Source organism: Rhodophyticola sp. SM2404 (assembly GCF_053570515.1).
The window spans coordinates 1-53,889 of the sequence record NZ_JBSEDL010000008.1 but is presented as its reverse complement, the minus strand read 5'-3'; the positions used below and the strand labels follow the sequence as shown (position 1 = coordinate 53,889).

General features: G+C 57.5%; 61 protein-coding genes and 1 pseudogene (1 of these 62 only partly in view). 34 read left to right on the top strand and 28 right to left on the bottom strand.

The features are described from left to right. The 3 genes from pheT to mscL form a co-directional block, all read left to right on the top strand. Nucleotides 1–2,388, top strand: partial view of a phenylalanine--tRNA ligase subunit beta gene (pheT, locus tag ACTYEO_RS12595; protein ID WP_449324099.1) — the 3' portion only. 21 nt of this gene lie to the left of the window's left edge; the window shows 2,388 of its 2,409 coding nt (coding positions 22–2,409); its start codon lies beyond the left edge, outside the window; the stop codon is at nt 2,386–2,388. Between the two features lie 23 nt (nt 2,389–2,411). Then, nucleotides 2,412–2,861: a YtoQ family protein gene (locus ACTYEO_RS12590; RefSeq protein ID WP_449324098.1), complete on the top strand. Its 450-nt coding sequence runs from the start codon at nt 2,412–2,414 to the stop codon at nt 2,859–2,861. 132 nt (nt 2,862–2,993) lie between these two features. Beyond that, a complete protein-coding gene (gene mscL, locus ACTYEO_RS12585; protein ID WP_449324097.1) occupies nt 2,994–3,422 on the top strand; it encodes a large conductance mechanosensitive channel protein MscL in 429 nt (142 codons plus the stop codon). Between the two features lie 53 nt (nt 3,423–3,475). Here mscL and ACTYEO_RS12580 read toward each other — a convergent pair whose 3' ends face one another. Next, complete coding sequence (locus tag ACTYEO_RS12580) at nt 3,476–4,075, bottom strand: sulfite oxidase heme-binding subunit YedZ (protein WP_449324096.1); 600 nt, start codon at nt 4,073–4,075, stop codon at nt 3,476–3,478. A gap of 136 nt (nt 4,076–4,211) precedes the next feature. Here ACTYEO_RS12580 and ACTYEO_RS12575 point away from each other — a divergent pair, with 136 nt between their 5' ends. Further along, nucleotides 4,212–4,694, top strand: coding sequence for an Lrp/AsnC family transcriptional regulator (locus ACTYEO_RS12575; RefSeq protein WP_449324095.1), 483 nt, complete (start codon nt 4,212–4,214; stop codon nt 4,692–4,694). Here ACTYEO_RS12575 and ACTYEO_RS12570 read toward each other — a convergent pair. Then, nucleotides 4,691–5,020 (bottom strand): AzlD domain-containing protein, encoded by a 330-nt coding sequence (locus ACTYEO_RS12570; RefSeq protein ID WP_449324094.1) that lies wholly within the window; start codon nt 5,018–5,020, stop codon nt 4,691–4,693. The two genes, ACTYEO_RS12575 and ACTYEO_RS12570, sit on opposite strands and share 4 nt — an antisense overlap. Next, nucleotides 5,017–5,736 (bottom strand): AzlC family ABC transporter permease, encoded by a 720-nt coding sequence (locus ACTYEO_RS12565; RefSeq protein ID WP_449324093.1) that lies wholly within the window; start codon nt 5,734–5,736, stop codon nt 5,017–5,019. Before ACTYEO_RS12565 ends, ACTYEO_RS12570 begins: the two co-directional genes overlap by 4 nt. A 108-nt stretch (nt 5,737–5,844) precedes the next feature. Between ACTYEO_RS12565 and mobA the strand changes: the two genes are divergently transcribed. Further along, nucleotides 5,845–6,459 (top strand): molybdenum cofactor guanylyltransferase MobA, encoded by a 615-nt coding sequence (gene mobA, locus ACTYEO_RS12560; RefSeq protein WP_449324092.1) that lies wholly within the window; start codon nt 5,845–5,847, stop codon nt 6,457–6,459. 21 nt (nt 6,460–6,480) lie between these two features. Here the strand turns inward: mobA and ACTYEO_RS12555 are convergent, their stop codons facing one another. The 4 genes from ACTYEO_RS12555 to argH all read right to left on the bottom strand — a co-directional run bounded on the left by ACTYEO_RS12555 (nt 6,481) and on the right by argH (nt 9,646). Next, the gene (locus ACTYEO_RS12555) at nt 6,481–7,476 is read right to left on the bottom strand and encodes a hypothetical protein (protein ID WP_449324091.1); all 996 of its coding nucleotides are present in this window, start codon (nt 7,474–7,476) and stop codon (nt 6,481–6,483) included. Between the two features lie 59 nt (nt 7,477–7,535). Beyond that, nucleotides 7,536–8,006, bottom strand: coding sequence for a transcription elongation factor GreA (gene greA / locus ACTYEO_RS12550; RefSeq protein ID WP_449324090.1), 471 nt, complete (start codon nt 8,004–8,006; stop codon nt 7,536–7,538). A 105-nt stretch (nt 8,007–8,111) separates the two neighbouring features. Further along, nucleotides 8,112–8,258, bottom strand: a complete 147-nt coding sequence (locus ACTYEO_RS12545; RefSeq protein WP_449324089.1) for a hypothetical protein — start codon at nt 8,256–8,258, stop codon at nt 8,112–8,114. Further along, nucleotides 8,255–9,646, bottom strand: a complete 1,392-nt coding sequence (gene argH, locus ACTYEO_RS12540; RefSeq protein ID WP_449324088.1) for an argininosuccinate lyase — start codon at nt 9,644–9,646, stop codon at nt 8,255–8,257. Before argH ends, ACTYEO_RS12545 begins: the two co-directional genes overlap by 4 nt. Nucleotides 9,647–9,674: 28 nt before the next feature. Here argH and ACTYEO_RS12535 point away from each other — a divergent pair, with 28 nt between their 5' ends. Then, nucleotides 9,675–10,232 carry a TlpA family protein disulfide reductase gene (locus tag ACTYEO_RS12535; protein ID WP_449324087.1) on the top strand — a complete coding sequence of 186 codons (558 nt, stop codon included), beginning with the start codon at nt 9,675–9,677 and terminating at the stop codon, nt 10,230–10,232. Here the strand turns inward: ACTYEO_RS12535 and ACTYEO_RS12530 are convergent. Beyond that, nucleotides 10,229–10,819, bottom strand: coding sequence for a DNA-3-methyladenine glycosylase I (locus ACTYEO_RS12530; protein WP_449324086.1), 591 nt, complete (start codon nt 10,817–10,819; stop codon nt 10,229–10,231). The genes ACTYEO_RS12535 and ACTYEO_RS12530 overlap by 4 nt on opposite strands. A 91-nt stretch (nt 10,820–10,910) precedes the next feature. On the opposite strand from ACTYEO_RS12530, the gene ACTYEO_RS12525 reads away from it, so the two are divergent. From ACTYEO_RS12525 to phbB, 3 genes are all read left to right on the top strand, one after another. After that, complete coding sequence (locus ACTYEO_RS12525) at nt 10,911–11,750, top strand: EAL domain-containing protein (RefSeq protein ID WP_449324085.1); 840 nt, start codon at nt 10,911–10,913, stop codon at nt 11,748–11,750. A 148-nt stretch (nt 11,751–11,898) separates the two neighbouring features. Next, the gene (locus ACTYEO_RS12520; protein WP_449324084.1) at nt 11,899–13,074 is read left to right on the top strand and encodes an acetyl-CoA C-acetyltransferase; all 1,176 of its coding nucleotides are present in this window, start codon (nt 11,899–11,901) and stop codon (nt 13,072–13,074) included. A gap of 141 nt (nt 13,075–13,215) precedes the next feature. After that, nucleotides 13,216–13,938 carry an acetoacetyl-CoA reductase gene (phbB, locus tag ACTYEO_RS12515; protein ID WP_449324083.1) on the top strand — a complete coding sequence of 241 codons (723 nt, stop codon included), beginning with the start codon at nt 13,216–13,218 and terminating at the stop codon, nt 13,936–13,938. 70 nt (nt 13,939–14,008) lie between these two features. Here the strand turns inward: phbB and ACTYEO_RS12510 are convergent, their stop codons facing one another. The 3 genes from ACTYEO_RS12510 to ACTYEO_RS12500 all read right to left on the bottom strand — a co-directional run bounded on the left by ACTYEO_RS12510 (nt 14,009) and on the right by ACTYEO_RS12500 (nt 15,274). Further along, entirely contained in the window at nt 14,009–14,173 is a 165-nt protein-coding gene (locus ACTYEO_RS12510) for a YdcH family protein (protein ID WP_449324082.1), read from the bottom strand. Between the two features lie 130 nt (nt 14,174–14,303). Further along, nucleotides 14,304–15,062: a tRNA1(Val) (adenine(37)-N6)-methyltransferase gene (locus ACTYEO_RS12505; protein ID WP_449324081.1), complete on the bottom strand. Its 759-nt coding sequence runs from the start codon at nt 15,060–15,062 to the stop codon at nt 14,304–14,306. After that, the gene (locus ACTYEO_RS12500; protein ID WP_449324080.1) at nt 15,059–15,274 is read right to left on the bottom strand and encodes a putative signal transducing protein; all 216 of its coding nucleotides are present in this window, start codon (nt 15,272–15,274) and stop codon (nt 15,059–15,061) included. Before ACTYEO_RS12500 ends, ACTYEO_RS12505 begins: the two co-directional genes overlap by 4 nt. A 57-nt stretch (nt 15,275–15,331) precedes the next feature. Between ACTYEO_RS12500 and ACTYEO_RS12495 the strand changes: the two genes are divergently transcribed. Beyond that, nucleotides 15,332–16,333: a polyprenyl synthetase family protein gene (locus tag ACTYEO_RS12495; RefSeq protein WP_449324079.1), complete on the top strand. Its 1,002-nt coding sequence runs from the start codon at nt 15,332–15,334 to the stop codon at nt 16,331–16,333. A 7-nt stretch (nt 16,334–16,340) separates the two neighbouring features. Here the strand turns inward: ACTYEO_RS12495 and ACTYEO_RS12490 are convergent, their stop codons facing one another. From ACTYEO_RS12490 to ACTYEO_RS12480, 3 genes are all read right to left on the bottom strand, one after another. Beyond that, nucleotides 16,341–17,177, bottom strand: coding sequence for a 4-(cytidine 5'-diphospho)-2-C-methyl-D-erythritol kinase (locus ACTYEO_RS12490; protein WP_449324078.1), 837 nt, complete (start codon nt 17,175–17,177; stop codon nt 16,341–16,343). Then, the gene (locus ACTYEO_RS12485) at nt 17,174–18,853 is read right to left on the bottom strand and encodes a tetratricopeptide repeat protein (protein ID WP_449324077.1); all 1,680 of its coding nucleotides are present in this window, start codon (nt 18,851–18,853) and stop codon (nt 17,174–17,176) included. Before ACTYEO_RS12485 ends, ACTYEO_RS12490 begins: the two co-directional genes overlap by 4 nt. 108 nt (nt 18,854–18,961) lie before the next feature. After that, a complete protein-coding gene (locus ACTYEO_RS12480) occupies nt 18,962–20,614 on the bottom strand; it encodes an electron transfer flavoprotein-ubiquinone oxidoreductase (RefSeq protein WP_449324076.1) in 1,653 nt (550 codons plus the stop codon). A 209-nt stretch (nt 20,615–20,823) separates the two neighbouring features. On the opposite strand from ACTYEO_RS12480, the gene ACTYEO_RS12475 reads away from it, so the two are divergent. The 3 genes from ACTYEO_RS12475 to ACTYEO_RS12465 all read left to right on the top strand — a co-directional run bounded on the left by ACTYEO_RS12475 (nt 20,824) and on the right by ACTYEO_RS12465 (nt 25,174). Next, the gene (locus tag ACTYEO_RS12475; protein ID WP_449324075.1) at nt 20,824–21,141 is read left to right on the top strand and encodes a DUF2834 domain-containing protein; all 318 of its coding nucleotides are present in this window, start codon (nt 20,824–20,826) and stop codon (nt 21,139–21,141) included. A gap of 93 nt (nt 21,142–21,234) precedes the next feature. After that, nucleotides 21,235–22,500, top strand: coding sequence for a diaminopimelate decarboxylase (gene lysA / locus ACTYEO_RS12470; protein WP_449324074.1), 1,266 nt, complete (start codon nt 21,235–21,237; stop codon nt 22,498–22,500). Nucleotides 22,501–22,540: 40 nt separating this feature from the next. Then, nucleotides 22,541–25,174, top strand: a complete 2,634-nt coding sequence (locus ACTYEO_RS12465; protein WP_449324073.1) for a TIGR02302 family protein — start codon at nt 22,541–22,543, stop codon at nt 25,172–25,174. A 12-nt stretch (nt 25,175–25,186) separates the two neighbouring features. Here the strand turns inward: ACTYEO_RS12465 and ACTYEO_RS12460 are convergent, their stop codons facing one another. After that, a complete protein-coding gene (locus tag ACTYEO_RS12460; RefSeq protein WP_449324072.1) occupies nt 25,187–25,948 on the bottom strand; it encodes a zinc-ribbon domain-containing protein in 762 nt (253 codons plus the stop codon). 171 nt (nt 25,949–26,119) lie between these two features. Between ACTYEO_RS12460 and ACTYEO_RS12455 the strand changes: the two genes are divergently transcribed. The 4 genes from ACTYEO_RS12455 to ACTYEO_RS12440 are packed head-to-tail and all read left to right on the top strand — an operon-like array spanning nt 26,120 to nt 29,020. Next, on the top strand, nt 26,120–26,797 hold the full coding sequence (locus ACTYEO_RS12455; RefSeq protein WP_449324150.1) for a cell division ATP-binding protein FtsE: 678 nt from the start codon (nt 26,120–26,122) through the stop codon (nt 26,795–26,797). Next, nucleotides 26,794–27,696: a cell division protein FtsX gene (locus ACTYEO_RS12450; RefSeq protein ID WP_449324071.1), complete on the top strand. Its 903-nt coding sequence runs from the start codon at nt 26,794–26,796 to the stop codon at nt 27,694–27,696. Before ACTYEO_RS12455 ends, ACTYEO_RS12450 begins: the two co-directional genes overlap by 4 nt. Beyond that, nucleotides 27,693–28,418, top strand: coding sequence for a lysophospholipid acyltransferase family protein (locus tag ACTYEO_RS12445; protein ID WP_449324070.1), 726 nt, complete (start codon nt 27,693–27,695; stop codon nt 28,416–28,418). Before ACTYEO_RS12450 ends, ACTYEO_RS12445 begins: the two co-directional genes overlap by 4 nt. Continuing rightward, nucleotides 28,418–29,020, top strand: coding sequence for a pyridoxamine 5'-phosphate oxidase family protein (locus tag ACTYEO_RS12440; protein ID WP_449324069.1), 603 nt, complete (start codon nt 28,418–28,420; stop codon nt 29,018–29,020). Before ACTYEO_RS12445 ends, ACTYEO_RS12440 begins: the two co-directional genes overlap by 1 nt. A gap of 4 nt (nt 29,021–29,024) precedes the next feature. On the opposite strand, the gene ACTYEO_RS12435 is transcribed toward ACTYEO_RS12440, so the two are convergent. From ACTYEO_RS12435 to ACTYEO_RS12425, 3 genes are all read right to left on the bottom strand, one after another. Further along, nucleotides 29,025–29,984 (bottom strand): acetyl-CoA carboxylase carboxyltransferase subunit alpha, encoded by a 960-nt coding sequence (locus ACTYEO_RS12435; RefSeq protein ID WP_449324068.1) that lies wholly within the window; start codon nt 29,982–29,984, stop codon nt 29,025–29,027. Nucleotides 29,985–30,058: 74 nt separating this feature from the next. Further along, nucleotides 30,059–31,018 (bottom strand): L-malyl-CoA/beta-methylmalyl-CoA lyase, encoded by a 960-nt coding sequence (locus ACTYEO_RS12430; protein WP_449324067.1) that lies wholly within the window; start codon nt 31,016–31,018, stop codon nt 30,059–30,061. A gap of 105 nt (nt 31,019–31,123) precedes the next feature. Continuing rightward, nucleotides 31,124–32,293, bottom strand: a complete 1,170-nt coding sequence (locus ACTYEO_RS12425) for a MalY/PatB family protein (RefSeq protein ID WP_449324066.1) — start codon at nt 32,291–32,293, stop codon at nt 31,124–31,126. A 182-nt stretch (nt 32,294–32,475) separates the two neighbouring features. On the opposite strand from ACTYEO_RS12425, the gene def (ACTYEO_RS12420) reads away from it, so the two are divergent. Genes def (ACTYEO_RS12420) through ACTYEO_RS12405 form a run of 4 tightly spaced genes read left to right on the top strand, consistent with a single transcriptional unit; the run spans nt 32,476 to nt 34,696 of the window. Then, nucleotides 32,476–33,000 carry a peptide deformylase gene (def, locus tag ACTYEO_RS12420; protein ID WP_449324065.1) on the top strand — a complete coding sequence of 175 codons (525 nt, stop codon included), beginning with the start codon at nt 32,476–32,478 and terminating at the stop codon, nt 32,998–33,000. Nucleotides 33,001–33,019: 19 nt separating this feature from the next. Next, complete coding sequence (gene def, locus ACTYEO_RS12415) at nt 33,020–33,517, top strand: peptide deformylase (RefSeq protein ID WP_449324064.1); 498 nt, start codon at nt 33,020–33,022, stop codon at nt 33,515–33,517. Between the two features lie 4 nt (nt 33,518–33,521). Further along, nucleotides 33,522–34,433 (top strand): methionyl-tRNA formyltransferase, encoded by a 912-nt coding sequence (gene fmt / locus ACTYEO_RS12410; RefSeq protein WP_449324063.1) that lies wholly within the window; start codon nt 33,522–33,524, stop codon nt 34,431–34,433. Next, nucleotides 34,433–34,696, top strand: a complete 264-nt coding sequence (locus tag ACTYEO_RS12405) for a hypothetical protein (RefSeq protein ID WP_449324062.1) — start codon at nt 34,433–34,435, stop codon at nt 34,694–34,696. Before fmt ends, ACTYEO_RS12405 begins: the two co-directional genes overlap by 1 nt. Before the next feature lie 2 nt (nt 34,697–34,698). On the opposite strand, the gene ACTYEO_RS12400 is transcribed toward ACTYEO_RS12405, so the two are convergent. Genes ACTYEO_RS12400 through ispH form a run of 4 tightly spaced genes read right to left on the bottom strand, consistent with a single transcriptional unit; the run spans nt 34,699 to nt 37,237 of the window. After that, nucleotides 34,699–35,325: a trimeric intracellular cation channel family protein gene (locus ACTYEO_RS12400; RefSeq protein ID WP_449324061.1), complete on the bottom strand. Its 627-nt coding sequence runs from the start codon at nt 35,323–35,325 to the stop codon at nt 34,699–34,701. Next, nucleotides 35,322–35,774 (bottom strand): ribonuclease HI, encoded by a 453-nt coding sequence (gene rnhA, locus ACTYEO_RS12395; protein ID WP_449324060.1) that lies wholly within the window; start codon nt 35,772–35,774, stop codon nt 35,322–35,324. Before rnhA ends, ACTYEO_RS12400 begins: the two co-directional genes overlap by 4 nt. After that, nucleotides 35,767–36,273, bottom strand: coding sequence for a DUF3429 domain-containing protein (locus tag ACTYEO_RS12390; RefSeq protein WP_449324059.1), 507 nt, complete (start codon nt 36,271–36,273; stop codon nt 35,767–35,769). Before ACTYEO_RS12390 ends, rnhA begins: the two co-directional genes overlap by 8 nt. Before the next feature lie 13 nt (nt 36,274–36,286). Then, entirely contained in the window at nt 36,287–37,237 is a 951-nt protein-coding gene (gene ispH / locus ACTYEO_RS12385; RefSeq protein WP_449324058.1) for a 4-hydroxy-3-methylbut-2-enyl diphosphate reductase, read from the bottom strand. 363 nt (nt 37,238–37,600) lie between these two features. Here ispH and ACTYEO_RS12380 point away from each other — a divergent pair, with 363 nt between their 5' ends. Beyond that, on the top strand, nt 37,601–39,808 hold the full coding sequence (locus ACTYEO_RS12380) for an ATP-binding protein (protein ID WP_449324057.1): 2,208 nt from the start codon (nt 37,601–37,603) through the stop codon (nt 39,806–39,808). A 33-nt stretch (nt 39,809–39,841) separates the two neighbouring features. On the opposite strand, the gene ACTYEO_RS12375 is transcribed toward ACTYEO_RS12380, so the two are convergent. Beyond that, the gene (locus ACTYEO_RS12375) at nt 39,842–40,420 is read right to left on the bottom strand and encodes a LabA-like NYN domain-containing protein (RefSeq protein WP_449324056.1); all 579 of its coding nucleotides are present in this window, start codon (nt 40,418–40,420) and stop codon (nt 39,842–39,844) included. Nucleotides 40,421–40,560: 140 nt separating this feature from the next. Between ACTYEO_RS12375 and folK the strand changes: the two genes are divergently transcribed. From folK to rnc, 8 genes are all read left to right on the top strand, one after another. Continuing rightward, nucleotides 40,561–41,118 carry a 2-amino-4-hydroxy-6-hydroxymethyldihydropteridine diphosphokinase gene (gene folK / locus ACTYEO_RS12370; protein ID WP_449324055.1) on the top strand — a complete coding sequence of 186 codons (558 nt, stop codon included), beginning with the start codon at nt 40,561–40,563 and terminating at the stop codon, nt 41,116–41,118. 90 nt (nt 41,119–41,208) lie between these two features. After that, a complete protein-coding gene (rpoZ, locus tag ACTYEO_RS12365) occupies nt 41,209–41,562 on the top strand; it encodes a DNA-directed RNA polymerase subunit omega (protein ID WP_449324054.1) in 354 nt (117 codons plus the stop codon). A 12-nt stretch (nt 41,563–41,574) separates the two neighbouring features. Next, nucleotides 41,575–43,728, top strand: coding sequence for a RelA/SpoT family protein (locus tag ACTYEO_RS12360; RefSeq protein WP_449324053.1), 2,154 nt, complete (start codon nt 41,575–41,577; stop codon nt 43,726–43,728). 35 nt (nt 43,729–43,763) lie between these two features. Continuing rightward, entirely contained in the window at nt 43,764–44,405 is a 642-nt protein-coding gene (locus ACTYEO_RS12355) for a DUF2062 domain-containing protein (protein WP_449324052.1), read from the top strand. A 27-nt stretch (nt 44,406–44,432) separates the two neighbouring features. After that, on the top strand, nt 44,433–45,182 hold the full coding sequence (locus ACTYEO_RS12350; protein WP_449324051.1) for a pyridoxine 5'-phosphate synthase: 750 nt from the start codon (nt 44,433–44,435) through the stop codon (nt 45,180–45,182). Between the two features lie 41 nt (nt 45,183–45,223). Next, nucleotides 45,224–45,676: a holo-ACP synthase gene (gene acpS / locus ACTYEO_RS12345; protein ID WP_449324050.1), complete on the top strand. Its 453-nt coding sequence runs from the start codon at nt 45,224–45,226 to the stop codon at nt 45,674–45,676. A 66-nt stretch (nt 45,677–45,742) separates the two neighbouring features. Beyond that, nucleotides 45,743–46,531 carry a signal peptidase I gene (gene lepB / locus ACTYEO_RS12340; protein WP_449324049.1) on the top strand — a complete coding sequence of 263 codons (789 nt, stop codon included), beginning with the start codon at nt 45,743–45,745 and terminating at the stop codon, nt 46,529–46,531. Further along, nucleotides 46,528–47,211 carry a ribonuclease III gene (rnc, locus tag ACTYEO_RS12335; protein WP_449324048.1) on the top strand — a complete coding sequence of 228 codons (684 nt, stop codon included), beginning with the start codon at nt 46,528–46,530 and terminating at the stop codon, nt 47,209–47,211. The genes lepB and rnc overlap by 4 nt, the downstream gene beginning before the upstream one ends. Nucleotides 47,212–47,249: 38 nt before the next feature. Here the strand turns inward: rnc and argC are convergent, their stop codons facing one another. Continuing rightward, entirely contained in the window at nt 47,250–48,164 is a 915-nt protein-coding gene (gene argC, locus ACTYEO_RS12330; RefSeq protein ID WP_449324047.1) for an N-acetyl-gamma-glutamyl-phosphate reductase, read from the bottom strand. Nucleotides 48,165–48,309: 145 nt separating this feature from the next. Here argC and era point away from each other — a divergent pair, with 145 nt between their 5' ends. Beyond that, complete coding sequence (era, locus tag ACTYEO_RS12325) at nt 48,310–49,215, top strand: GTPase Era (protein ID WP_449324046.1); 906 nt, start codon at nt 48,310–48,312, stop codon at nt 49,213–49,215. Beyond that, nucleotides 49,212–49,547 carry a DUF1491 family protein gene (locus ACTYEO_RS12320; protein ID WP_449324045.1) on the top strand — a complete coding sequence of 112 codons (336 nt, stop codon included), beginning with the start codon at nt 49,212–49,214 and terminating at the stop codon, nt 49,545–49,547. Before era ends, ACTYEO_RS12320 begins: the two co-directional genes overlap by 4 nt. 31 nt (nt 49,548–49,578) lie before the next feature. Here the strand turns inward: ACTYEO_RS12320 and ACTYEO_RS12315 are convergent, their stop codons facing one another. Next, nucleotides 49,579–49,863 carry a Pr6Pr family membrane protein gene (locus ACTYEO_RS12315; protein ID WP_449324044.1) on the bottom strand — a complete coding sequence of 95 codons (285 nt, stop codon included), beginning with the start codon at nt 49,861–49,863 and terminating at the stop codon, nt 49,579–49,581. Beyond that, nucleotides 49,860–50,255 (bottom strand): hypothetical protein, encoded by a 396-nt coding sequence (locus tag ACTYEO_RS12310; RefSeq protein ID WP_449324043.1) that lies wholly within the window; start codon nt 50,253–50,255, stop codon nt 49,860–49,862. The genes ACTYEO_RS12315 and ACTYEO_RS12310 overlap by 4 nt, the downstream gene beginning before the upstream one ends. Before the next feature lie 369 nt (nt 50,256–50,624). Here ACTYEO_RS12310 and recO point away from each other — a divergent pair, with 369 nt between their 5' ends. After that, nucleotides 50,625–51,353, top strand: coding sequence for a DNA repair protein RecO (gene recO, locus ACTYEO_RS12305; protein ID WP_449324042.1), 729 nt, complete (start codon nt 50,625–50,627; stop codon nt 51,351–51,353). Here the strand turns inward: recO and ACTYEO_RS12300 are convergent. Beyond that, complete coding sequence (locus ACTYEO_RS12300) at nt 51,343–51,723, bottom strand: META domain-containing protein (RefSeq protein ID WP_449324041.1); 381 nt, start codon at nt 51,721–51,723, stop codon at nt 51,343–51,345. The two genes, recO and ACTYEO_RS12300, sit on opposite strands and share 11 nt — an antisense overlap. Before the next feature lie 40 nt (nt 51,724–51,763). Then, nucleotides 51,764–53,449, bottom strand: a complete 1,686-nt coding sequence (locus tag ACTYEO_RS12295; protein ID WP_449324040.1) for an acyl-CoA dehydrogenase family protein — start codon at nt 53,447–53,449, stop codon at nt 51,764–51,766. A 170-nt stretch (nt 53,450–53,619) separates the two neighbouring features. On the opposite strand from ACTYEO_RS12295, the pseudogene ACTYEO_RS12290 reads away from it, so the two are divergent. After that, nucleotides 53,620–53,763: pseudogene (locus ACTYEO_RS12290) on the top strand (flagellar motor protein MotB); the annotation flags it as partial. Nucleotides 53,764–53,889: the final 126 nt, after the last annotated feature.

The window sequence follows — 53,889 nt, the reverse complement described above, 5'->3', positions numbered from 1 at the left end:
CTCAAAGAGCATCTCGACACCCAAGCCAGTGTCGATGAAATCACCGAGGCCCTCACCGATCTGGGGCTGGAAGTGGAAGGCGTGGAAAACCCTGCGGCCAAGCTGGAAAGCTTTACCCTTGCCAAGGTCAAGGAGGCCAGCCAGCACCCTGATGCGGATCGCCTGCGCGTCTGCACGGTTGAGACCGATCAGGGCGATGCCCAGATCGTCTGCGGCGCGCCCAATGCGCGCGCTGGCATCACGGTCGTGCTTGCACGGCCCGGCGATTATGTGCCCGGCATTGACGTGACCTTGTCAGTTGGCACCATCCGCGGCGTCGAGAGCCATGGCATGATGTGCTCCGAGCGCGAGCTGGAATTGTCCGAGGAACATGACGGCATTATCGAATTGCCCTCGGGCGAGGTGGGCCAGAAATTCATCGACTGGCTGGCCGCGAATGACCCCGCCAAGGTCGACCCCGTGATCGAGATTGCCATTACGCCAAACCGTCAGGATGCGCTTGGGGTGCGCGGTGTGGCCCGCGATCTGGCCGCGCGCGGTCTTGGCAGTTTGAAACCTTATGAGGTGAGCGAGATTGCCGGCAGCTTCCCCTGCCCAATCGGTATCAGCATTGCCGAAGACACGCTCGAAGTTGCGCCGCATTTCACAGGCCGCGTGATCCGTGGCGTCAAGAACGGCCCCTCGCCCGCATGGTTGCAGGACCGTTTGCGCGCCATCGGCTTGCGCCCGATCTCGGCCTTGGTGGATGTGACCAATTTCTTCACCTATGACCAGAACCGCCCGCTGCACGTCTTTGATGCCGATAAGGTGCAGGGCGATTTGCGCGTACACCGCGCAGAAGGCGGCGAAGAGATGCTGGCGCTGGATGAAAAGACTTATAGCTTCAAGGCGGGCCATATGATCATCTCGGATGATCGCGGCCCTGAAAGCATCGCGGGCGTCATGGGCGGCGAGGAAAGCGGCTGTACCGAAGAGACGGTCGATGTTTTCCTTGAAAGCGCTTATTGGGACATGGTCCAGATCGCCTATACAGGCCGTGATCTGAAGATCAATTCCGACGCGCGTTACCGTTTCGAGCGCGGCGTTGATCCTGAATACACCCGTCCGGGTCTTGAGGCCGCAACCAAGATGATCCTTGATCTGTGCGGTGGCGAAGCCTCCGAGGTTGTCGAGGCGGGTGCTGCGCCCAAAACCGCGCGCAGCTATCCCCTGAACACCAAACGCGTGATCAGCCTTGTGGGCATGGATATCCCGAAGGAAGAACAGGTCCGTATCCTGACCTCGCTTGGCTTCTCGGCCACGGGGACAGGCGATGTGATCGAAGTTTGGGTGCCCTCGTGGCGGCGCGATGTTCAGGGCGAAGCCGATCTGGTCGAAGAGATCGCGCGCGTGGCCTCGCTGACCAAATTGCAGCCTGTGCCCCTGCCGCGCCCAAGTGCTGGCGTGCCTTCGGCGGTTCTGACCCCGATGCAAAAGCGCGAACGCAACGCGCGGCGCACGATTGCGGCGCTCGGCTATAATGAATGTGTGACCTATAGCTTCATCGACAAGGCCAGCGCAGAGTTGTTCGGCGGCGGCTCGGATGCGACGATGCTGGAAAACCCTATCTCTTCCGAGATGAGCCATATGCGCCCCGCCTTGTTGCCTGGCCTGTTGCAAGCCGCTGCCCGCAATCAGGCGCGCGGCATGATGGATCTGGCCCTGTTCGAGGTGGGTGCTGCCTTCCAAGGCGGTGAGCCTGGGGAACAGCATTTGCAAGCGGCGGGTATTCTGGTTGGGCATTCGGGGCCACGTGATCCGCTTGGCGCGCGGCGCGCCGTGGATGTGTTTGACATCAAGGCCGATGCCGAAGCAGCCCTTGCGGCGATTGGCGCGCCTGCCAAAGCGCAAATCCTGCGCAATGCGCCTGCTTGGTGGCATCCCGGACGCTCGGGCATGATCTGCCTTGGGCCCAAGAAGGTGCTTGGTATCTTTGGTGAATTACATCCCAAAATCCTCAAAGCCATGGATGTGAAGGGCCCCGCAATGGCCTTCACCATCTTCCCTGAGGCAGTGCCCATGCCGCGCAGTGCAAATGCCAGCCGCGGGGCTTTGGCGATCAGCGATCTGCAATCGGTCGAGCGTGATTTTGCCTTTGTTGTTGATGCACAGGTCGAGGCACTTGATTTGGTCAATGCAGCCGCAGGTGCCGATAAGGCGCTGGTTCAAGAGGTGCGTGTCTTTGACGAATTCATCGGTGGCAGCCTTGGCGAGGGCAAGAAATCCATCGCCCTAGCCGTGCGCCTACAACCCAAGGATAAAACCCTGACCGAAGAAGAGATTGAGGCCGTTGGCGTCAAGATCATCGAAAAGGTCAGCAAGGCCACTGGTGGCACCCTCAGGGGCTAGGCTTCAGCGAAAAGGCGGTACAAATGGGATTGAAAGTTTACCTCTCGGGCGAAATCCACACCGATTGGCGGGAACAGATCATCGCAGGCGCTGAAGGGCTCGATGTGTCCTTCTCCTCGCCCGTGACCGACCATGCCGCCAGTGATGATTGCGGCGTGGCCATCCTCGGGGCCGAAGAGAACAAGTTCTGGCATGATCATAAAGGCGCGAAAGTTAATGCGATCCGCACCCGCAAGGGGATTGAGGAGGCAGATATCGTCGTGGTGCGCTTTGGTGAGAAATATCGCCAATGGAATGCGGCTTTTGATGCCGGTGTCGCCGCAGCGCTTGGCAAATCGATCATCGTGTTGAACCTGCCTGAGCACCAGCATGCCTTGAAAGAGGTTCATGCCGCAGCCCTTGCCGTGGCCGAAGAGCCTGCTCAGGTCGTCCAGATCCTGCGCTATGCCCTGACAGGTGAATTGCCCGCCTGAACGGGTGGCCCACAAACCTTAATAACGATTCACAAATGTTCGATTTTCGGGCATTGTCACGCTGTGCCAAAGTTGGGGGCATGCGTATCGCAGAACATGCGAGCGTATCAAATACTGGAAAAGGGACGACCAATGCTTAACGAATTTAAGGACTTTATCGCCAAGGGCAATGTCATGGACATGGCCGTAGGTATCATCATCGGCGCGGCTTTCACCGCGATTGTGACATCGCTGGTGGGCGATCTGATCAATCCGATCATCTCGTTGTTCATGGGTGGCGTAGACTTCACCAATTGGTTCTACACACTTGATGGCAGCGAATACGGAACTTTGGCCGAAGCAACCGAAGCAGGCGCCGCAGCCTTTGCAATCGGTAACTTCATCATGGCAATCATCAACTTCCTGATCATCGCCTTTGTCGTCTTCATGCTGGTCAGAAGCGTAAATCGCGTCAAAGAACAGGCCGCGAAAGAGGAAGAAGCAGCGGCAGAAGAAGCTCCTGCAGGACCCACCGAGCTGGACATTCTTATGGAAATCCGTGACGGCCTTAAAAAGGGCTGAGCTTTCAAACTATTACAGAAGCGGCCCGCTAGAAAATGGCGGGCCGTTTTCGTTCATGCCGCCTGCATCTTTCGGGGGCGGATATACCAATACCAGATCCTGTACATCTCTAGAGCGATCAACGGGCCAAAATGCACGATGGCAGGCATTGGGCCGCCCCAGTCATGCAGGCTCGCCCAATGCGCCAGGGTCAACACCGCCGCCACATAGGTGAAACGCTGAAGCTGCTTCCATGATGTGCCCATGCGGCGAACAAAGTAGTCCATTGATGTCAGCGCAAGCGGCACGAAAATCACAAAGGCAATCCAGCCCGTCCAGATGTAGAAACGCGGGATCTCGGAAATCACACGGGCCGCACTGCCTTTGTCGATCAGGTAAAAGACCGTGTGCAGCGCGGCATACCCAAAAGCAGCCACACCAAGGTAGCGGCGGTTTTTCTTAAGCCAGAGCGGTCCACGCCAGCCTTTCAACAGCAAGACCAACGGGGTCGCCATCATGGTTACAATCAAAAGGCGGGCAGACAGCTCGCCCGTAGGATGCACCAGAATATGCATAATACGCGGATTTGTTGAGGTAAGCGCCTGAAATATCCAAAGCACCGCAGGAACCGACAAGAGGACCCATAGCCAATAGGGAGAGAAACGGGAGAACATGGATGAACCTTTGATTAGAATGCGTGAAGGTTGCACGCAGGCCCAAGGCATTTCCGTCGTTTTTTATTGGCCTTTAAAACTAAGGCGTGCCGTCTCCCCTTGCCAATGATGCAAAAATCTTCGCAATATTTGGCAAATGGCGGGAGAAGCTTTCAATATGAATGATCTGGACGATATTGACCTGCGCATCCTCAGGGTTTTGCAAAAGAATGGTCGCATCACCCATTCCGAGCTGTCCGAGCAAGTGAACCTGTCACCGTCAGCCTGCCACAGGCGGGTGCAGCGGCTTGAGCAGACAGGGATCATCGGGGATTACGTGGCCCTTCTGGATGCGCGAGCGGTTGCGCGGGCCACCACCGTTTTCGTCGAGATCAGCCTCAGCGGGCAAGCCGATGAATTGCTTGATGCCTTCGAGAAAGCCGTTGCCAAGGTTCCAGATGTGCTTGAATGCCATCTGATGGCGGGGTCGGCGGATTACCTTCTGAAGGTCGTGGCCCGTGACGCAGAGGAATTCGCGCGTATCCACCGCCAATCCCTCGCGCGGCTTCCGGGCGTGTTGAAGATGCAATCAAGCTTTGCGCTCAAGACCGTATCCAAGACCACGGCCTTACCGATCTAGCCGAGCAAGAAGGCAAGCCCATAAAGAGTTGCCATGCCTGTCCCAATCGCGGCCAAAGCGTTTTTGGTCAGGTAGCCCACGGCCAAGGCAACCGCTGCCGCGCTCAGGCGTGCGGGGTCCAGTTCGCCCCCTGTCGCCTCTGGCCAAAGAACCAAGGGCGTGATGATCGCGGGCAGAACGGCAACGGGCGTATAGCGCAAATGCCGTAAGGCCCATTCAGGCAACTCACGATCGCCCAACAGGCCAAGAAAGGAAAAACGGATAAGGAAGGTTCCCAGCCCCAAGATCGCGATGATCAGCCAGATTTGCGCGTCGGAATAGGTCATACCCGCTCTCCTTTTGAGAGGGTTATCCGCCGCTCGATCTCGGCCCCGACCATCATCGCGGCCCCTGCGGCAATCAGCAGCCACAGGTTATAGGGCATCCATGCCAGCAGGATCGACAAAACAACTGCCGTCAGCGCGGCGGCCAAATGCGCAACCGTGCGCAAGGCAGGGGCCACAAGAGCAAGAAAGGTAATTGGCACCGCGAAATCCAGTGCAAATTCAGGGGGAATAGTGCTTCCCAAGACAGCGCCTGCCCATGTCGCCAGATACCAAAACGGGCAAATCGGCGTCGCGGCGCCGAAGAAATACAGCACCTTCCAGCGCACAGGCGCTTTGGGTTGGTCTTCGAATTTCTGGATCGAAAGGGCATAGGTCTGATCAACATTGAAATAGGCAATCAGGGCGCGCTGCCACACAGGGGCGGGGCCAAGATGCGGCGCAAAAGATGCCGAATACATCGCCATGCGCAAATTCACTGCCAAGGCCGAGACAAGGATGACCACAATCGGCGCATTCTCGGTCATCAATTGCAGCGCCGTGAATTGGGAGGCCCCCGCAATCACCAAGACCGTAAAGCCCATGACCTGCGACAAGGGAAGGCCCGCCTCGGTCGCAACGACCCCGAAAAGCATGCCAAACGGCCCCACAACCAACAGGAAGGGCAGGCCCGCAATAACACCCTGAAAATAGGGATTTTTGGAATTAATGGATTGCATCACAAGCCTCAAAGCTTTTGTGGACAAGGATCAGTTATCTGTCCGAGACTGGGGATGCAATCGGAGCCTGACATATCCCATGATCAACACTGGAAATGACCAAGCGAAATGACGGGTCTTGCCTGCATGATACTGGCTGGAGGGGCCGCGCGTCGAATGGGGGGAACCCCCAAAGGTCTTGAGCTTTTGGGCGATAAACCCGTGCTGGCTCATGTGGTTGAAAGGGTCGCGCCGCAAGCGGGGGTTTTGGCTTTGAACTCCAATGCCGACCCTGCGCTGTTTGACGCTTTTGACCTTCCGATCATCCCTGATGCACCCCCCCTTGGGCGCGGGCCTTTGGCGGGTGTCTTGGCCGCCATGAAATGGGCCCATGCGCTTGGGTATAAACAGGTTGCAACCGTCGCATGGGATACACCCTTTTTACCCACCGACCTCATGGCGCGTCTAACACAGGCGCAGCAGGGCCAAGGCATGAAGAGCGTCATGGCCGCGACCTGTGATGCCGAAGGGCGGCTCTGGCGGCATCCAACGGCCAGTCTTTGGCCCACGCATCTGCATGATGATCTTGAGACGGCCCTAGCGGAGGGCACGCGGAAGGTCTCGGCTTGGGCCGAACTGCATGGCGTAAATCTGGTTGAATTTCCGACAGGCAGGCCTGACCCGTTTTTCAACATCAACACGCCCGAGGACCTCGCCCAAGCGCAAACCTATCTTGAAAGGTGAAACTGGCCCAAACGCGTGGCGTTAATCGAATGCGCCTGTCACACGACCAAGCAACATGAAGGCGCGGGCCGTGCGCGTATCGGTCAGCCGCACGATTTCTTCATCCGAAGCGTTTTTTTCGAACTCCACGAAGGTCTTGTCGAATTGGCGCAAGAAGTGATGCACCGCATCCTTGAACACCAGGTCCTGCTTCATGCGCCCTGCTGAAAGCGCAAGCGATGAACGGTCTCGCACACCGCCAAGGGCTGCCACACTGCGCCCGCGTTCACCCGCGGCGAACTGGCGCCAAATCTCGGGGCGGGCACGATCAGGATTGAGGTCATCAACATAGATGCCATCTTGGCTAAGCAGGGTGAGCACATCTTGGCTTGCGCGCACAAGGAGCCGTGTCGCGGGGTCTTCCAACGCACGGCGGAGGGTGCGGAAGCCTTCCTTGTCATGTTCGTTTTCAGGGAAATCCAGCGCCTTGATGAAATCAGCAACCGAGATCGGTTCCTTCAAGTCCTCGGCCCGCGTTCCCAAGCCCAAGCTGGTTTGCGGATTGTCGCTGTCCGGCTCGGGAACAACGACGGCGGCGCGCTCTTCGGGGGATTTGACGTTTCGCAGCGAGGTGAAGACCGCAAGCTGTGATTGCGTCCTTCGTTGCGCCTCGGCAATCTCTTCGAGCTTTTTTACCACGGCAGGGCGGAGGTCTGCCTCGTCATGCTGATGCCTCTCGAAATGGCTGGCCCGCAAGCCATCAATCGAGCTTTGGATATGCATCACCTCTTCGCGCATGACCCGAGCCGAACGCGCGGCAGAGGCCACAACCCAGATCAAAGCAATGGGCATGATGACGGCGACCAAAGTGATCACCGCGTTCAAGGTGTTTTGATCACCACCTGCCATTTCCGAGGGGCCAAAGAACAAAAACCCGATCGCAACCAACCACGCGAGCGTCAAAACAAGCGCGATAATCTCGCCGCTTGAAATGCCACTGCGGCTCTTTGGGGTGGGGTGGATGCCAAGCTCTGCCACGCCCGGCGTTTTGGGCTCACTCGCGGATATGAATCGCGGGGGCAGGCTTGGATCAGGCATTAGATATACGACACTTTAACGACTTCGTAGTCGCGGCTTCCACCGGGTGTTTTTACCTCGATACTGTCGCCTTCTTCCTTGCCGATCAAAGCGCGGGCAAGGGGCGATTTCATATTCAACAGGCCGTTCTCTAGATCAGCTTCGGGCTCGCCTACGATCTGATAGGTTTTTTCCTCATCGGTGTCCTCATCGACAAGCACAACCGTTGCCCCGAACTTGATCGCACCCGAGAGCGTTTTCGGGTCGATGACCTGCGCAAGGCTCAGCGTCCCCTCAAGCTCTTTGACGCGGCCCTCAATGAAAGACTGCTTTTCACGGGCCGAGTGGTATTCCGCGTTTTCCGACAAATCGCCATGCTCGCGCGCTTCGGCAATCGCTCTGATGATCGCGGGCCGTTCGACCGATTTCAGATTTTTCAGCTCCGCATCAAGGATTTGGTAGCCCTTGGGCGTCATCGGTATTTTTTCCATGGAGAACTCGGCTAAATGGGCAATTGTGGTTCTATGTGTAGCCCATGACGTTAGGGCCATCATCACGTAGATTCAACGGGGGTTATCGGCCTAAGCGAAGGTAAATCAGCCTAGGCGGATAAGGCCCGTTTCCACCATCATTGGGGTGGATGGGCTATGATCCGCGCTAGAGACTGGCGTGATCGGGTCGCCATCGGCCCCGCAAGCGGCCAGCAACAGGCCAAAGGAAAGCGCCACGATAACTCGGATCATTTCAATTCTTCCTTCCAACGGGCGATTTGAACATGCACTTGGGCGGGCGCGGTGCCGCCATATGACATCCGCGAGGCGACCGAATTATGGACCCCCAAAACATCATACACAGCCTTGGTGATCCCGTCATGAACCGATGTCATCTGCTCCAGCGTTAGGTCAGGCAGGTCACAGCCCTGATCCTCGGCCAGTTTGACCAAGGCCCCTGTCACGTGATGTGCATCACGGAAGGGCAGGCCAAGTTCGCGCACCAGCCAATCGGCCAGATCGGTGGCGGTTGAAAAGCCCGACGCGGCGGCGGCTTCAAGCGCGGGGCCATTGGCCGTCATATCGCGCACCATGCCTTCCATCGCGGCCAAGGCCAGCATCAGGTTATCAGCGGCATCAAAGACCTGTTCCTTGTCTTCCTGCATATCCTTGGAATAGGCCAAGGGCAGGCCCTTCATCACGGTCAAAAGACCCACATTTGCACCCATGATCCGCCCGATCTTGGCGCGGATCAATTCCGCCGCATCGGGGTTTTTCTTTTGCGGCATGATCGAGGAGCCCGTCGAGAAACGGTCAGACAGGTTCACAAAGCGGAATTGCGCGGAAGACCAGATCACCAATTCCTCGGCAAAGCGCGACAGATGCATCGCGCAGATGGTGGCGGCTGCAAGGTATTCCAAGGCGAAATCACGGTCCGATACGGCATCAAGGGAATTGGCGCAGGGGCGGTCAAACCCCAAAGCGGCCGCTGTCATATGCCGATCAATCGGGAAAGATGTGCCAGCCAAGGCCGCCGCACCAAGGGGAGATTCGTTCATGCGTTTGCGCGCATCTGCAAAGCGGGAGCGATCGCGCGCGAACATCTCGACATAGGCCATCATATGATGGCCCCATGTCACGGGCTGCGCTGTCTGCAAATGCGTGAACCCCGGCATGACCCAACCAGCACCAGCCTCGGCCTGACCAAGCAGGGCCTTCATCAAAGCCTCAAGCGCTGAGATCGCGGCATCGGTCTGGTCCCTGACCCAAAGGCGGAAATCGGTCGCGACCTGATCATTGCGGCTGCGTGCAGTGTGCAAGCGCCCCGCAGGCTCGCCCACGATTTCTTTCAACCGCGCCTCTACATTCATGTGAATGTCTTCCAGAGCGGTAGAGAATTCGAAATTTCCCGCCTCGATCTCTGACAAGACCGTGAGAAGGCCTTCCCTAATCGCCTCGGCATCCTTATCGGTAATGATGCCTTGGGCAGCTAACATCGCCGCATGGGCACGGGAGCCTTCGATATCCTGGCCAGCCAGCCGCTTGTCGAAACCGATGGACGCATTAATTGCCTCCATGATTGCATCCGGCCCGTCAGCGAAGCGTCCGCCCCACATTGCGTTCGAAGTTTTGTCCGTCATGTCCTGCACCTGTTGGAGGAAATACCAAATGAGCCATAGCCTGCGTGTTGCGATGCTCTACATTGCCCTGACCTTGGGTGCAAATACTGCGCTGGCCCAAGAACTGGGAAATATTCCCCTTGAGGGCGATATGCGCGGGCTTGTGGTCCATCCTGAACCTGTAGCGGCCTCTGCGACGCCGTTCGTTGACATGGATGATGTCGAGCACAGCCTTGCCGATTACGCGGGCCAATATGTGGTGCTGAATTTCTGGGCCACTTGGTGCGCGCCCTGCCGCGAGGAAATGCCCTCGCTCAATGAATTGCAACAGGCTTTGGGCAGCGAGACATTCTCGGTCGTGACCTTAGCCACGGGGCGCAACCCGCCACAGGCCATCCGCCGCTTCTTTGAGGAAGAGGATATCACCGAATTGCCGATGTATCGTGACCTCAACCAACAGATCGCGCGCGAAATGGGTGTGTTCGGCCTGCCCATCACCGTGATCCTGAACCCCGAGGGCCAAGAGATCGCGCGGCTGCGCGGCGATGCGCATTGGTCAGGCCCAGAAGCGATCGCCTTGTTCAACGCGCTGCTGGCGGAGGGTTAACGCCGTGCCATTGCCGCGACCCGTGCATGCGCGGGGCATGTGGTCAGGTGGTCATTGACCAGCCCTGTCGCCTCCATGAAAGCATAGACAATCGTCGGCCCGCAAAACCCAAACCCGGCCTTTTTAAGGTCCTTCGACACCCGCTCAGAAAGCGGGGTTGAAGGCGGCACTTCGGCTGTGGTTTTGAATTTATTCTGAAGCGGCACGCCATCCACATGGCGCCATAGGAACTGGTCAAAGCCTTCCTTCGCCTCGATCTCGCACCATGCCTGCGCATTCTTGATCGTGGCTTCGATCTTGCCACGATGACGGATGATCCCCTCATCCTGCACAAGGCGGGCAACCTCGGCCTCGCCCCAATTGGCAATCACCTCAGGGTTGAACCCTTCGAAAGCCGCGCGGAAATTATCGCGCTTTTTGAGGATGGTGATCCAGCTTAGCCCTGCCTGAAACCCATCAAGGATCAGCTTCTCCCAAAGGGCGCGGCTGTCATATTCGGGAACGCCCCATTCCGTGTCGTGATAGGCGACATAAATCGGATCAGTTCCAGGCCAGGTGCAGCGACCGTCATATTCCAGCATCGTCATGGCCTTCCTAAAATTAGAACAAAATGTGAATCTTCATTCAGTCTTAACTCCGCTGCGGACAAATGGACAAGTTCATTTTCTGGGGTGACCTATGCAGACCATCAAGAATGCCGCCGCCGATCCTGATCTTGCTAGGCCGTTTGAAGCTGCCATGGAAACACAGCGGCAAACTGCGCCTGACATGGTCCGCATGGCATTGGCGCGGAAGGATGTGGGCCTTGCTTTTCAGCCGATTGTGCAATCTGCCACGGGCGGGCAGACAACCGCCTATTATGAGGGGTTGATCCGCGTCTTTGATGAAAGCGGGCGTGTTATTCCTGCGCGGGATTTCATGGGCGCTGTTGAGGAAAGTGATCTCGGGCGGCAGCTTGATTGCGCGGCCCTGACGCTTGGGCTTCGCACGCTTAGGGCCAACCCCGATCTACGCTTGGCGATCAATATGTCGGCCCGTTCCATCGGTTATCCGAAATGGAAGAACATCCTCGGGAAGTTCCTGCGCGCCCATCCCGATGTGGTCGAACGCCTGATCCTTGAGATCACCGAGTCGAGCGCGATGTTGATGCCCGAGATCGTCGTGGCCTTCATGGCCGATCTCCAAAGCAAGGGCATCACCTTCGCTTTGGATGATTTCGGCGCAGGCTATACCGCGTTTCGCTATCTCAAGGATTTCAGCTTCGATATTCTGAAAATCGACGGGCAGTTCACCCGCAATGTTCATGTTGATGCGGATAATCAGGTTCTGACCGAAGCCTTGCTTTCGATCGCGCGGCATTTTGACATGCTCGCCGTGTCCGAAGCCGTTGAAACACAGGCCGAAGCGCAATGGCTGGTCAATGCAGGTGTCGATTGCCTGCAAGGCTATTTCTTTGGGGTGCCATCGCTTGCGCCCCCTTGGAAAGCGACGCAGCAAAAACAGAAAAGATCGGCTTAGATGCCTGCCTGACTATAACGATAGAAGGGGCTTTTCCTCCAGATACGCTGTTGTTTTGATTCAGAGTCGTCTCTATCAATTATCAACAAAGGCGATGCCGTCAGCTCGCCGACCATAGGCAATGCCTTTTCTGGAAAGGACCTTCACAATGACCAATATTGTTATCGTTTCAGCCGCAAGAACCGCCGTTGGCAGTTTTCTGGGCTCCTACGCCAATACACCCGCCCATGAATTGGGCCGCGTCGTGCTCGAGGCGATTGTCGAGCGCGCAGGCATCGACAAGGCGGATGTATCAGAGACGATCTTGGGGCAGGTTCTTACCGCAGCTCAAGGCCAGAACCCCGCACGCCAAGCCCATATCAATGCAGGCCTTCCGCAAGAAGCCGCCGCTTGGAGCATCAATCAGGTCTGCGGCTCAGGCCTGCGCGCAGTCGCACTTGGTGCGCAGCATATCATGCTGGGGGATGCATCTATCGTGGCCGCAGGCGGTCAGGAAAACATGTCGATGAGCCCCCATGCCGCCCCGCTTCGTCAGGGCCAGAAAATGGGTGATATGAAATATATCGACACCATGATCCGCGATGGCCTTTGGGATGCCTTCAATGGCTACCATATGGGCCAGACCGCCGAGAATGTTGCCGAGCAATGGCAGATCAGCCGCGATATGCAGGATGAATTCGCCGTCGCCTCGCAGAACAAGGCCGAGGCCGCGCAAAAGGCTGGCAAATTCGCGGATGAGATCACACCCGTCACCATCGCCAACCGCAAGGGCGATATCACCGTCGATGCGGATGAATATATCCGCCATGGCGCGACCATGGATGCCATGGCCAAACTGCGCCCTGCCTTCACCAAGGACGGCACCGTGACAGCCGCCAATGCCTCGGGCCTCAATGACGGTGCCGCCGCTGTCCTGTTGATGAGCGCGGATGAGGCCGAAAAGCGCGGGCTTGAGCCACTTGCGCGGATCGCGTCCTACGCCACGGCAGGTCTCGACCCGTCGATCATGGGCGTCGGTCCGATCTATGCATCGCGCAAGGCGCTGGATAAGGCGGGTTGGGCCGCGGGTGATCTTGACCTCGTGGAAGCCAATGAAGCCTTCGCCGCGCAGGCCTGTGCGGTCAATAAGGACATGGGCTGGGATCCTTCGATCGTGAATGTAAATGGCGGCGCAATCGCCATTGGCCACCCGATTGGCGCCTCTGGCTGCCGCGTCTTGAACACCTTGTTGTTCGAGATGAAACGACGCGACGCCAAGAAAGGCCTCGCGACCCTTTGCATCGGGGGCGGCATGGGTGTTGCCATGTGTCTGGAACGGCCCTGACATGTACGCTTTAGGTCAATCAAGGGCGCTTTTAAGCGCCCTTTTTTATTCAAAATCGTCAAAAACTTAGTCGAAACAATATTGCTCAATAACCGCCACAACGGTAATAAGATTATAGATAAAGCCAGTTAGGAGGAGAAAATGGCAAAAGTTGCACTGGTCACGGGAGGAAGCCGTGGCATTGGGGAGGCCATTTCCAAAGCCCTGAAGGCAGAAGGCTATGACGTTGCCGCCACTTATGCGGGAAATGACGAAAAAGCCGCCGAGTTCACCAAGAACACCGGCATTAAAACCTATAAATGGAATGTCGCCGATTATGAGGCGAGTGCCGCTGGCATCGCGCAAGTCGAGGCTGATCTGGGCCCGATTGACGTGGTCGTTGCCAATGCAGGCATCACGCGCGATGCGCCTTTCCACAAGATGACGCCTGATCAATGGAACGAGGTCGTGGATACCAACCTCACAGGCGTGTTCAACACGGTCCATCCGATCTGGCCCGGCATGCGGGAACGGAAATTCGGGCGCGTCATCGTGATTTCGTCAATCAATGGACAAAAGGGCCAGTTTGCGCAGGTAAACTACGCGGCAACCAAGGCTGGCGATTTGGGCATTGTGAAATCGCTGGCCCAAGAAGGCGCACGGTTCAACATCACGGCCAATGCGATCTGCCCAGGCTATATCGCGACCGAGATGGTGATGGCCGTGCCCGAAAAAGTACGCGACTCCATTATCGGCATGATCCCTGCCGGTCGTCTCGGGGAACCAGAAGAAATCGCGCGCTGCGTGGCGTTTCTGGCCTCCGAGGATTCGGGCTTTATCAACGGCTCCACGATCTCGGCCAATGGCGGTCAATTCTTCGTCTGAGCGGCTGAGCGACCCGTATGAAACTAAAAAACCCCCGGTCTTGGGCCGGGGGTTTCGTCTTTAAGGTGGATCAATTCGCGAAGCGGCTGATCTCTTCCTTTAGGCGAAGCTTTTGTTTTTTAAGCTCTCTGATTTTCAAATCATCAATGCCGGGACTTCGTTGCGCGTCTTCAACTCGTTTGGAAAGGGTATCATGCTTCTTCTTGAGTTCCTGAAGATGGGCACCAATAGACATGTAAATCCTCCTCTCAAATATGACGGTCGTGTAACAAGGGGACCACAGCTTTCCTTTTTTGTCATCTGTTCATTCGATAAATTCGTCACTTTCTTCTTAAGAAAGGTAAATGGACGTCCCCATTTGCGAATTAATTGAGCGCTGCCCCATCCCGAAGGATGCCTTTGGCAGCATCGGAATAATCATCACCATCCGCGATATGCTGAGCGCCTTTATGGACAACCAAAGGGGCCAGAAGCGCAAAAGGGGCCTTGGCTGATTTGCGCGCACGAAGAATAATCCGTGTCGCCTCCCGCCCGTCACGCGGCGTCAGTGGCAAGGCGCTTATCGCACCAAAACCATCCTGTAGCAGCGTCAAAAGTTCGGGCAAACGGTCGGCTTGATGGATCAGCGTGAGCCATCCGCCCGATTTGAGCCGTGCCTTTCCCGTCGCAATCCAATCGGCCAGCGGTGTGTCCTCGCGAAGCGCTTGCTCACGCCCCACATCCCCCGCTTTCGTGCCGCCACCCGCGCGGTAATAGGGCGGGTTAGCGATGACGTGATCAAAGCTTTGCTGGCGCAGGTCAGAAGGCAGGGCGGTCAAATCCGCCTCAACCACCTTAAAACCGGCATTGGCCGCTTGGGCGTTGCGCCGTGCAAGATCGGCATAGGCGGCTTGCCGTTCGACCCCGACAAAATCCAGACCCGCAACACGTGAATGCAGGCACAGACTTGCGACACCCGCACCGCAGCCCAATTCAAGAACCCGCTCGCCCTGTTTTGCGGGGCAGGCGGCCGCCAGAAAGACGGGGTCAGTTGCCGCGCGGTAGCCGCGCTTGGGTTGCCAGATTTGCAGCCGTCCCCCAAGGAACTCATCCCGCGTCAGCGCATCTTCGTCAAAACCGCTCACTCCGAAACCGGAAGCTCGTTATCGCGCAACACGGCGCGGGCCTGAAACGCATCCTCACGGCGCACCATGATCCGGCGCGGCAATATGCCAACCGAACCTTCCAGCGCGCTCATATGGACGTCCAATTCGAAAATCTCTATACCCTCACCCGTTAGGAGCGCCGAAGCGAAGGCGATGATCGTCGGGTCATTGCTGCGTAGGATTTCTTGCATAATACAGGATGTAGGTGCAGTGCTCGCGCTTGTCGAGATAGCCAAGAAGGAATGGGCATGAGCCTGGATCACATTGTTGCCAAGCCGCATGAACGCCTCCGCGATTATCTGGCCGAAGATCTCGATGCCGTGAACCGCCTGATCCGCGAGCGGATGGCCTCGAAACATGCCCCCCGTATCCCCGAGGTGACCGCGCATCTGGTCGAGGCGGGTGGCAAGCGCATCCGCCCGATGATGACCTTGGCCGCCGCGCGGCTCTGTGGCTATGAGGGGGACGCGCATCTCAAGCTTGCCGCAACAGTCGAGTTCATTCACACCGCCACGCTTCTCCATGATGATGTGGTCGATGAAAGCGCGCAGCGCCGTGGGCGGCCCACGGCCAATCTGCTTTGGGATAATAAATCCAGCGTTCTGGTCGGGGATTATCTGTTCGCGCGGTCCTTCCAGTTGATGGTCGAGACGGGCTCGCTCACCGTTTTGGATATTCTGTCAAATGCATCTGCGGTGATCGCCGAGGGCGAGGTGCTGCAAATGAGCGCCGCGATGGATATCGAGACCACCGAAGACACATATCTTCAGGTCGTGCGCGGCAAGACAGCGGCGCTGTTTGAAGCCGCCACCGAAGTGGGCGGTGTGATCGCAGGTCGCCCCGAGGGCGAGGTAAGAGCGCTTGCCCGTTATGGCGATGCGCTTGGCGTGTCCTTCCAGATGGTGGATGACCTGCTGGATTGGGGCGGCACTGGCGATGATATCGGCAAGAATACCGGCGATGATTTCCGTGAACGGAAGCTGACCCTCCCCGTGATCCGCGCCATTGCCAAAGCCGATGCGCAGGAGCGTGATTTCTGGGCGCGCACCATCGGCAAAGGCGATCAGCGCGATGGCGATCTGGAGCATGCCCGCACCCTTTTGCAGCGCCATGGCACGCTTGAGGAAACACGGGCCGAGGCCTTGCGCTATGCTGATATCGCCAAATCCGCGATGGCGGAAATGCCCGATCATCCTTTGCGCGACATGCTCAGTGATCTGGCTGATTACGTGGTCGAGCGGATCAATTAATCCGCAATCAGGCCTCTAGCAAACCCGCTGCCTGCACCCACCAATTCGGATGATCTGCTGAAAGCCGCGCCGCTGCCTGCGCGGCAGAGGAAGCCTGCTCGAACACTCCGAAACAGGTCGCGCCCGAGCCGCTCATCCGCGCCAAGGCGCAATCGGGCTCTGCTTCCAGCGCATCAATCACATCCGAGATTTCAGGGGCGATACCACGCGCGGGCGCTTCCAGATCATTGCGTTGCTGCGCGAGCCAATGAATGAAACTGCCGAAATCCTGCCAAACGGGGGGGCTCATTGGCGGATTTTGCAGCTCGGATAACGCGCCGAAGACTTGGCCTGTCGGAACGCTCACCCCAGGGTTGACCATAACGACCGACATCTGTGGCAGGCGCGGCACCTCAGCCAAGTCCTCGCCAATGCCGCGCATGCGGGCAGGTCTGGCCGCCATACAGACGGGCAGATCGGCACCAAGCGCCAGAATGGCTTCATCATGCGGAAGCTCGCTACCCCATAGCTCGGCCAAACCCGTCAGAGCGGCCGCGGCATCCGAGGACCCGCCCCCGATACCCGCTGCATGTGGCAGGTGTTTCGTCAGCGAAATAGCCGCCCCTTTCGCAGCGCCAAACAGGGCCGCCGCGCGGAGCACAAGGTTGCGGTCATCCATCGGCACGCCATCAGCCAAGGGGCCATCAACCTGCAATGTCAGTCCATCCGCGCCTTCAAAGGCAAGCTGGTCACCAAAATCGGCAAACACCACCAAGGAATCGAGATCATGATATCCGTTCGCGCGCCGATCCGTGACATGCAGCGCGAGGTTCAGCTTGGCAGGGGCAAGGCGCGTGATCGTCACTGCGTGTCGGATTCCTGTTCGAGAACTCGGTCGAGGCCAATCTCGAGCTTCAACCTGACGCGTTCGGCCTCTTCTTCGGTCGGCTCAAAAGAAAGGGCGCGTTCCCATTGGAAGCGCGCTTCGCGAAAGCGCCCGACTTTCCAATAGACATCCCCCAGATGGTCATTAACGATCGAGTCATTGGGCAGAAGCTCAACCGCACGTTCCATCGGGGCAACGGCTTCTTCATAGCGGCCAAGCCGATAGAGCACCCAACCCAGTGAATCCACGATGTAGCCCGAGCGCGGCTCCGCCGCGACGGCGCGTTCGATCATGCCGAGGGCCTCATCAAGATTGCGGCGCTGCTCAACCAGAGAATAGCCCAGATAATTCAGCACTTGCGGCTGGTCGGCATTCAACTCCAATGCATAGCGGAAATCAGCCTCGGCTTGATCCCAGAGGTCCAGCCTCTCGCGGCAAATTCCGCGGGCATAGAACAAGACCCAATAGCGCGGGTCCTCCACATTGATCTGCTCAATCGCGGCCGTATAGGCAGCCTCGGCCCCTTCAAACCGCTCCATGCGGCGCAGCGTATCGGCAAGGCTGGATTGCACGGTCGAGAGCGTCGGATAGGCGCGCGCCAAGGCTGTCAGGACCTCGGCGGCGGTATCCTCACGCCCCAATTCAAAAAGGGCTGAGCCGCGACCAAGTTCCGCCTCGACATGGCGGGGGTGATCCAAAGGGATGGCGCTGAATGTTTCAATCGCCAGTTCATATTGGCCATCTTGGGTCAATAACTCCGCCGAAAGCAGGACCGAGTCGATATGCTCAGGGTCAATCGCGAAACCCGCACGGGTATAGACCAGCGGCAAGGCCGTGCCCGTTTCCGAACCAAGCCCGATTGCAAGGCTGTAAAACACCTCGGCGATGCCCTGTTGGGGCGTCACGATAAAATCATAGCTGCGGGTCGGGTCTTCAAGGATTTCATCGCGCAACGCGCTCAGAACGGGGTCTGAGACAACGCTCAGGCTGGCATCGAGCAATTCCAAAGCATCAACCGCGCGGTCCAATTGAACCAAGGTCTGCGCATGGGCCTGAATACCGCGTGAGGTGGCTTGGATCGGGCCAAATTCCTCACCCGAGAGGATCGCATTCGCCCCTTCGAAATCACCCACCGAGGCCCGCGCCAAGGCAAGGTGATACCAAGCCAAGCCTGCAAACCCCTCCTCGGTTGCCAGCTCAAGGAAAGCATCCGTCGCGCGGGACATATTGCCCTCGGCCAGATGCAGCCAGCCTGTGCTCAACTCATCAACCAAAGGCCCCGCACCGCGCTGTTCCTCGGCGGCCAAAAGGGCCTCCGACATATCACCTCGACGGATGCGATCGACCTGCACCACAAGATTGACCAGATCGGGAATGGAACTGGCATCGGTGACGTCGCGCGCGATCTCGAGGGCGCGCTCCCATTGGCCCATGGCGGCATTGGCCAGAATCGCATTGCCCACAAGCTGCGGATCAAGGGCGTCGGAGCCGATAACATCGTCAAAGAAGCTGGCCGCGGCTTGGTGATCCCCCTCAAGCACGGCTTGGCGCGCAGCCAGATAGGCACCTGCGGAACTATTCTGTGCGAAGGCCGCTGGGGCCAAAGGCAGGGTTAAAACCGCAACAAGCGCAAATACCGAAATCGAGCGACGCATAGGGCTCTCCATAGACTATATCCAAACAGTAAGGACCAAGCCTTGATAAGACAATGCGCGGGCACGCCACAGGGCGGCCCGCGTAGGTCAACTTACCGACATAATAGGTCACATATTCGGATAATTCGGCCCGTCACCGCCCTGTGGCACACACCAGTTGATGTTTTGCGAGGGATCTTTGATGTCACAGGTTTTGCAATGCACGCAGTTCTGGAAATTGATCACAAAGCGCGGATCCTTGCCATCTTCAGTCACCACCTCATAGACGCCTGCAGGGCAATAGCGCTGCGCAGGTTCTGCATATTCTGGCAAATTCACCGAAATCGGCACGGCTGTATCTTTCAGTTTCAGATGCGCAGGCTGGCTTTCCTCGTGGTTAGTCATTGAAAAGCTGACATTGGTCAGACGATCAAATGACAAAACACCATCGGGTTTCGGGTAATCAATCGGCTTGAATTTACTGGCTTTGCCCGTTGCCGCCGCATCGGTTTTCCCGTGACGCATGGTGCCGAAAGGATTGAACTTGAGAAGGGTCGCCGCCCACATATCAAGGCCCCCGAAGCTCAAACCGCCAAGCAGCCCGTATTTCGACCAGAGCGGTTTGACATTGCGCACCGCTTTCAAATCCTTGCCGATCGGTCCGTCTTGCAGCTCGGTATCATAGATCGCCAACTCATCCCCCGAACGGCCCGCTTTGATCGCGTCAAACGCCGCTTCCGCCGCCGCCTTGCCCGAAAGCATCGCGTTATGGTTGCCCTTGATGCGCGGCACGTTGACCAGCCCGACGCTACAGCCCAAAAGCGCCACACCCGGTGCAACCGCCTTGGGCATGGATTGGAACCCGCCCTCCGAGATCGCGCGCGCACCATAAGCCACGCGTTTGCCGCCTTTGAGCAGCTCGGCCACCATCGGATGATGCTTGAAGCGCTGGAATTCCATATAAGGGTAGAGATGCGGGTTCTCATAGTTCAGGTGAACCACGAAACCGACATAGACCTGATTGTTATCAAGGTGATAAATGAAGCTGCCGCCACCCGCATTGGAATTCAGCGGCCAACCCATCGTATGCATCACAAGACCTTCGCGATGCTTTTCTGGGTCGATCTCCCAAATCTCTTTCATGCCAAGGCCGAATTTCTGCGGCTCCTTGCCTTCAGAAAGGTCGAATTTCGCCATCACTTCCTTGCTGAGCGAGCCACGCACGCCTTCACCAAGGAAGACGTATTTACCATGCAACTCCATCCCGGGTTCATAGGCGTCAGACGGGGTGCCATCGGGGTTGAGGCCAAACTCACCCGCAACAACGCCTTTGACCGAGCCGTCTTCGCCATAGACCAGTTCGGAACAGGCCATGCCTGGAAAAATTTCGACCCCAAGCTCCTCGGCCTGTTCGGCCATCCAGCGGCAGACATTGCCCATTGAGACGATGTAATTTCCGTGATTGCTCATCAAAGGGGGCATCGCGGCATTGGGGATGCGGATGCCACCTCCCTCACCCAACATATAGAAGCGGTCATCACGGACAGGCACATTGATCGGTGCGCCTTTTTCCTTCCAGTCAGGCATCAACGCATCCAGCCCCGATGGGTCCAGCACCGCGCCCGAGAGGATATGCGCGCCCACTTCCGAACCCTTTTCCAGAACAACGACATTCAGCTCGGCATCAAGCTGCTTGAGACGGATCGCCGCTGACAGGCCAGCAGGGCCCGCACCAACGATAACAACGTCATATTCCATGGATTCGCGTTCAATCTCGGCCATTCGGCATGTCCTCTTCGGCAGGTATTTAGCATTCTCCGCTGAACAGCAGAGAACCGTTACGAGAGGGGTAGCGCGGCGAGCCGTGGTGGGTCAATTGTTACGCGAACATATCTTGTCGCATAACGTCGCGGCGCTTTACAGATATTGCGCGATCTGGCCTTGGCTTCGGGCCGCGCTACGTGGGCTATCAACAAACTCCGGAGGTTTTTATGACACCCATTCGCATGCTCTATCTGGCGCTAGCCATCGCAGGCTCGATCTGGCCGATGTATTATTTCGTCAGCTGGTTCAATGAAAACAGCTGGTCGATCATGGCGATGGTTGATGCATGGCATGCCAATGACGCAACATCGGGTCTGGTTTGGGATTTGACGATTGCCGCCTTTACTCTGACCATCTGGGTGATTGTCGAGGCGATCTCGCGGCGCGATTGGCTCTCTCTTCTGGCGATCCCCGCAACCTATTGCATCGGTGTCAGCTGCGGCTTGCCGCTCTATCTCTTCTTGCGGAGCCGCGAAGCCGCCTAACACATCACAGGCACGCGCGACTTCGCCGAGCGCCCTTTGAAAAGCCCGCGAAGGGTGCTACCTGCCCCTTGCGCAATTTTCAGGACGGTCGAGATGGATCATTTCCTTTACAAAAACGGTATCCTCCATGCCGAGGACGTGGCTTTGCCCGATATCGCGGCTGAGGTTGGTACGCCGTTCTATGTCTATTCCACCGCCACCCTGACGCGGCACTACACCTTGTTCAAAGACGCCCTTGAGGGGATCGAGAACCTTGTATGTTTCGCGATGAAATCCAATTCCAACCAAGCGGTTATTGCGCATCTGGCCAAGCTTGGCGCTGGAATGGATGTGGTATCGGGCGGCGAATATGCGCGCGCCCGCTCCGCTGGTGTTCCGGGTGAGCGGATTGTGTTTTCGGGCGTGGGCAAAACCCGCGAGGAAATGCGCATGGCCCTTGAGGGGGGTATTCGCCAGTTCAATGTCGAATCCGAGCCCGAGATGGTGGTGCTTTCCGAGGTTGCGGCCTCCATGGGTATGCGCGCGCCGATCACAGTACGGGTCAATCCTGATGTCGATGCCAAGACCCATGAGAAAATCTCGACAGGGAAATACGACGATAAATTCGGTATCCCAATTTCGCGCGCCCGCGATGTCTATGCCTTTGCCGCCAGCCTGCCCGGTCTCGAGGTGATCGGGATTGATGTGCATATCGGCAGTCAATTGACCGAGCTGGAGCCTTTTGAGCTGGCCTATAACAAGGTCGCCGAGCTGACCCGCCAATTGCGGGAGGATGGCCATACGATCCGCCGCCTCGATCTGGGTGGCGGGCTTGGCATTCCTTATGAGCGCTCCAATTCGGCCCCGCCCCTGCCCACAGAATACGGCGCGCTGATCAAGCGCTGTGTGGGGGATTTGGATGTCGAGGTGGAGATCGAGCCCGGGCGTTTGATTTCGGGGAATGCGGGGCTTCTTGTCTCTCAGGTGATCTATGTGAAAAACGGCGAGAACCGCGATTTCCTGATCCTTGATGCCGCAATGAATGATCTGATCCGCCCTGCAATGTATAATGCATGGCATGATATCGTTCCGGTGGTTGAGGCGGCTGCGGGCAGCGAACAACTGCCCTATGATATTGTCGGCCCTGTCTGTGAAAGCGGCGATACCTTTGCCAAGCAACGCAATATGGCGCCGCTTGCTTCGGGTGATCTTGTGGCCTTCCGTTCGGCTGGGGCTTACGGCGCGGTGATGTCGAGCGAGTATAACACGCGCCCTCTTATCCCCGAGGTTATGGTGCAGGGCGATCAATTTGCAGTCATCCGCCCAAGACCAACCTTTGACGAAATCATCAATCGAGATATCATTCCTAAGTGGCTATAACGCCCTTGGACCGCGCATGGCGCATTGACCGAAAGGCTCGATGATCGATCGAGACCCCACCCACAGGGCGCTTTCGCGTCTGATCTGGCCCCTCCGCCTGACCCGTTTCGGCCTTTTTGCCGAGCGCGTGACGCGGGGCTTTTGGCCTGTCTGGTCGATTCTTTTTGTGGCCTTCGCCGCTTTTGCCTTTGGCGCGCCCGAGGCGTTGCCGCTTGAACTGCTATGGGCAGGTTTGGCGCTTTTGGCAGGCGGGCTGGTCTGGTCAATCTGGCGGGGCCTCTCCCAATTCCAAATGCCAACCCATGCCGAGGCACTGGACAGGCTTGATCGCACAATGGCGGGGCGGCCCATTACGGCCCTGATCGATGCGCCCGCAATCGGCGGCGACGATCCTGCCACGCGCTCGGTCTGGGAGGCGCATCTGGCGCGCATGGCCGAAAAGGTCCGCGAGGCACGTGCGCCTGCGCCCGATCTGAAAATTTCGGATCGTGACCCTTATGGGTTGCGCTTTGTCGCGGCCACAGCCTTTGCCATGGCCCTTTTATTCGGTGTGGCAGGCCGCGTGCAGGATATGGATGATATGCTCGTCACCCCTGGCCAAGCGGTGGCAAGCGGGCCGTCTTGGGAGGGTTGGATCGAGCCGCCGCTCTATACGGGCCTGCCCTCGCTCTATCTCAATGACATCACCCGCGAGAGTTTCGAGGCGCCCTTGGGCTCGCGCGTATCGATCAGGCTTTATGGCGAAGTCGGCAGCCTGAGCCTGCGCCAAAGCGTGTCAGACGCCACAAGCGATGCCGCGCCCGATGCGCCATCGCAAGACTTCACCCTTGATCAATCAGGCGAGATCGCCATCGACGGGCCGAATGGGCGCGCGTGGCAAATCTCCATCCTCGCGGATCAACCGCCCGCGATTGTTATGGTGGGTGAGTTGGAAGGCATCCCGCCGGGACAAATGGGGCTGACCTTTACCGCCACGGATGATTTCGGCATCGCAACCGCGCGCGTCGAGATCGCGCTGGACCCTGCGAACGCCGATCGCCGTCATGGTCTGGCGATTGATCCCGAACCGCGCGAGGCGCTGGTTCTTGATCTGCCTCTGCCTTTCAACGGATCACGTGCCGAATTCACCGAAATCCTTGTTGAAGACCTGTCCGAGCATCCTTTTGCCAATCTGCCGGTCACCATAACGCTCAGCGCAACCGATGATGCGGGCCAAATGGGGCAAAGCAGCGAAGCAATCGCCCGCCTGCCGGGGCGGCGCTTTTTTGACCCTGTTGCCAATGCCCTGATCGAGCAGCGCCGTGACCTGCTTTGGTCGCGCGAAAATGCAGGGCGGACAGCGCAAATCCTGCGTGCAGTTACGCATCGGCCCGAGGGTGCTTTTGATGATGAAGGGGCCTATTTGATGGTCCGCTCCGCGATCAGACGCCTTGAAAGCGGGGTCGATAGCATTTCGGGAACGCTGCGCGATGAGGTGGCTGAACTGCTGTGGAATGCGGCGATCGAGCTGGAGGAAGGCGACCTTTCCGATGCTCTGGAGCGTTTGCGCCGCGCCCAAGACCGCCTGTCCGAGGCCATGCGCCAAGGGGCAAGCGACGAAGAAATCGCTCAATTGATGGATGAGCTGCGCGAGGCGATGGATGATTACATGCGCCAATTGGCGCAGAATGCCGAGCCCCAAGACACCGATGAGCGCGACCAGAGCGGCGAGACCATGGAGATGTCGATGAATGACATCGACGAAATGCTCCGCCGGATTGAGGAATTGATGCAGCAGGGCCGCATGGCCGAGGCGCAGGAAATGCTCGATGCCCTGCGCCAGATGATGGAGAATATGCAGATCACCCAAGGCGAAGGCGGCGAAGGCCCGCAATCTCCGGGGCAAGAAGCGATGGAAGGCTTGCAAGACACCCTGCGCGGGCAGCAGGGCCTGTCGGATGAAAGCTTTCAGGACCTACAGGACCAATTCAATCCGGGCCGCCCCGGACAGCAGGGCCAGCAAAGCCAACAGGGCCAGCAGCAAGGGCAACAACCCGGTCAGCAAGGGGGCCAACCACAGGGCCAAGGCCAACAGGGAGAGCCGCAGCAAGGCCAAAATGGGCAGGGCCAAGGCAGCCAGCCAAGCCCGCTGGATGGTGACAATCAGGGCGAGGGTGCAGGCGGCGAGAATGATGGCCGCAGCCTTGCCGAGCGTCAGCGCGATCTTCGGCGTCAATTGCAAGAACAGGCCCAAAACCTTCCCGGCACCAACAGCGAGGAAGGTCGCGAGGCGCAAGACATGCTGGACCAAGCAGGCCGCGCCATGGATGAGGCAGCCGAGGCCCTTGAACGCGGTGATCTGGCCGATGCGCTCGACAATCAATCCGAGGCGATGGAAGCCCTTCGCGAAGGGATGGGGCAATTGGGCGAGGCCTTGGCGCAGGATCAATCAGGCGAAGAGCCCGGCCAAGGTCAGGCCCAAGGCGATATGGCCCCCAGCCAGCCGATGCAGGACCCGCTCGGGCGCGCGGCAGGCAATGCGGGCTCACTCGGGACCGAGGAAGATTTCGAGCGCCGCGAAGAAGCCTTCCGCCGTGCACGCGACTTGATGGATGAATTGCGGCGGAGATCTGCCGAACAAGAGCGGCCAGATGTCGAACTTGAATATCTCAGACGCCTGCTGGACCGTTTCTAGAGGCAGCGCCCCTTAGGATGTGGCGGATGCAACCAATGTCTGCACGGTGTCATCCAGCCAGATGCGCAAATTATCCACCTGCTCGACAAAGACGCTCAGGCTTGGAGCAAGGGCGGGCACCAACTCAGACAGATCAGCTGCAAAAATATAGGTCAGCACCGCAGCGGCTGCGATCAGAACCACAAGACCAAAGCCAAGCCGCCCCCCGCGCCTGCGCGATGGGAACATCTCTTCTGCCTGAAAATCAGCGGCCGAGATATCCTCGCCTGCGCGCGCATTGGTCGAGCTTAGGGTCGAATTGATTTCTTCGATATCTGGGAACAGCTCACGTCGCGGGCGCGCACTGCCCTCAAAGCCCGAATTGGCCAAACCGTCATCATCCTCTTCGCCATAGATATCCTCGGCGTTTTCAGACAATTCGCGGCGCAGGCTCTGGGTTGTGCTTTGCACAGGATCGAGCGGCATTTCTTCTTGCGTTTCCACAACCGCGGCGGCTTCCTCGCGGCGCAGACGTTCCTCACGATCAGCTTCTTGGCGCAGGAGATCACGCACGGCGGGGTCAACTTCGCGGCGCGGAACGCGTTGTGGAACAACCTCTTCAGCGGCCTCGGCTTCCTGAGGCGCGTCGGAAGTTTCAGGCGCATCTGCTACAACCCGCGCGGGTTGAAACCACGTGGTTGAACATGTCGAGCACTGAACATCCCGTCCTTCAGACGGGATCAACGCGTCATCGACTTCGTATCTTGCTCCGCAATTGGGACAAGTAAGCCGCATAGGCCCCCGTTTCTGCAACCCGCCACCTGACGTGACAGCACTGCCTCTAAACCTCTAGTCGCGTAATTCTTAACAACCTGCGCTAATGTTTCCAAGCATTTGCGTAGCGCGATTGCAACCCGAGCGCGCCTGTTGCATCACTGACGCCAAATTGACATGCGAGGCCACAAGTTGATCGAGCTGGAAGAAGCAGCCTACGGATATGGTGCCGACCCCCTTTTATCAGGGCTCAGTCTGCGCCTTGCGAAAGGGTCTTTTCATTTTCTGACCGGACCGTCAGGCGCGGGCAAAACCACCTTGCTGAAACTCTGCTATGCCGAGTTATTGCCGATCGCGGGCTCCGTCACCTTGTTTGGCCAAGATGCAAAACAGATGAGCCGCGATGATATCGCGGGTGCACGTCAACGCATTGGGGTTGTGCATCAGGATTGCCAATTTCTGGATCATTTGCCCCTGTCCGAGAACATCTTGCTGCCCCTTGCCGTATCAGGCCGTGCCCATTTGCAGGATGGAAACAGCCTGAATGAGCTTATTAATTGGGTTGGTTTGGGCAGCCGCGCGCATGCCTTGCCGCCCGAATTATCGGGTGGTGAGCGCCAACGCGCCGCCCTAGCCCGCGCAGTCATCACCGACCCCGACTTCATCATCGCGGATGAGCCGACAGGCAATGTGGATTGGGAAATGTCGATGCGGCTCCTGCATCTGCTGGTCGAGTTGAACAAGCTTGGCAAAACCATTCTTGTGGCCACCCATGATCTGCAATTGATCAGGGCGGCTAAGAAACAGGTCGGTGCAAGGGTTCTGCGCATTTCCAATGGGCGGCTGCAATTGGCGGGGGCGGATTTATGAGCATCCTGTCCCAAGCCACTGGCCTGCTCAGCAGTGACAAAAGCTCGGACCGTGTCGTGCCGCCCACTGGCTATTCCGCACGGCTGACCATTTTCACAGCCGCCGCAATGGCTTTTCTCGCGGTGTTTGCACTGGCGATGTCTTTGGCCGCGGGTCGCTTGGCCGATCGCTGGTCGGATGCTCTAGCGCGGGCCTCGACCATTCGTATCTCGGCCCCAGCGGCTGAGATTGATGCGCAAACATGGGCCGTGCTGACCGTTTTGGAACAAACTCCCGGTGTGGATTCGGCCCGCGCCCTCACCGATGAAGAACAACGCGATCTATTGGAACCTTGGTTCGGCCCTGACCTACCTGTTGAAAGCCTGCCCATCCCACGCTTGGTCGAGGTGATCGAGACGGCTGAGGGCTATGACGGCGAAGGCCTGCGCCAAAGGCTGGCCGCCGAAGCGCCAGGCGCGGTGCTGGATGATCACACGCGCTGGCGCCGCCCCTTGGTTGAGGCCGCCGCACGGCTTCGCCTGCTTGGATGGGTCTCGCTAGCACTGATCACGGCATCAACAGCGGCCATGATCACCTTGGCCGCGGGCTCCAGTCTGGCAGCAAATGAACAAGTGATCCGCGTTCTGCGCCTTGTGGGCGCAAGGGATCGCTATATTGCAGGCGCTTTTGTGCGCCGCTTCACCTTGCGCGCTTTGATTGGTGCGGCCGTCGGCACTGTTTTTGGCATGATTGCCGTGGCGCTGATGCCAAGCGCTGCCGAAGAAGGGGCCTTTCTAACGGGGCTCGGGTTCGCGGGCGGGCAATGGCTGCTGCCACTGACCGTTCCCGTCCTTGCGGCCATCGTCGCCTTTTTCGCCACCCGTGCCGCGGCGGATAGAACCTTGCGAGGGATGCAATGATCCAGCTACTCCGTTCTCTGGCCTTTATCGCCGTGATGTATGCCACGATGCTGGTTTTCGCGATTGCTTATGCGCCTTGGGCGATCTTCAATGCCAATGGGGCCTTTGCGGCCTGTATCTCCTATTCCAAATGGGTGCGCTGGCTGGCGTCATGGATGGTTGGCCTCAAATCCGAGATCCGCGGTACAATCCCCGAAGGCGAAGTACTGATCGCCTCAAAACATCAGAGCTTTTTCGATATCATCATGATCGTCTCGGTCGTGAAACGCCCGCGCTTCATCATGAAAGCCTCGTTGCGATTTGCACCCCTGCTTGGGTGGTATTCCAGCCGCATGCGGTGCGTGCGGGTTGATCGCGGCAAGCGCGCCAAGGCTGTTGTCCAGATGGTGGAAGGGGTGAACCGCGTGGCAGATGATCCGGGCCAATTGATCATCTATCCGCAAGGCACTCGCGTGGCCCCCGGCGCTGACAAACCCTATAAAATCGGCACGGCAATCCTGTATTCGAAAACGGGCCAAAGCTGCGTGCCCGCCGCCACCAATGTGGGTGTTTTCTGGCCACGCCACGGATTGTTGCGCAAACCTGGTCTGGCGGTGGTCGAGTTTCTTGATCCGATCGAACCTGGCTTGGAGACAGACGCCTTCATGGCAAAGCTTGAAGAAACGGTAGAAACAGCATCGGATGCCTTGATGGCCGAGGCCGGATTCAAAAAGGACAGGTGATGGAATTCATTGAAGATATCGCAAGCCTTGAGGCCATTTATGACAAGCCCGTGCCCAATTCCCTCAAGAAGGTCGCCACTGTTATCACCCCGCTTTATCACCGCTGGATCAATACCTCGCGGTTTTGCGTTGTCACCACGGTAGGCCCTGAGGGGTCTGATGGAAGTCCGCGCGGGGATGACGGGCCAGTGGTACGCATCCACGACAACAAAACACTGCTGATGCCCGATTGGCGCGGCAATAACCGGATCGATTCCTTGCGCAATATCGTGCGCGATGGCCGTATCAGTTTGATGTTCATGGTCGCGGGTTCAAATAATGTGGTCAGGGTCAATGGCATGGCCAAGCTTTCGGCTGATCCAAGCGTGACGGAAAGCTTTGAGCAGAATGGCAAGCACCCGAAATCGGTGATCGTGATCACCGTGAACGAGCTTTATTTCCAATGCGCCAAGGCAGTAATGCGATCACGCCTTTGGGACGGGGACGCCGCCAGCGATGATCTGCCAACTGCGGGTGATTTCATTAAGGAAATGGTCGAGGATTTCGATGGCGAGAGCTATGATCTCACCTATGCCGACTATGCTGCGGGACGGATGTGGTGACCGCTTATGCGGCCAACCCTTTTGATCCCATATCGAGGTATTTCTTGCGGCGCGATGCGACTAGGGCCGCGCTGTCATCGGCGTTGATATCCGCCAGAAGCGCCGCAATCGCCGAGCCAACGGATTTGATCGCTTCACTCCGATCACGCTGTGCACCGCCAAGCGGTTCCTTGATGATATGGTCGCAAATTCCAAGCTTTTGCAGATCCTGCGCGGTCAGGCGAAGGGCTTCCGCCGCTTCGCGCATTTTCTCGGCATCTTTCCACAAGATCGAGGCACAGCCCTCAGGGCTGATCACGGAATAGATCGAATGCTCGAGCATGGCGAGCTTATCCGAGGTCGCGAATGCAACCGCACCGCCAGACCCGCCTTCACCAATGATGATGCTGATCACAGGCACGCCAATCTGGAGGCATTTCTCGGTCGAGCGCGCAATCGCCTCGGACTGGCCGCGTTCCTCCGCGCCCTTGCCGGGATAGGCACCGGGTGTATCGACCAGAGAGATCACGGGCAGGCCAAAACGATCGGCCAGATCCATCAGACGTACCGCCTTGCGGTAGCCTTCGGGGCGTGCCATGCCGAAATTCCGCTCGATCCGCGTTTTGGTGTCATGGCCTTTTTCATGGCCGATCACGACGACAGGCTGGTCGTTGAACCGCGCAAGTCCCCCCATGACAGCATGGTCATCTGCAAAGTTACGATCCCCCGCCAGAGGGGTATATTCAGTGAAAAGCGCCTCGATATAGTCGCGGCAATGAGGGCGATCAGGATGGCGCGCAACTTGGCATTTCCGCCATGGTGTCAGTGACTTATAAAGTTCGCGGAGCATATCCGCGGCTTTCTTGTCGAGCGCTTTTGCTTCGCTTTCGACATCCATCTCTTCATTGTGGCGCGCGAGCGTCCGCAATTCCTCGGCCTTACCTTCAATTTCAGCAAGGGGTTTTTCGAAGTCGAGATAGTTCATGTCACATCCTTACGCCGGCCTTGGGCTTATATGGCCTTGGAGCGCGCAGGATGCAACACAACCTGTAAGCGGCGTTAGCCGCCCGCGATCATCTCGGATTGTTTGACGATGACTTCGGCCTGTTTGATCGACGCGATATCGACCAGCCGTCCCTTATAGACAGTGGCCCCCGAACCACTGGCCTTGGCCTCTTCCATCGCGGCAAGGATTTCGCGCGCCTCGGCCACGGCCTCCTCTGAGGGGGTGAAGACTTCGTTGGCCAATGCGATCTGCTTGGGGTGGATCGCCCATTTCCCGACCATGCCAAGCGTTGCCGAACGGCGCGCTTGCGCGCGGTAGCCTTCATCATCCGAGAAATCCCCGAATGGGCCATCCACGGGCAAAACGCCATGGGTGCGGCAAGCCGCAACAATCGCTGTCTGCGCCCAATGCCACGGATCGCTGTAATGGCGCTGCTCGCCCTGCAGCATATAGTAATTATCCTGCGTGCCACCGATCCCCGTTGTCTGCATCCCCATGCTGGCCGCAAAATCAGCCGCACCAAGGCTCATGGCCTGCAAGCGCGGGCTGGAGGCGGCGATTTCCTCGACATGGGCGATGCCAGCGGCACTTTCGATGATCACCTCGAAGGAAACAGGCTTGCTGCGGCCCTTGGCAGTTTCAATCGCCGTGACCAAAGCATCCACCGCATAAACATCCGCCGCGCATCCCACTTTGGGAATCATAATCTGGTCCAGCCTGTCGCAGGCTTGCTCCAGCAGATCGACCACATCGCGGTACCAATAGGGCGTATCCAGCCCGTTGATCCGCACGCTGAGCGTCTTGCTACCCCAATCCACCTCGCCAATCGCCTTGATGATATTGGCGCGCGCCTGCGCTTTATCATCGGGGGCAACCGAATCCTCCAGATCAAGATTGATCACATCGGCCGCCGAAGCCGCCATTTTCTCGAACAATTTTGTGTTCGATCCGGGGCCAAAAAGCTGGCAACGGTTCGGGCGGGCAACAGGCTGGGGCTGGAGGCGGAAGCTCATGAGGGAATCCTCTACGCAAGGAAGTTTCGTTAATCACTCCGTTGCGGATATGATATTGCGCCGCGGCATGCAAGTGCTGCGATGCGGCGCAATTCATTTGATCGGTTATTGAAGGTCCGCAAAGGCCTTTTGCATCCGCGCAACCGCATCTTCGATCACAGCGCGCGGCGCGGCGATATTGAAGCGCAGGAAGTTATCCCCGCCTTTGCCGAAGGTTGGTCCGTGATTGGCCGCGATCTTGGCACCTTGCTCGACACGGTTGGTAAACTCATCACGCGACATGCCTGTGCCCGAGAAATCCACCCATGCCAGATAGGTCGACTGCAAAGGCATCGACTGCAAGCCTGGAATGGCATTGATGCCTTCATCAAAGATGCGGGCATTCTCGGCCAGATAGGCGCGCAGTTCATCCACCCAAGCCGCCCCCTCGGGGCTATAGGCGGCGGTCGCCATGAACAGGCCAAAGGAATTGGGCGACAGGCCCAAAGCCATCATGCGTGCGCCGAATTTCTTGCGCAGCCCTTCATCGGGGATGATCACATTGCCTGAATGGCTGCCCGCGATATTGAAGGTCTTGGTGGTGGCCGTCATCATAACCAGACGGTCCGCAATCCCCTCGATCAGGGCCATAGGGATATGCGTTTGGCCCGGCATCAGCAGATCATGATGGATCTCATCCGAGACAATCACGAGGTCATGACGTTTGGCAAAATCAGCCACCGCCTCCAATTCAGCGCGGCTCCAGACACGGCCGCTCGGATTGTGCGGCGAGCAGAAGACCAGCATAGTCTCATGCCCCTTCATCTGCGCATCCCATGCCTCGATATCGAGCGCATAGGCCCCGTCGACCAGCGCCATTTCACATTCGACCAGATCGCGGTTTGAGGCACGGATCACCTTGGCAAAGGCGTGATAGACAGGCGTGAACAAAACCACGCCATCGCCTTCCTTGGTAAAGGCATCAAGGCACATGGATGTTCCGTTCACCAAACCATGGGTCGTGAAAATCCACTCAGGCTCGATCTCCCAGCCATGGCGTTCCTTCATCCACCACCCGATGGCGGCGCGATATTTGGAATCATCACCGAAATAGCCGTAAATGCCATGATCCAGCATGTTTTGCAGTGCATCCTGCACCACTTGTGGGGGACGAAAATCCATATCGGCGACCCACATTGCGATGCCTTCCTCAGGGCTGACGCCATAAAGGCCCTCCATCCCGTCCCATTTCACGCAATGCGTACCGCGCCGATCAATGATGTCATCAAAGCTCATTCTTCTATCCTTATGCCCCAAATCTGTGGCGTGGGATCACGGCTAAAGGCGCGCTTTGCGCCACCGCAATCTCCGATCACCTGTTCTGCGCCACTTTTTCGTGATCATGGCGGCTGCGCAAGATGGTGATCGTTTGTCCCATGCCGTTGCGCGTTCGATCCTAATCGCCTATCTCAGCGCCCATGAAACATCCGATCCTGATCCATCCTGATCCCCGCCTGAAGAAACTGGCCGATCCCGTCGCTGACATGTCAGACGAATTGCGGGTGCTTGCGGATGATATGCTCGAGACGATGTATCTTGCCCCCGGCATTGGTTTGGCCGCGCCCCAGATCGGTATTTCAACACGTTTGATCGTACTGGATTGCGAAAAGGAGGAAGGCGCGCCCCCACGCCCAATGGCCATGTTCAACCCCGAAATCATCGCCTCCTCGGATGAGAAGAACGTCTATGAGGAAGGCTGCTTGTCCATTCCCGATGTCTATGCAGATGTCGAGCGCCCCAAAGAGATCACCGTCTCGTGGCTCGATAGGGATGGGAACCTCAAGAAAGACAGCTTTGACGGGCTATGGGCCACCTGCGTACAGCACGAAATTGATCACCTGAACGGCGTTTTGTTCATTGATTACCTCAAACCGCTCAAGCGTCAGATGATCACGCGCAAAATGCAAAAATTTAAACGCGAGCGGGCGCGCGAGTCCGAGTGAACGTCTCGGGAGGCGGCCAATGACGCAACGACCCTTCGTAATATTCCCGGACAAGCGGCTCTCCAGTAAGGCAGAGCCTGTTGGCGAGATCACAGATGATATCCGCGCCATCTGGACGGACATGATCGAAACCATGGATGCCATGCCCGGCGTTGGTCTGGCTGCCCCGCAGATCGGCGTGATGCTGCGGCTGGCCGTGGTTGATGCCAGCAATGAACGCGGCAAATCGATCCGCATGGCCAACCCTGAAATCCTCCATGCCAGCGTCGAATTACACGAGCATGAGGAAGCCAGCCCAAACCTGCCTGGTGTCTCCGCGAAACTTATGCGGCCCCGCGCCGTGACTGTCGGCTATACCGATGAGACGGGCGCGCGGGTTGAAAAGGATTTGGTCGGGCTTTGGGCCACCAGTGTGCAGCACCAGATCGATCATTTGGAAGGCAAGCTCTATATCGACAATCTGTCCAAGCTTAAGCGCGATATGCTGATCAAGCGCGCGCGAAAATTGGGGGGTTAGGCCGATGCGTGTGGTGTTTATGGGCTCGCCTGATTTTTCGGTTCCGGTGCTGGATGCGCTGGTTGCATCAGGCCATGAGATTGCCTGCGTCTATTGCCAACCGCCCCGCCCCGCAGGACGCGGCAAGAAAGATCGGCCCACACCCGTGCAAGCCCGCGCCGAAGAGCTTGGCCTGCCTGTGCGCCACCCCGTCAGCCTCAAGGGTGCCGAAGAACAGGCAGAGTTTGCAGCCTTGAATGCCGATATCGCTGTGGTCGTCGCCTATGGGCTGATCCTGCCACAGGCGGTTCTGGATGCGCCTGCGAAAGGCTGCCTCAACATCCACGCCTCGCTTCTGCCCCGTTGGCGCGGCGCGGCCCCCATCCATCGGGCGATCATGGCGGGCGATGCCGAAACGGGCGTATGCATTATGCAGATGGAGGCAGGGCTGGATACTGGCCCCGTCTTGCTGGAGCGCCGCGTTGCGATTGGCGCTGAGGAAACCACAGGCGAGCTGCATGACAGGCTGTCTGCGCTTGGGGCGCAGGCCATCACCGAGGCGCTAGAGCAGATCGATACCCTTTCTGCCCAAACCCAGCCCGATGAGGGCGTGACCTATGCCGCCAAGATCGACAAAGCCGAAGCCCGCATTGATTGGAGCCGTGACGCCAGTGATATCGACCGCCAGATCAGGGGGCTTTCGCCCTTTCCAGGCGCTTGGAGCATGATCAATGGGCGGCGGGTTAAACTGCTGCGCAGCCGCACTAACCTAGGCTCAGGCGTGGCGGGCAGTGTCTCGTCGGGCTTGACGGTTGCCTGCGGCACAGGCTCAGTGGAGATCACACAGGTGCAACCTGAAGGCAAAGGCCGCATGTCCAGCGAGGATTTCTTGCGCGGGACGCCTTTGCCCAAGGGTTCAATTTTAGGGGAAGAGTGATGGGGTTCTTCGCGTTTTTCGGGTCGCTCATGATTGGCGGCTTTATTGGCTTTTTTTTCGAGCGTTGGGGGATCACCCATAACGGGGTCATCCCCTCCGTTCTGATTGCGCTTGGCGCTGTCATCGTCGTCTTTATGGCGCGGGTGATGTTCCATCTGTCCTTCGGCTCTCCGGGCATAGATGCCATCATCGGGGCCTCGGCGGCACTTGTCCTTATCCCCACTGAATGGGCATCGCGCCGGCGCAACCAACGGCGGAAATAGCCCTATTTGGTGCGCGGTGGATGGGGCTTGTAGACGGGAAGGCTCCAGCCGAAGGCCAGTGAGCCCGCGCGCAAGGCAAATGTCGCAATGATACAGGCAAGGATCGGGGCCAAAGCATGGTCGGTCACTGCCGCGGCGATCAAGGCCGCACCCGCGCCCGCGGCGGCGGCCGTCACGTAAAGCTCACCCTGTTTGAGGACCAAGGGCACCTCATTGCAAACGACATCGCGCATCAAGCCGCCGAAGGTGCCCGTGACCACCCCCATCACCAAGACGATAGCTGCCGATTGTTCCATCTCGCGCGCGACACTGACCCCAGCGGCAACCGCCACAGACAAGGCCGCCGCATCAAGCCAGCGGATCACGGCATAACGGCTTTCCAGAAGATGCGCGCCAAAGAAAACAACAACCGCTGCAGCGCAAGCCAGACCCAAAGGCACGGGATCGGCCAGCCAGAACACAGGATCGCGGTCCAACAATAAATCCCGCAAGGTGCCGCCGCCGACCGCCGTGAGGCAGGCGATGAAGAAAAACCCGATCAGATCAAGCTGCGCACGCGACGCAACAAGCGCGCCTGTCAGCGCGAAGACCAGAACCGAGGCATAATCAAGGGCGAGTGTGGCCGTCATGGCTTGAACGGCTTCATGCCTTCGCGCGCCAATTCATCGGCGCGCTCGTTCTCGGGGTGGCCCGCATGGCCCTTGACCCATTCCCACGTCACATCATGGCGCGATGCCGCCTCATCCAAGCGGCGCCATAGGTCTTCGTTTTTGACAGGTTTGCGCGTGGAGGTGCGCCAGTTATTCTTCTTCCAACTGAACAACCACGAGGTGATGCCGCCCTTCACATAGGCGCTATCGGTCACCACCGTCAGCTTTGACGGGCGCTCAAGGGCTTCCAGCGCATGGATCGCAGCCAAAAGCTCCATCCGGTTATTGGTTGTGTCGGCCTCGCCACCTTTGAGGGCGCGTTCCTTCACAACGGCCTCGCCCTCCTTTGCTTGCAAGAGCGCGCCCCAGCCACCCGGCCCCGGATTCCCGGAGCAAGCCCCATCGGTATAGGCATATAGCTTAGGCATAGAGCACTCCAAACCCGAGGCAGGCCACAACAATCGCGGTGAGCAAGAGGCGCAGCTTCAGCCACCAAACAGGCGCAAGGCCTTGGCTTTGGCACCAGAAATCAACCGCCAAAAGGCCGATAAAGGCCAAGATCAGCGCCATCAACCCCGCCTGCGGATTGGAGAAGGCAAAGAAGAATACAAAAAGCGCGGGCAGCACAGACAGGACCAGCCCGATTGTCATCATCTGCCCTTCAGCCTTGGCGGCGAACCCCCAGATCACGCCTGCCATAAAGCAAAGGATCGTGATCCCGTAGATCTGCAGAATATAGACGCCCTCGAAATTATTGGCCCAGATGCGACCAATGCTGGAAAGCTCGGGCCAGATCAGCGTGGCCACACCGTAAAGAAACGGCAGCAGGCCTGCGAGGCCAAGGGCAAGGGCGGAAAATGGAATGCGCGTCATGGCGCGCTTCTGGCCGATGCGGGCCTCTTGGGCAAGGGCTTGTCGGTGGCGCATATGGGCAAAGCGTTCAGGCAGTCTCGCGCAAGACGCGGGGCACCTTGAACTCGACGTTTTCGACAGCGGTTTCCACCAGTTCCATGCTCACATCATATCGGTCACGGAAGGCATCAATCACTTCATTGATCAGCACCTCGGGCGCCGAGGCCCCTGCGGTAATTCCCATGGATGTAATGCCGTCCAAGGCACGCCAATCAATATCGCTCGCGCGCTGCACCAGTTGCGCATATTTGCACCCTGCGCGCGCGCCAACCTCGACGAGACGCTTGGAATTGGAACTGTTCGGCGCGCCCACCACAAGCATCGCATCCGCCTTTGGCGCCATGGCTTTCACGGCCTCCTGACGGTTGGTTGTGGCATAGCAGATATCTTCCTTATGCGGCCCGACAATCTTGGGGAACCGCGCTTGCAGTGCTGCAACGATATCAATCGTATCATCAACCGAGAGTGTTGTTTGCGTCACGAAAGCAAGGTTTTCGGGGTCGCGCACCTCGATTGTGGCGACATCCTCGACCGTTTCCACAAGCAGCACTTCGCCTTCTGGCAATTGCCCCATCGTTCCGATGGTTTCGGGATGGCCTTCATGGCCGATCATGACCATTTGAAGCCCGTTCTCATGATGACGCGCGGCCTCGATATGCACCTTGGACACCAAGGGGCAGGTTGCATCCACAAAAAGCATCTCGCGGCGCGCAGCCTCGGCGGGGACGGATTTCGGAACACCATGGGCGGAAAAAATCACCGGCCTGTCGGGCGGACAATCATCCAGCTCTTCTACAAAAACGGCCCCCTTGTCGCGCAAATCATCAACGACGTATTTGTTATGCACGATCTCGTGACGCACAAAAACGGGTGCGCCCCATTTCTCCAAGGCCATCTCAACGATCTTGATTGCCCGATCAACACCGGCGCAAAACCCGCGAGGCGCGGCGAGGAAAATGGTTAATGGTGGCTTCGACATGGCAGGACCCGATCTTGTTCTGCCACCAGATTACGAAGCTGCGCCCCCAGCGTCCAGCGCATCACGGCACTGCGCGAGAAAAACCTTGTTTTTGATTATATCCCAAGGCCATAAAATAAGGGGGAGGTAAAATTTTCACGTCGTTTTTCCACCGTATTTCGACCCTACGTTATTTTTAATATCCTAGAATTCGACTCTGAGGACGCTAACTTGCTTCGGCAATGACCACAGAAACAACTTTCGCGTAATGTCTGTGTCTTTTGAACAATTGCGAAGGACCACTTGGATACTGTTGGTGAACAAAGAGCATCGCAGCATTGCAAATAGTTTCAGCTGCGCGCCAAAGGACTAACGAACCGACCCATGACCAAGACCTTTATGCCAAGCATATCAAAGACTTCTGAGGAAAACCCTCTGGAAGAACTGCGGCTGCGTTCCTTGATGTTTGCCTGCTCAATTGTGACAGCAGTTGCCTTTGTCTGGTGTGTTTGGGGCATCATTATTGGCCAGCCATTGATGATTGTGCTTGCCAGCTTTTCAGGTGCCTCCGTCGTGGCGGCCTATCTGCTGACAAATCGTGGCTATGGCTTCATCGGCAAGCTGATCTGGTATTTTTCGGCGTGGGTCCTGATTACATCATCCTTCTTCATTGCCCCCGCCGGTTCGGATGTAGAATTTCTCTATGTGACGATTATTGCAGGTCCATTTCTGGTTTTTTCCTCAACCAGTGGTCGCAGGCCCATTCTGACACTGCTGACGCTGACGGGTCTAACTTGGTTAACGGTTGAGTATCTTGGTGCTGATTTCTTCGGCGGGCCCTATTTATCACCCGATTTGGCAGAAACGATCAAATACGCCATCTATTTCACCACCTTCCTCATCATCGCGACGGAACTGCTGTTGTTTGGCCATGTGACCGAGGCCTATCACGCGGAATTGAACAAATCGAAGAACGAAGCGGTTGAGGCGAATAATGCAAAATCCGAATTCCTCGCCTCTATGAGCCATGAAATCAGGACGCCGATGAACGGTATCCTTGGCATGATGGAAATCCTCGACAATACCGACCTGTCACATGAGCAACGCCGCCTACTGACAACGGCAAGACGGAGCTCCTTTGCGCTGCTGCGGATTATCGATGATGTTCTGGATGTCTCGAAGATTGAGGCTGGCAAACTGGAGATCATCCCGAAGCGGACCAATCTAATGGCCCAGATGGAAAGCGTCGTGGAAGTCATGCGCGGCTTTGCGGATGAGAAGGACGTTATCTTACGCTTCTATTTCGACCCCAGCCTACCCGAAACCACCTATACAGATGGCGGGCGACTTGGTCAGATCACGTTGAACCTGTTGTCCAATGCCATCAAGTTCTCAAGCAAGGCCCGCGCTGAGGGGCAGGAGAGAGGCGAGGTCATTCTCTGGGTCACCAAAAGCTCGCAAAGCAGCTTCTGCATCCAAGTTGACGACAATGGTGTCGGCATGAGTGACAGCTTCCTAAAGGAAATGTTCGAACCCTTCTCGCAATCCTCTGAGCAAGCCTCGCGCGTGACCGGTGGAACGGGGCTTGGCCTGACAATCGTCAAACGGTTGGTCGACAATATGCAAGGAACGATCGACGTTAAAAGCGCGCCGAATGAGGGCACGACAATCCGTCTTGAGATGCCGCTGACCTTGCCGCAATCAACCCAAACCGCCCCCGATCTTGAGGGCTACACAATTCACGCATGGCCGCGGGATGACCTGTGGAAAAAAGGTGTCGACAGTTATGCTGGCGCCGCCAAGGCAAAGGTCGAATGGTATGAGACTTTCGAGGATTTTCGAGACGTCGTTCTGAGCCAACCCAAAGCCTCAATCTTTCTTGCATCGCTGGATGAACCCAAAAGCCAGAAAGCCATCGAGGAAGATCCCGCCTTTGAGCAAGTAAAATTGCTCGCCTTTACCTATTTGCGCACCTATCGCTCGGGCCATATTGCGCCCAATCGCTATGTTCTCAACGCGCGGCCAACGCTCTTGAGCGAATTCTTCAGCGCCTTGAGCATTTTGTCCGAGCAGCCCGAGATCAAAAAAGAAGGCTTGGAACATGTCACGCCTCCAAGCCAGCTCAAGCATATCGATAGCTTCTCCAACCAACCCCCTGACGGGGATGCTGCTGTTAAAAAAGTAGGTTTAACCAAAGCCAGCCGAAAACGCGGCTTGGTTGTGGAAGATAATGAGGTGAACCAGACCGTTCTCGTCGCGCAGCTACATTCGCTCGGTTATGAGACACAGGTCGCCAATAATGGCGAGGAAGGCCTGCGCACTTTGAAAGCCGAGGAATTCGACTTTGTGCTGACCGATTTCCAAATGCCGCTGATGGACGGGTTCGAGATGTCGCGCCAGCTACGTCTTTGGGAAGAAGAAAACGGCAAGCCGCGCGTGCCGATCATCGCCATCACGGCAGATGCGATCAGCGGCGACAGGCAGCGCGGGCTGGATCATGGCATGGATGCCTTCCTGACGAAGCCCGTTCGCATGCTCGACCTTGGCGCAACGATCACCCGTTTCCTGACCGATAGCCCCAAGGGCAAGTGACGGCCCGAGACAGGTCTCGGGCCATCGCTGTATTTAGCTAGGCTGCCCCATGGCGCCGTCGTGATTATCGCCGCCTTGGTTGTCACGCGGGGGGCGCCCGACAACATCCTTGAGTTCATCCAGCTCGATGAAATTATCGGCTTGGCGACGCAGATCATCCGCAATCATTGGCGGGTTTGACCGGATCGTCGACACAACCGAGACCCGCACGCCTTTGCGCTGGATCGCTTCGACTAGCGGGCGAAAATCACCATCGCCAGAAAACAACACAATGTGATCCACATGCTCTGCGGTTTCCATCGCATCCACAGCCAGTTCGATATCCATGTTTCCCTTCACCTTGCGGCGACCCTGGCTATCGGTAAATTCTTTGGCTGGCTTGGTCACCATGGTGAAGCCGTTATAATTCAACCAATCCACCAAAGGGCGGATCGGCGAATAGTCGTCATTTTCAAGAAGAGCGGTGTAGTAAAACGCCCGCAACAACTTGCCGCGCTGCATGAATTCCTGCCGCAACAACTTGTAGTCAATGTCGAAAGCGAGTGCTTTGGCGGCGGCATATAAATTCGAGCCATCAATGAACAGCGCGAGCCGTTCGTCTCTGTAAAACATAATTAATCGTCCTGTGAGTGTTTGTGCCTATCGTGAATGGGGATAAGAATTTCTTCAAATAGACCTACGATCGACAATGCTGACAAAAATAGGTGATCACTCAACATGCGCAAGTGTTCGAAAGATATCGGAAAAATTGAATGATACTGATCGCGTTGGGGTCCAATCTGCCCGTTGGTGAACAGGGACCTGCCGAGGTTTTGCATGCCGCGATCGGCCAGATTTCCGAAAGAATCCAAATCCCTAAAGTTGAAAGCCGTTTCTTTAGGACGCCTGCATTTCCGAAAGGGTCCGGCCCTGATTTCGTGAATGCCGCGCTGAAACTGGAAGGAAGCGCCCCTGCGCAAAAAATCCTCACGATCCTGCATGACATCGAATCGGAGTTTGGCAGAGATAGGTTAACAAGATGGGCCGCGCGCGGTCTGGACCTTGATTTGATAGCGATTGAGGATCAGGTCCTGCCCAATCTCGCGACATGGCAGGCTTGGCACGGGTTGAGCGTGGATGAGGCCGCACAAACCGCGCCCGAGCAATTGATCCTTCCCCATCCGCGCCTGTCCGAGCGGGGATTTGTTTTGATGCCACTGGCCGATGTCGCGCCCGAATGGCGCCATCCTGTCCTTGAAAAGACGGTATCGGAAATGCTGGCCGAACTTGCCCCGCAGGAATTGGACGGCATTGTACCGCTTTCCGCCTGAAAATAGGGCTTTCTGCCCTTGTGTTTCCGGCACTTGAGGGCTAGGTACGGGGCTTGAGTTTCCTCCCGACAATGATTTCGGAGTATCCAAATGGCCCGCGTGACCGTTGAAGATTGCGTTGATAAGGTACCGAACCGGTTTGAACTGGTAATGCTTGCTGCACATCGTGCACGCGAGATTACAGCTGGTTCGCAACTGACGATCGACCGTGACAACGACAAGAACCCTGTTGTTGCCCTGCGTGAAATCGCGGATGAGACACAGACTGCCGATGAATTGCGTGAGCGCTTTATCGAATCCCACCAGACCCAGATCGAGGTCGACGAGCCTGAAGAAGATGCAATGGCTCTTCTCCAAGGCGTCGAGCAGGATCGCCCCGCTCAGGACGATATGTCCGAAGAGCAGATGCTGCGCGCCCTTATGGAAGCGCAGGGTCAAAGCTGACATAGGGCTTTGATGGACGGGAACCGATCAGATCGGCTTGGCACTCTAGACGCCGAAGACCTGATTAACCTTGTCCGCAACTACAATCCAAAATGTAACGAGGCGCTCCTTCGGGGCGCCTATGATTATGCGTCGCGGATGCATAAAGGGCAGAAACGCCATTCGGGCGAGCCCTATTTCACCCATCCCGTGGCCGTTGCCGCCATCCTCACCGAAATGCGCCTTGATGATGCAACCATCGCAACGGCACTTCTTCATGATACGATCGAAGACACCAAAGGCACCTATTCCGAGCTGACGGAGTTGTTTGGCGAAGATGTGGCCGAACTGGTGGATGGCGTGACCAAGCTGACCAATCTGCAGCTCTCCAGCCGCGAGACCAAACAGGCCGAGAATTTCCGCAAACTCTTCATGGCTATGTCCAAGGATTTGCGCGTTATCCTCGTGAAGCTGGCGGACCGTCTGCATAATATGCGCACGATCAAGCATATGCGCCCCGAAAAACAGGTCGTCAAAGCGCATGAGACCATGGATATCTTCGCGCCTCTGGCGGGTCGCATGGGTATGCAATGGATGCGTGAGGAATTGGAGGACCTGTCCTTTCAGGTGCTCAACCCCGAGGCGCGCAGCTCGATCATGCGCCGCTTTGTATCGCTGCAAAAAGAATCGGGCGATGTGATCAGCAAGATCACCGATGATATCGAAGCGGTGATGGAAAAGCATAGCGTCACGGGTTCTGTCTTCGGACGCGCGAAAAAGCCGTTCTCGATCTGGCGCAAAATGCAGGAAAAAGACCTCGCCTTTTCGCGCCTCTCGGATATCTACGGCTTCCGTGTGATCGTGGATAGCGATGATGCCTGCTATGTGGTGCTTGGCGCGGTACATCAAAGATGGCGCGCGGTTCCGGGGCGGTTCAAGGATTACATCAGCCAGCCAAAATCGAACGGCTACCGCTCGATCCATACGACCGTTTCGGGCCGCGATGGCAAGCGCGTGGAAATCCAGATCCGCACCAAGCAGATGCATGAGGTGGCCGAAGCGGGCGTGGCTGCGCATTGGTCTTACCGCGATGGCGTGCGCAGCGAGAACCCCTTTGCCGTTGATCCTGCAAAATGGCTCTCGACGCTGAATGAGCGTTTCGAGATGGCCGAGGATCATGACGAGTTTCTCGAACATGTGAAGCTTGAGATGTATTCGGATCAGGTGTTCTGCTTCACGCCCAAAGGCGATGTGGTGAAGCTGCCGAAAGGCGCGACGCCGCTTGATTTCGCCTATTCGATCCATACGCGCATCGGGCATTCCTGCGTTGGGGCCAAGGTGGATGGCATCCGCGTGCCTCTCTGGACAAGGCTGAAAAACGGCCAGTCGGTCGAGATTTCCACTGCCGATGGTCAAAGCCCGCAAGCCACTTGGATTGATATCGTGGTCACAGGGCGCGCCAAGGCCGCCATTCGCAGAAATCTGCGCGAGGAAGATCGCGGGCGTTATGTGAAACTGGGCCAAGAGCTTGCCCGCGTGGCCTTTGAGCATGTGAACAAGAAAGCGACCCCCAAGGCTTTGGATACGGTCGCCAAAGCCCTTGGTCTGCCTGATGGAACCGAAGTGCTGGCGCGGATCGGCTCTGCCGAAATTTCCGCGCGGGACATGGTGGCAAAGCTTTACCCCGAACTGGTCTCGGATAACGAAGAAACCGAGGTCGAGGCCCGCCGCGCCGTGATCGGCCTGCCGCCTGGCGCACAGGTGAACCGCGCGCAATGCTGCCAAGCTGTTCCGGGCGAACGGATGGTCGGCATCACCTATCGTGGCCGCGGGCCTGTTCTGCACGCCATTGATTGCGAGGCCTTGGCCGAGTTTGACGACCAACCCGAACGCTGGATTGACCTGCACTGGACCGAAGGCCGCCACGCCGCGGTGCATAATGTGACCATTAACGTTACGATATCTAACGATAATGGGGTGCTCGGTCGTATCTGCACATTGATTGGCGAGCAAAATGCCAATATCTCGGACCTGCATTTCATGGATCGCAAACCGGACTTCTTCCGCCTTCTGATTGATGTAGATGTGCGGGATGCAGAACATCTGCATTCTGTGATGATGGCAATCGAAGCCGATAGTGATGTTGCCAAGATGGAGCGGTATCAGGATCTCGATAGAAGACCCTGACCCTCACCCGCCAAGAGAGGGCAGGATTAGTCGAAGTGTTCAAACGTAGGGATCAACGCCCTTGGGCCCGTATTCTAACCGAGTGGGTCTATCCGCGCGGTGGTTGGACCCGTGCCTTCCAATATGTCCAACATCGGCTCAGCCGTTTGCCCGGAACGCCCGAAAGCATTGCACGCGGGATATTTGTGGGCGCTTTTACGTCTTTCACACCCTTCTTCGGGATTCACTTTGTCGTCGCCGCGGTGCTGGCCAAGATGGTGCGCGGCAACATCCTTGCAGCCCTTTTGGGGACCTTTGTCGGCAACCCGCTGACCTATGTTCCAATCGCTTTGGTCTCGCTTGAGTTCGGCCATTTCATGCTTGGCACTGAAATGCGCGGGCGCGTCGAGGACGGGCTTTTCCATAAATTTGGCGGCGCTTTAGGGGATCTTTGGCACAATATCCAAGCGGTTTTCACCCATGAGCGCGCGCATTGGGACGAGTTGCATATCTTCTATGATGATGTGTTTTTCCCATGGATGGTCGGTGGCATCATTCCCGGCGTTATTTGCGGCATCATTTGCTACTATCTGAGTGTTCCCGTCATTCGCGCCTATCAAAAGCGCCGCGTCGCACGGATGCAAAAGAAGATCAGAAAGATGCGGGAACAGGCTGGCGCCTCGGGCACAAACCACTAGGTTCTGACCTGGGACAACCGAAAGCGGATGACGATGACCAACCGATTGAGACTTGGCGTGAATATTGACCATGTGGCCACCTTACGCAATGCGCGCGAAGGTGCCCTGCCCGATCCCATCCGCGCGGCGCGTCTGGCCGAGCAATCGGGCGCTGACGGCATCACGGCCCATCTGCGCGAGGATCGCCGCCATATCCGCGACGATGATATCTCCGCGATTATGGAAGCCATCACCATCCCGCTGAATTTCGAGATGGCCGCCACTGATGAAATGCAACGCATTGCCCTTGATCACAAACCCCATGCGGCCTGTATCGTGCCCGAGCGGCGCGAGGAACGCACGACCGAGGGGGGCTTGGAAGTGGCTGCGGATCAGAACCGCCTGACCGACTTCATCCTGCCCCTCAAGGAAGCTGGCATTCGTGTCTCCATGTTCATCGCCCCTGATCCCGCGCAGATCGAAGCCTCGGCCCGCATCGGTGCGCCTGTGATCGAACTGCATACAGGCGCTTATTGCGATTTTCATGCCGAGGGCAAAACCGCCGAGCGTGACGCCGAATTGGAGCGCCTTGTGGCTGGCGCGAAACTGGGGGCCGAGTTGGGATTGGAAATCCATATGGGCCATGGTTTGACCTATGATAACCTCGCCCCGATCGCGGCTATGCCCGAGGTGATGGAGCTCAATATCGGGCATTTCCTGATTGGTGAGGCGGTTTTTGTGGGCCTGCCTGAGGCCTTGGCCGAGATGCGGCGCTGTATGGATGCCGCACGTGGATGAGCCATCCATCTGCGGGCAGAATTGATGACAAGGCGATTTGAATGATCCTCGGAATTGGAACCGATCTTGCGAATATCGAGCGTATTCAGAAAACGCTTGATCGTTTTGGCGACAGGTTCCGCAACCGTGTTTTCACCGAGACCGAGCAGACGCGCGCCGAACGCATGACCGACCCTGCCGCCGTCTATGCCAAAAGATGGGCCGCAAAGGAGGCCTGCTCAAAGGCGCTTGGCACGGGTTTGCGCATGGGGATCGCGTGGCGGGATATGGCGGTGACCAATCTTCGCACAGGCCAGCCCGTTATGCATGTCTCGGGATGGGCCAAAGAGCGCCTGAAGGAGATGACGCCGGACGGGTATGAAACCGTCATCCATGTAACCCTAACCGATGATCATCCTTGGGCGCAGGCCTTCGTGGTGATCGAGGCACTGCCCGAGGGCGAATTGGACGCTTTGCCCGGCATGGCCAAGCCTCCAGCACGACCGCTTGCTTGACTCGCCCCGCCGCGCGGCCCATGAACTCCTCAACTTTTGAAGCCCCGTATCAAAGAGGCAAGATGAATGGCAAAACCCGCTGCTAAAAAGGACGGTTTCTGGGAAACTGTTAAAACCGTCGTCTATGCCTTGCTGATTGCGGGTGTGTTTCGCACCTTGTTCTTCCAGCCCTTCTGGATTCCCTCTGGCTCCATGAAGGATACATTGCTGATTGGCGATTTCCTTTTTGTGAACAAGATGGCCTATGGCTATTCGCGGTTTTCCTGCCCCTTTGCCGCCTGCCCTATCTCGGGGCGGATTTTTGGCTCCGAGCCTGAATTGGGCGATGTGGTGGTCTTCCGCCATCCGACGAATAATTCCGACTTCATCAAACGTGTCATGGGCCTGCCTGGTGATGTGATCCAAGTGCGCAATGGTGTGGTCTATATCAATGGCGAAGCCGCCACGCAGGAGCCCACAGATCCCTTTATCGAGGATTTCGCATCACAAGGCCCGATGGGGCATATGCCGCGCTGCACCAATGCGCCCGTGGGCGAGGGCGGCGAATGCGAGAAGGACCGTTTCATCGAGACATTGCCCAATGGCGTGACCCATTCGATCCTCAATATCGATGACAATGCCTTTGCCGATAACACACAGGAATTCAGGGTCCCCGAGGGGCATTTCTTTGTGATGGGCGACAATCGCGACAACTCGCAAGACAGCCGCTTCCCACGCTCTATCGGGGGTGTCGGTTTCGTGCCGTCCGAGAATATCATTGGTCGTGCCGATCGGGTCATGTTCTCTTCGGCGGGTGAGCGTATGATCTATTTCTGGACATGGCGTGCAGACCGTTTCTTCAGGGCGATCGATTGAAACTAGCGCGTGAATTAAAGGCCTTTTCCGAGCGGTTGGGACATGAGTTTTCCGACCCCGCTTTGCTGGTGCGCGCGCTGACCCATTCCTCACTCTCGTCCGAGACGCGGCCCGATAATCAACGGCTGGAATTTCTGGGTGACCGCGTGCTTGGCCTTGTGATTGCCGAAGCCGTGCTGGCCCAAGATACCGCTGCCAAAGAAGGCCAATTGGCCCCGCGTTTCAACGCTCTGGTGCGCAAGGAAACCTGTGCCGATGTCGCACGCGATATTGATCTCGGCTCGGTGCTGAAGCTTGGCAAATCCGAGATGGTCACAGGAGGCCGCCGCAAGGAAGCGCTGCTGGGGGATGCGATGGAGGCCGTGATTGCCGCCGTCTATCTGGATGCAGGTTTTGAAGTGGCGCGCAGCTTGGTCCAGACCTTATGGCAGAACCGCGTTGCCAATGTTCAAGATGATGCGCGCGACGCCAAGACATCGCTTCAGGAATGGGCGCAAGCGCGCGGCCAGACCCCGCCAATCTATTCCGAAATCTCGCGGTCAGGCCCCGATCACGCACCGATCTTCACGGTTCAGGTGGCTTTGCAAACGGGTGAAACAGCCCGCGCAGAAGGCAAAGTGAAGCGGATGGCTGAACAAGCCGCGGCCCGCAGCCTTCTTGAACAGCTCAAAGACAAATAAGCCCGCGCCCCTAGGAAAGGGTCACGGGCCATTTGGATTTACAGAGACAGGGTTTCGTCCAAGCCCAACATGATGTTGAGGTTCTGGACAGCCGCGCCCGAGGCGCCTTTGCCCAGATTATCCAGAACCGCGATCAGCACAGTGGCGCTGCCATCGGCATTGCTATCGACCGTCACTTCCAAGCGGTTGGTGTCATTCAGACGCCGTGGATCAATCCGTGCGCCCATGCTTTCGCGCGGCACAGCTTTCACAAAATTCGACCCGTTATAATGCGCCTCAAGCGCCTTGAACGCAGCCTGTGCAAATCCTGCCTCACGATGCAGCGGGATTTGCACGATCATGCCTTGGGCATATTGCCCGACCGATGGCACAAAGATCGGCGCCTTGCTCAAGCCCGAGCGCAGCTTTAGCTCGGGCAAATGTTTGTGGTTCTGGCCCGTGCCATAGACGAACACGCCACTGGCATCGCCATTTTCAAACTCGGCGATCAGGGCTTTGCCGCCACCGGTATACCCGCTGACAGCATTTACGCAGAGCGCATCATCCGCCGCGATCAGGCCCGCATCGATCAAAGGTTTGATCAAGGCTATAGCCCCTGTCGGGTAGCAACCGGGGTTCGAGACAAATTGCGCCTCGGCAATATCAGCCCGTAGTTGGGCCGATATCTCGGGAAACCCATAGCTCCAATCAGGGGCAACCCGATGTGCCGAGGACGGATCAATCACCCGCGTTCCCAGCTTGGCCAGTTCAGGCGTGATTTCACGCACGCTGTCATCAGGCAGGCACAAAATGGCCACATCAGCCGCTTCAGCCGCTTCCAGCCTTGCATCAAGGTTCTTGCGGCGATCTTCGGGGAGCGAGATCAGGCGCAGGTCATCGCGGCCCTGAAGGCGGGCGCGGATCTGAAGACCCGTCGTTCCAACTTCGCCGTCGATGAATATTTGCGCCGTCATGGCTTTCCCCTTTGTTGTTTGGTTTTGCCGCCATACCGCTTTTGCGCTACATCACGCAAGCAAGACTTGTGGTCATTGCCATTGCTTTCGGCTACTAGGCCCCAATCGCAACACAGCCCCCGTGGCTATGAGGATCGCACACCATATGACAACCCGCGCTGGTTTCGCTGCTCTCATCGGAGAGCCAAATGCAGGCAAATCGACCTTGCTCAACCGTATGGTGGGGGCGAAGGTCTCGATTGTGACGCATAAGGTCCAGACCACGCGGGCGCGTATCCGTGGTGTCGCCATGGAAGGCGAAAGCCAGATTGTTTTCGTGGATACGCCCGGCCTGTTTCGCCCGCGCCGCAGGTTGGACCGCGCCATGGTGGCCGCCGCTTGGTCAGGGGCTGCCGATGCCGATGTCGTGGTTCTTTTGATCGAAGCACATCGTGGCAAGACCGATGGGGTCACCGCCATTCTTGACGGGCTGCTGGAAAGGTCCGAGGGCCGCCGCGTGGCACTGGCCATCAACAAGCTGGATAAGGTCGAGGCTGAGACATTGCTGGCCCTGACCGAGCAGATGAATGAGGCCTATCCTTTCGAGAAGACCTTCATCATCTCGGCCGAGCGTGGCTATGGCGTGGATGACCTGCGCCATTGGCTGGCCGATGCGATGCCTGAAGGCCCGTGGCTCTACCCCGAAGATCAGATCGCCGATCTGCCCATGCGGATGATTGCCGCGGAAATGACCCGCGAGAAACTGACCCTGCGCCTGCATCAGGAACTGCCCTACCAATTGACCGTCGAGACGGAAAGCTGGGAAGAGCGCAAGGACGGGTCGGCGCGGATCGACCAGATCATCTATGTCGCGCGCGATGGCCATAAGGGCATCCTGCTTGGCAAAGGTGGCGAGACGATCAAGGGCGTGTCCAAAGCCTCACGCGAGGAATTGGAGGAGTTCTTGGGCCGCAAGGTGCATTTGTTCCTGCAGGTCAAAGTCCGCCCCAATTGGCTGGATGAAGCCGAGCGCTATTCCGAGATGGGCCTCAATTTCAAGGATGGCGCATGAGCGAGCCGAGGCTTGCAACCGAATTCTGGGTCCATGCCTATTTGCGACGCCTCAGGCTGGCCGACATTCCCGCCTTTGTGACATCCAAAGGTGACACCACGGCAGGGGCCGTTCTGATCAAACTCAATACCCTTGATGGGAATGCAAAACTGTTCCAGCGCAGCTTTGATTTGCTCTCAGGGGAACGGGCTTGGGTCGTGCTGAGCGATGGCGTGGAAACAGGGGTCGATCAGACTATTGAACGCCAGAAAAGCTTTGACCCCGATATCTGGGTGATCGAGGTGGAGGATCGCGCGGGGCGGCATCTTTTGGATGAAACAGGGCTGAGCTGAGGCCGTTCATCCACCGTCTTGTCGCGGGTCGTCACCGCGCCAAGAACCGCGTCAGCAGCACAATAAATCCCGCCACCACGCAATACCCAAGCACCGTTGCAATCATGACCAAGGCGACCACCTCACGCCCCAAAAGCGTAGGGTCGAGAAACGGGTAGATATACCCACCATCCAGAGAGCCTCGCCACATCAGATAGGCAAGATAGATTGCAGGCCATAGGCCAAGTGCGGGAATATCCCAATACTCGAGCGCTCGCACCGAGGCGAAAGCCGCCCACCAGAGAAACAACAGCAAGACCAAGAGGGTGTGGATCAACTGGTAGCCGATGATCTCGGTAAAAAAGAACCCCCCTGATTGGCATAGTAGAAATGGTAGATCAGGGACATCATCACGAGGGCCGTCAAATGCGAGGCGAGGATCACGTGATTGGCCTTGCTCAGACGCCCTGTAATGGCCACCGTGATTAGGGTGATCGCCAGAAGGGCAGCGCCAATCACGGCCATTTGCCGAAACCCTTCCCAAATAGCATCCACATAGCTGATTGGGTCCATGTAATAAGCAGCAAGGCACAGCAAACAGATCACTATGCAAGAAATCAAAGCCAGCAATGCAGCAGAAGCCCGCCCCGCAAGCGGGAGGTTCTGCATATAATATTCGATCTCTGAAGCCGCCTCGTCCACCGAGGCCTGATCACGCCCTAAACTCATCTCGCACCCATGGATAACACCCGTCCGCAAGACCCGTTTTCGGATCCCAAATTTTTAAAACTCGCGTCAAGGCCGCAGATTTGCGAACCGACTGAGCAGAATAAAGCCGATACCTATTACAATGGTGACACATGCCATAAATATCATACTGAGAAATACTGTCACCCCGCCATCGATACTCGGACCCGTTAAATCACAAGCATATACCCTTTCGAACAGACACCTGCTTTGCACATTGGCCGAATAGAGCAACCGCAGCAGCACATGCCCGCATGATCAGGGCCGAATTTTCAACCGCATTCCTCATGATCACAGCTTGCCACGCCGTGATCGGATGGACAACGGTGCAGGCAATAGGGAAAGTAACGCATGGAATGGCGGTCAGAGGCGGTGCTGCTCTCTGTGCGACGGCATGGCGAAAGCGCTGCCATCATCGAAGTTTTTACGGCCGAGCATGGCCGCTACGCAGGCGTCGTAAGGGGCGGGGCCTCGCGCAAAATGGCACCCCATCTTCAAACCGGCGCGCAGCTTGATGCAACTTGGCGCGCAAGACTGTCGGAACATCTGGGCAGCTTCACGGTCGAGCCGAAGAAGGGCCGCGCGGCTGATGTTATGGAAGACAGGTTCGCCTTGGCAGGGCTGAACGCGGTTTGCGCGCTATTGAGCTTTGCCTTACCCGAACGCGAGGCGCACCCCGCCCTCTATGCGCGCTCTATCGCGCTGCTGGACGGGCTTGGCGCATCGCATTGGGCCGAGGCCTATGTGGCATGGGAAGTCGCCTTGCTGGAGGAATTGGGCTTCGGCCTAGATCTGAGCCAATGCGCCGTCAGCGGTGCAACTCAGGATTTGGCCTTCGTCTCGCCAAGAACAGGCCGCGCCGTTGCGCAGCACGCGGCTGGCGAATGGAAGGACAGGCTGCTTCCCTTGCCCAAATTCCTGCAAGGCACAGGGCCTGCCAGCCCGCAAGAACTGGCCGCTGGTTTGCGCCTGACAGGGCATTTCCTTGATACCCGCGTCGCACCCGCTTTGGGTGAAAAGACGATCCCCTCGGCGCGGACCCGCCTCGTAGACCTCGTGGCGCGCGGGATTAGCGGCTGAAGCTCAACAAAACACCCTGCGCGGTGGTCAGCGACAGCCTGTCCCCATCTGAAGCGACCGATTGCACCGCGCCCAGATAGGTCAGATACATCACCTCGGCATCAAGATCCTCACAGGCCATCCGTGTCGCCATGATCGGCCCGATAGAAAAGTTATCGCCTTCAAGGCTGGCTTGGCCACGATAGGTATTGCAAGGTGCCTGCCCCGAAAAGCTAAGGTCAGGCGCGATCTCGAGGGTTACGCCGCGTGGCGCATCGCCTTCGCCCATGCCGGTCAGATACCAGACACCCGTTGGCGTTGCGGGGGCCATCTGGCACCCCGAAACCAAGCTTACTGCTGTCAGGCCCAAAGCCATGGCCAGTTTACGCATAAGCAGCCCTTTCAAAGGCGCGCGGCGCAGGCCATGGCGTTTAGCCGAGCAAACGGCGCGCGATAACCTGAGCCTGAATTTCAGCGGCACCCTCGAAAATATTCAGGATGCGCGCATCACACAGGATACGGCTAATCTTGTATTCAAGCGCGAAGCCGTTGCCACCATGAATTTGCAATCCATTATCCGCAGCGGCCCATGCCACCCGCGCGCCCAAGAGCTTGGCCATGCCCGCTTCTAGATCGCAGCGGCGGTCATTGTCTTTCTCTCGCGCCGAGAAATAGGTGAGCTGGCGCGCGATCATGATTTCGACGGCCATCATCGCCAGCTTGCCCGAGACGCGCGGGAAATTGATCAGCGATTTGCCGAATTGCTTGCGGTCTTGGGCGTATTGCATCGACACATCCAAAGCGGATTGCGCAACACCGATTGCACGGGCCGCTGTCTGGATACGCGCCGATTCGAAGGTCTGCATCAATTGCTTGAAACCCTGACCTTCCTCGCTCCCCAGAAGGTTGTCGCCTTTGACATGGAAGTTATCAAAGCCAAGCTCGTATTCCTTCATCCCGCGATAGCCCAAAACCTCGATCTCGCCACCTGTCATTCCCTCGGTGGGGAAGGGGTGTGCATCATCGCCTGGTGTCTTTTCGGCAAGGAACATCGACAAGCCGCGATAATCGCTGCTGTCTGGGTCCGTGCGCGCCAGCAGCGTCATCACATGGGTGCGCGAGGCGTGGGTGATCCAAGTTTTGTTACCCGTCACCTTGTAGTCGCCCTGCGCGTCCTTGACCGCGCGGGTACGCAAGCTGCCAAGGTCTGAGCCGGTATTGGGTTCTGTGAACACCGCCGTTGGCAGCTTTTCCCCTGACGCGAGCGCCGGTAGCCAATGCTGTTTTTGTTCCTCGGTACCGCCTGCAATGATCAATTCCGCAGCAATCTCGGAACGCGTCCCCAGCGAGCCGACCCCGATATACCCGCGCGACAATTCTTCCGAGACCACGCACATCGAAGCTTTCGACAGGCCAAAGCCACCATATTCCTCGGGGATGGTCAGGCCAAAGACGCCAAGCTCGGCCAATTCCTCGATGACGTCCATCGGGATAAGTTCATCCTTGAGGTGCCAGTCATGGGCGAAAGGCTCGACCTTTTCGACGGCATAGCGGCGGAATTGTTCGCGGATCATCTCCAGCTCATCATCAAGGCCCGAGGCCCCGACCGTATTTTCAGCCGCGCGTTCCTGCATCAACTCAACCAAACGGCTGCGTGCCGCTTGGGTATTTGCCTTTTGCGTCAGCTCCATCACTTCGGGTGTCATCAAGACATTCTGGTCTTGCTGGCTCAGCCCCAAATCTTGCAGGCGCAGCATTTCCCCTTGGCTGATCGGAATGCCACCATAGAGCTGCCAGAGATATTCCCCAAAAGCGATCTGGTGGAGCAGTTGTTCCACCTCGCCGAATTTACCCTCCGCCTGAAGCCGCTCGGCCCATCCCTGCATCTGGCGCAGGGATTCGACATAAGTTGCGATCCAAGCCAAGCCATGCGCGGCCATCTGATGTTCTTCAATCAAGGCGCCCGAGACTTTTCCATCGACGCAAACCATGCCCCGCACGGCATCCGTAGCAAGGGTCAAAAGCGCCTCGGCAGGTGGAACGGAGGCACTGGTAAGCGCCAGAAGATCAGGCAGGATTACAGCGCTATCGGGCATTGATTCGATGTCACGGGGCATGGATCGCCTCCTAAATTTGGGTCAGGAAGGGTGTAATTCTTTCGCACTTGCAGCGCAACAAAAATTCAACAGCCTGCGTCCTATTGTACTAAAATGTCTTACCCGTTTCGTTAAACGCCTATTCACCCTCAGCCTGTACACCGCTTGCGACGAGTCACGAGGCAGGCAGGATGGTCGATAACAGCACACGCCCGATTATCATCAAACGCAAGAAGGTTGTGGCAGGCGGTGGTCATCACGGCGGCGCTTGGAAAGTCGCCTATGCCGATTTTGTCACAGCGATGATGGCCTCTTTCATGCTGATGTGGCTGCTTGAGCCTCCCCCTTTGAATTGGTCCGTCCCTATAGTTAGGAAAACGGAGAATCGAAGATGGGAATTACGAGACCGAAGCCTGAAGAGATTGTTGTTAAGCTGAGGCAAGTTGAGGTGCTGACAGGCC

What these genes read in the sequence shown, in the direction of transcription:
- ACTYEO_RS12590 (WP_449324098.1), top strand. Translation starts at nt 2,412, where the DNA reads ATGGGATTGAAAGTTTACCTCTCGGGCGAAATCCACACCGATTGGCGG.
- mscL (WP_449324097.1), top strand. Translation starts at nt 2,994, where the DNA reads ATGCTTAACGAATTTAAGGACTTTATCGCCAAGGGCAATGTCATGGAC.
- ACTYEO_RS12580 (WP_449324096.1), bottom strand. Translation starts at nt 4,075, where the DNA reads ATGTTCTCCCGTTTCTCTCCCTATTGGCTATGGGTCCTCTTGTCGGTT.
- ACTYEO_RS12575 (WP_449324095.1), top strand. Translation starts at nt 4,212, where the DNA reads ATGGCGGGAGAAGCTTTCAATATGAATGATCTGGACGATATTGACCTG.
- ACTYEO_RS12570 (WP_449324094.1), bottom strand. Translation starts at nt 5,020, where the DNA reads ATGACCTATTCCGACGCGCAAATCTGGCTGATCATCGCGATCTTGGGG.
- ACTYEO_RS12565 (WP_449324093.1), bottom strand. Translation starts at nt 5,736, where the DNA reads ATGCAATCCATTAATTCCAAAAATCCCTATTTTCAGGGTGTTATTGCG.
- mobA (WP_449324092.1), top strand. Translation starts at nt 5,845, where the DNA reads ATGACGGGTCTTGCCTGCATGATACTGGCTGGAGGGGCCGCGCGTCGA.
- greA (WP_449324090.1), bottom strand. Translation starts at nt 8,006, where the DNA reads ATGGAAAAAATACCGATGACGCCCAAGGGCTACCAAATCCTTGATGCG.
- ACTYEO_RS12545 (WP_449324089.1), bottom strand. Translation starts at nt 8,258, where the DNA reads ATGATCCGAGTTATCGTGGCGCTTTCCTTTGGCCTGTTGCTGGCCGCT.
- argH (WP_449324088.1), bottom strand. Translation starts at nt 9,646, where the DNA reads ATGACGGACAAAACTTCGAACGCAATGTGGGGCGGACGCTTCGCTGAC.
- ACTYEO_RS12535 (WP_449324087.1), top strand. Translation starts at nt 9,675, where the DNA reads ATGAGCCATAGCCTGCGTGTTGCGATGCTCTACATTGCCCTGACCTTG.
- ACTYEO_RS12530 (WP_449324086.1), bottom strand. Translation starts at nt 10,819, where the DNA reads ATGACGATGCTGGAATATGACGGTCGCTGCACCTGGCCTGGAACTGAT.
- ACTYEO_RS12525 (WP_449324085.1), top strand. Translation starts at nt 10,911, where the DNA reads ATGCAGACCATCAAGAATGCCGCCGCCGATCCTGATCTTGCTAGGCCG.
- ACTYEO_RS12520 (WP_449324084.1), top strand. Translation starts at nt 11,899, where the DNA reads ATGACCAATATTGTTATCGTTTCAGCCGCAAGAACCGCCGTTGGCAGT.
- phbB (WP_449324083.1), top strand. Translation starts at nt 13,216, where the DNA reads ATGGCAAAAGTTGCACTGGTCACGGGAGGAAGCCGTGGCATTGGGGAG.
- ACTYEO_RS12510 (WP_449324082.1), bottom strand. Translation starts at nt 14,173, where the DNA reads ATGTCTATTGGTGCCCATCTTCAGGAACTCAAGAAGAAGCATGATACC.
- ACTYEO_RS12500 (WP_449324080.1), bottom strand. Translation starts at nt 15,274, where the DNA reads ATGCAAGAAATCCTACGCAGCAATGACCCGACGATCATCGCCTTCGCT.
- ACTYEO_RS12495 (WP_449324079.1), top strand. Translation starts at nt 15,332, where the DNA reads ATGAGCCTGGATCACATTGTTGCCAAGCCGCATGAACGCCTCCGCGAT.
- ACTYEO_RS12485 (WP_449324077.1), bottom strand. Translation starts at nt 18,853, where the DNA reads ATGCGTCGCTCGATTTCGGTATTTGCGCTTGTTGCGGTTTTAACCCTG.
- ACTYEO_RS12480 (WP_449324076.1), bottom strand. Translation starts at nt 20,614, where the DNA reads ATGGCCGAGATTGAACGCGAATCCATGGAATATGACGTTGTTATCGTT.
- ACTYEO_RS12475 (WP_449324075.1), top strand. Translation starts at nt 20,824, where the DNA reads ATGACACCCATTCGCATGCTCTATCTGGCGCTAGCCATCGCAGGCTCG.
- lysA (WP_449324074.1), top strand. Translation starts at nt 21,235, where the DNA reads ATGGATCATTTCCTTTACAAAAACGGTATCCTCCATGCCGAGGACGTG.
- ACTYEO_RS12465 (WP_449324073.1), top strand. Translation starts at nt 22,541, where the DNA reads ATGATCGATCGAGACCCCACCCACAGGGCGCTTTCGCGTCTGATCTGG.
- ACTYEO_RS12460 (WP_449324072.1), bottom strand. Translation starts at nt 25,948, where the DNA reads ATGCGGCTTACTTGTCCCAATTGCGGAGCAAGATACGAAGTCGATGAC.
- ACTYEO_RS12450 (WP_449324071.1), top strand. Translation starts at nt 26,794, where the DNA reads ATGAGCATCCTGTCCCAAGCCACTGGCCTGCTCAGCAGTGACAAAAGC.
- ACTYEO_RS12445 (WP_449324070.1), top strand. Translation starts at nt 27,693, where the DNA reads ATGATCCAGCTACTCCGTTCTCTGGCCTTTATCGCCGTGATGTATGCC.
- ACTYEO_RS12440 (WP_449324069.1), top strand. Translation starts at nt 28,418, where the DNA reads ATGGAATTCATTGAAGATATCGCAAGCCTTGAGGCCATTTATGACAAG.
- ACTYEO_RS12435 (WP_449324068.1), bottom strand. Translation starts at nt 29,984, where the DNA reads ATGAACTATCTCGACTTCGAAAAACCCCTTGCTGAAATTGAAGGTAAG.
- ACTYEO_RS12430 (WP_449324067.1), bottom strand. Translation starts at nt 31,018, where the DNA reads ATGAGCTTCCGCCTCCAGCCCCAGCCTGTTGCCCGCCCGAACCGTTGC.
- ACTYEO_RS12425 (WP_449324066.1), bottom strand. Translation starts at nt 32,293, where the DNA reads ATGAGCTTTGATGACATCATTGATCGGCGCGGTACGCATTGCGTGAAA.
- def (WP_449324065.1), top strand. Translation starts at nt 32,476, where the DNA reads ATGAAACATCCGATCCTGATCCATCCTGATCCCCGCCTGAAGAAACTG.
- def (WP_449324064.1), top strand. Translation starts at nt 33,020, where the DNA reads ATGACGCAACGACCCTTCGTAATATTCCCGGACAAGCGGCTCTCCAGT.
- fmt (WP_449324063.1), top strand. Translation starts at nt 33,522, where the DNA reads ATGCGTGTGGTGTTTATGGGCTCGCCTGATTTTTCGGTTCCGGTGCTG.
- ACTYEO_RS12405 (WP_449324062.1), top strand. Translation starts at nt 34,433, where the DNA reads ATGGGGTTCTTCGCGTTTTTCGGGTCGCTCATGATTGGCGGCTTTATT.
- ACTYEO_RS12400 (WP_449324061.1), bottom strand. Translation starts at nt 35,325, where the DNA reads ATGACGGCCACACTCGCCCTTGATTATGCCTCGGTTCTGGTCTTCGCG.
- rnhA (WP_449324060.1), bottom strand. Translation starts at nt 35,774, where the DNA reads ATGCCTAAGCTATATGCCTATACCGATGGGGCTTGCTCCGGGAATCCG.
- ACTYEO_RS12390 (WP_449324059.1), bottom strand. Translation starts at nt 36,273, where the DNA reads ATGCGCCACCGACAAGCCCTTGCCCAAGAGGCCCGCATCGGCCAGAAG.
- ispH (WP_449324058.1), bottom strand. Translation starts at nt 37,237, where the DNA reads ATGTCGAAGCCACCATTAACCATTTTCCTCGCCGCGCCTCGCGGGTTT.
- ACTYEO_RS12380 (WP_449324057.1), top strand. Translation starts at nt 37,601, where the DNA reads ATGACCAAGACCTTTATGCCAAGCATATCAAAGACTTCTGAGGAAAAC.
- ACTYEO_RS12375 (WP_449324056.1), bottom strand. Translation starts at nt 40,420, where the DNA reads ATGTTTTACAGAGACGAACGGCTCGCGCTGTTCATTGATGGCTCGAAT.
- folK (WP_449324055.1), top strand. Translation starts at nt 40,561, where the DNA reads ATGATACTGATCGCGTTGGGGTCCAATCTGCCCGTTGGTGAACAGGGA.
- rpoZ (WP_449324054.1), top strand. Translation starts at nt 41,209, where the DNA reads ATGGCCCGCGTGACCGTTGAAGATTGCGTTGATAAGGTACCGAACCGG.
- ACTYEO_RS12360 (WP_449324053.1), top strand. Translation starts at nt 41,575, where the DNA reads ATGGACGGGAACCGATCAGATCGGCTTGGCACTCTAGACGCCGAAGAC.
- ACTYEO_RS12350 (WP_449324051.1), top strand. Translation starts at nt 44,433, where the DNA reads ATGACGATGACCAACCGATTGAGACTTGGCGTGAATATTGACCATGTG.
- acpS (WP_449324050.1), top strand. Translation starts at nt 45,224, where the DNA reads ATGATCCTCGGAATTGGAACCGATCTTGCGAATATCGAGCGTATTCAG.
- lepB (WP_449324049.1), top strand. Translation starts at nt 45,743, where the DNA reads ATGGCAAAACCCGCTGCTAAAAAGGACGGTTTCTGGGAAACTGTTAAA.
- argC (WP_449324047.1), bottom strand. Translation starts at nt 48,164, where the DNA reads ATGACGGCGCAAATATTCATCGACGGCGAAGTTGGAACGACGGGTCTT.
- era (WP_449324046.1), top strand. Translation starts at nt 48,310, where the DNA reads ATGACAACCCGCGCTGGTTTCGCTGCTCTCATCGGAGAGCCAAATGCA.
- ACTYEO_RS12320 (WP_449324045.1), top strand. Translation starts at nt 49,212, where the DNA reads ATGAGCGAGCCGAGGCTTGCAACCGAATTCTGGGTCCATGCCTATTTG.
- ACTYEO_RS12310 (WP_449324043.1), bottom strand. Translation starts at nt 50,255, where the DNA reads ATGAGTTTAGGGCGTGATCAGGCCTCGGTGGACGAGGCGGCTTCAGAG.
- recO (WP_449324042.1), top strand. Translation starts at nt 50,625, where the DNA reads ATGGAATGGCGGTCAGAGGCGGTGCTGCTCTCTGTGCGACGGCATGGC.
- ACTYEO_RS12300 (WP_449324041.1), bottom strand. Translation starts at nt 51,723, where the DNA reads ATGCGTAAACTGGCCATGGCTTTGGGCCTGACAGCAGTAAGCTTGGTT.
- ACTYEO_RS12295 (WP_449324040.1), bottom strand. Translation starts at nt 53,449, where the DNA reads ATGCCCCGTGACATCGAATCAATGCCCGATAGCGCTGTAATCCTGCCT.